Here is a 42,145-nt window from a genome sequence, read left to right as displayed (position 1 = left end):
AATGATTTAGGAAACAACGCCCATTCACACACGCAATAAGTATATCTTCAACACCACGCTGGTGAAGTTCCGTTAAGACGTTTAACCAGAACTTGACTCCTTCGTTCTCGGCAATCCACATACCCATAAGCTCTTTATGACCTTCAAGATTGATACCTGGTGCCAGGAAGATGGATTTGTTGATGACCCGTTTATCTTGGCGAATTTTTACGACTATGTGTTGAAATAGATTGCAGGTTTCTCATAGCTCAAGTGTTCATCCTTCTCTGCGTTCAACGTCGCTTCGACGGTTATCTTCTCCAGCATCTGGCTAAATTCGTTTAAATCCTCAGGCGTTAGTTCAGCGGGTACTGCTGTTTTATCTTTTGAGAGGTTTTTTGCGCTTTTTTATTGAGTTTTAAGTTCATATTTAATTTTCCTTATTTAACATTGAAATGGCATATGCAATTTAAGTACTTACTTTTTCTAATGAAAAACAAGTAAGTTCTTTAAGCGCATAGCCTGGCTCTTGATAAATTTGCACTGTTTAATACCTGCTGATCAGCCTCAGGTACACTCTGCAACTGCTGTTTTGCAACTATGGTGAGTGCATCGCGCATTTCTTTTGGTGCACCGGTGGTTGGCTGTGCACTCGTATTGTTAGCCGCTACCTGCGGCGCATTACCGCTTTGATGAGCTAACTTCATTGAATATTCCTTGTATCTAGATATGAAGTGCTCTCCACCTATCAGCGAGGTGTGGTGCAAATTTTAGGTGATTACCATGCATATTTGATAACAGATATTTTTAAAAAATTGAATAAACCAAGATCTTTGCCTAGCTTTAAAGTTTGAATGATTTATGAACAGATTGGCAGTGGATCAAATTTAATATCGAGTACGACACCCGTATAAGGCTGATTTATAGTCCTGTTCTGATAGCGAAGGAAGCTGACTGTGACAAGAAGAACAGCCGTTGTGGTGATCCACGGTATAGGCGAACAAAAGCCGATGGCAACCATTCGGGGGTTTGTGAAAGAGATTTGGAAAAATCACCCCGGTAAGAATCAAACACACTTCTGGAATAAGCCAACCGAGTATTTTCAGACCTTTGATCATCGCACGCTCGTTGGCTATAGCAAGAATGAGCATGGTGAGTTGTCTGCTGACGTGGACTTTCATGAATACTACTGGGCGCATCAAACCGCTGGCACCTCAACCGGGCAGCTAAAAAGCTGGTTTATGGGCCTGATGCTCAGTGCCCGCAGCAGATATAGCAATCATCCCACCACGCTACAGCCTCTGTGGTCCGTATTTTGGGGGCTGCTGGTGATGACTGGTTTGGTGTATGCCTACCTTAATTACACACTGGATATTGACACGGCGCTTCCGAATGTTGTTACCGCAGCAGGGTACTTTGTTGTTGCGTTCTTGTTGAGTCATACTACCCGATACCTGGGCGATGCAGCGCGATATACTCGGGCAAGCCCGGATAACATCAAGGTACGTAAAGCGATTCGACAGGAGGCATTCGATCTCTTGCTGTCTTTGCAAAACAGCGGCAAATATAAGCGTATTATTTTAGTCGGGCATAGTTTGGGGGCTATGGTTGCCTATGATGTGCTGTCGGCTTTGTGGTCACACTGTCACCGCTTTAGTATAGCTGGAGCGCCGAGCCCCCTGGATCAACGTTGTCTGGCAACCGTTGGGCAATTACAAGCACTGACCAATGATCTGACTGAGGGTAAAGCGTTTGATCAGGGTGAGTATCGAGCCCTTCAGCAAGAGCTTTTCAGACAGCTAAAACAGTTAAGGGATGGTAACCATCACTGGCTGATTTCTGATTTTATTACAGTGGGCAGCCCGCTGACCTATGCAGATATTCTGATGGCCGAAAGTGATGACGATTTTAAACGGCGCAAAGCCGATCGTTACTATCCGACATCGCCTCCTTCTGCTGTTGATGGCCTTAACGCAAAGCCCCCCTATCGCAACTTTTGCTATCAGCAGGACGGCAATTTTTATCTGCACCACAGCGCGGTATTTGCACCGGTCAGGTGGAGCAATATTTCTTCGCCATCGTTCTGTTTGATATGGGGCGATATTATTTCTGGCAGAGTCGATAAGCAATTCGTCTGCGACAAAGTGTCTGTGGGTGATGAGCTGAACACCACTCCAATTGCGGAGCGTTTTGTACTAAGAGGTGGCTGGCCACCATTTAAACACACTCATTACTGGTCTGCGTTAACGACATCGCATGGCGATGTAGAAAGGGACCATATCGATACTTTGAGAAACCTGATGGATCTATAAACTGATCTTAGCAATTGAATACAAGGAGCGCTGCATGGCCTGGCAAGTTAATCGTAGGTGGTACCAATTTGGCTGCATACTGGTGAGCGTGAGTTTGAGCGCCTGCAGTTATTCGGATGCGCATCATGTTCGAAAGGGGGCCGACCCAAAGTTTCAGGACGATCAAGTGGCATTCAGAAATACCTATTATTTCCGGGTTTTTGATCCCTGTGATACTCAGCAAGAGAATAAAGTGCCTGAGTTTCAGTCTCTTTACCGGTTTGTGATGACTGGTAAAGCCAGCACAGTGGCTAATAAAATTCAATTTGAATCTGGCACACTGAAAAGCTGGGAGATCGACCCCTTTGGCGCCAACATCGGCTTTGATAAGGCCACAGGACAGTTTAAATACGTCAGCGACAAAACACAACGCAACAACCAGATCAAGGCCAATGCCTGGGCGGAATATCAGCGGCTATTGGAAGAATACCAGCGGCTGAGAAATCAGGAAAAAGGCGGTGACAGTCATGACCCCGCTGACTTAATCACAAGTTTGAATCAGCTAATGGGTAAGCAGGTTGATGATGTCCCCGCAGATAAGCTCAATGAAGTAAGTAAACTGACTGACGAAATAGACAAAGTTGTTGATGCCAGTGAGCAATTGGTATCGGCATCAAGTGGCACGCTGCATACTGCGCTAAAGGATGCCATCAACGAAGGCGCGGCTGAAGTAAAGAATGCACATTTGAGGCAAGCCAGCGACGCGCTCACCCAATTCGCGGACAAACGATTCAGAATAGATATATTAAAGGCATATTCCGCTCTACTCAAAACACAAATCACGGAAGCGGTGCTATTGAACGCCGGCACGAATTGGTCGAAACTTCTGAAAGATAACCGCACTGTACCTCAAAGCGACTTTAATCCTGCTTTTGTTGAAGTGATTAAAGCCAACAAACATCTTTTTGAACCAGACGCAAAAATTGACGATAAGCCTGTATCCAGCACGCTATATAACAACTACAAGCAGGCCAGAGGCAGTTTACTGGCTCAGTTTACTATACCGGTACCAAATGAAGATGAGTTGTTGCGCTGGATCGCGAAAAATATAACACCTTCTGAAGTGGCAGAGCTGAATAAACTTGATCAGGAAACCAAAACGCAGCGAGCGCAGTTACTGATTGAAGAATTAATGGCCAAAATAGAGCAAGAAGCTGAGGCTGCTTTTCCGGATCTCGCGGCTGTGCTCAAATCTATCGGCGAGGAACCAGCGGTTGTTAATTTCGACGACCAGCATTTGTCTGCGTTAACCGCAACTCAGTTGCGCAGCAAACTTAAAGCCATGTTAAACCAGCGCGTAAATCTGGCTGTCAGCCAGGTGTCATTTTCTGGTGTGCCCGAGTCGGTGTTTACACGTTTATCTGCGGCAATGGATGAGCAACTTAAAATAGCCACCTCTGTGTCGCCTTTAATTGAGCACGAATATGGCCAACCAGCAGAGTCTGAGCAAAAAAGCGCATCCAATCAAGTGTTATGCAAAAATAGTGGGCCAACAGAGAGGAAAGGGTTTCAGATTCTGGGCCCGGAAGGCTGGCGAACACTGGACCAGGATGAACGGCTGGTCATGGCGATGCACAGCTCCAGTGAACCACTGACATCGGTATTAAAGGAGCTATCAGCCCGAGTGATCCAGGCTAAAAATGACCAGTCAGCGGGGCTGCTTCCTCTGACTCAGGCGCAGTTGCGCACCACAGAATCACTGCGTGCAGCAGATCAAACCAATCCAATGATAGAGCTGCAATCCGATAGCCTTAAGTCTACTCAACAACTCTGTGAACTGGTCGCCAAACTGACAACCGAAACGTTGAACTCGGAGCCGACGAGCGCTCTCAGCTCACCTGATTTATCCGCCTGCAAGGAGGTGACAGATGAATAAGTTCTTGGTCTGTTTTTTTATGCTTGTGCTGTGGGCCCTAAGTGGTTGCAAATCGCTTTCCTCAGAAGGCTCTATGCGGATTGTGGTTGAGCAATATAACGGCCCTTTGTCTAAAACGCTGGAGGTGCAAAAGGCAGAACTGAGCGGTACTTTAAGTGTGGCAGATGAAACACTGAAAATTCTGGTACGTGAATTTCATTTGAGCCAGTGCCAGCTAGGTTGTTTTGGGCAAGGGTCTGACAAGTTGGCGAAGCAGCAATGCCTGATGCTGCAGGGAGGGGATGGATTAGTTGATTTGAGCGAGGTTTTCTCGCTGGCACAGCAAATCTCGAGTTTAACTGCTCAAATCAGCAATCAGCAATGTAACCCGCAAAATTGTAATGCTGAAACAGAACTTCAAGAGAAGTTGGTTAAGTCTCTTAATAGCGAAATAGAGCGACTGCATGGTATCGCACAAGTGCTGGCTATTATTCCACAGACACAGCAACTGGCTTTCACAGGGTTTGATGCCACTGTGTTCAAAGCTCTGACAGACAAATTAACCCAATCACAAACTAATTTGAAAAAGCAACCACTGGTTCAGGGTGAGGTTAAAACCGCGGTAACAGAGATAAGTAACCTCAAAGGTGAGTACCTGGTATCTATGACGAGCTTATCTGCAGTTGAGTCATTACTCGGCCAGTCAGGTAGCGCGATGTCTTTCCCCTATAGTACACAAAAACCAACAGCAATGCCTAACGCTGTGCCGTTGAGCGAGATCTTACCTGCTCATATTGTGAGTCAGTATCCGAAGTTATTTGCCAAAAAGCCCCAGGCTTTACTTGGCAGCAAGGATAAAAATCGCTTGCAAACAAGCCAAGAGGACGAGTTGCATCGAGTCTGCCCGGTACTGTCCGACGTAAAAACGAATATGCTGGCGGTGCTTAACTATATCAATCTACCATTAGACCCACATGATCCACTCAGCAAGAGCATTCGATTTTGTGCTTCAGCGCTGTACAACAAAGATGAGGATGTGGACAGTCGTTACCAGGAGTGCCTAAACAGAATAGCTAAAACAGGACACATGCTGAGAAAAGGGGCCGAGCAATGGGCTGCCACGCAGATGGCTATTTTGCCAAAATCCAAACGAGTGAGGATCGTGGTGGGACGCGCATCGGTTGCAGCGGCGGAGCTGGGCAATGAGTTGGTCGCGCGCGCGGATGCCATTCGGCATCAGGAAGACAAAGGTTCTGAGCGTACCGCCAGCCTACTGCCAACTAGTATGTATCTCAGAGGGGCCAGTGGTACAGATTATCTGAATATGATCGACTGGATGGAGGCTTACCCTGACAGAGAGGGGGATAGCTGGCAGGCTGATGACAGAACACGAATGGTGGAACGTCTGATCACGGATGCGAACTGGAATCAGGTCAATACCGCTTTTGCACGCGGCAATGGTGATGTGGGTATGGTGTTTGTTAAAGACGACATAGGTAACTGGAACCTGAAGTCATACGACAACGATCCCAGTGAATTGCTACAAAGTTATAAACAGGTGGGGACCACGTTGCTTAATGAGGCGGTGTCACTGGCAAAGGGCAGTAGCAAGTTGGCTGATCTCACTGCAAACCTCAGCGGCATTACAAAGCTCAATCAGTCGGCCAATCAGATAATGCTCAACGGTGCTGGGGGCGGAAGCGCTGCACAAACAACCATAGAGACGCTGGAACATGAACTGCGTAAACGTCTGGCCGAGGCAGCCAACCTGCAAGCACAGAATGAGGTCCAGCTAAACCAGGCGGAACAAGCTTTAAGCAAGGAGCTTGAAGCGGTAACAAGTGCCTTGAACGACGCGGAAGATAACTATTCGCAGCAACAGAAACGCTTTGCTCAGGTTAGCAAAGACTTCATCGTCGCCGAAAACAATTATGAAACGAAGAAAGCCCATGAAGAGCGCGCGCTTGAAAAGCGCCTGAAGGCACAATTGCAGCAATCTTACGATCAGGACGCCACTATCAAAGCACATCAGCAGGCAAAAGCAGAAGCTGAGGTTGCCAAGTTAGAGTATGACGAAGCAAAGCAAAAGGTTGAGGCACAAACTCGGGTGTTCAACGACGCCCAGTTGGTATTTGAAAAAAACCAGCAGGATCATAAAACGTTGACCACGCAGCTTGAGCGGGTCAAGCAGCAACGTCAAGCGGGGCCAAAAGCAACGATGGCAGTGATCCAGTCATTATTGACTAACCATCAGCAACTGATCCAGGTGATGCAACAAAATGCTAGTAAGGGGTAATTAACTAAATTTAATTAAGCTCATCTAAAAGCATGTTGGTAAGCGAGTTGCGGAGGCCCTGTTGGCCTCCGCGTTAAACATTGAAGTTTTATTTCTGGGATTGGTTAAGTTCCGTAGCCTCCAGCACATCCCGCCAGCTAACAAATTTAAAGTTTTGCGGCTGATCGGGAAAGCGGTTGCGGCCGTCCTGAAGTACCAGTAACCCCTCGGGATAATCTTGGGTTCGTAGCCGGGTCGACAGGGCCAGACCATCGGTTTCTGACGCGCCATCCAGGCCTTTAAAGCCATCCAGACCAACGCGAAATCCAGCCAAATGGCGATAGGGTGGCGTTGCTTCGTAAAGCTGGTAGCTGTTGTTGCCCTGGCTGGAAACAACCAGGACAGGAGCGTCACCAATAGACAGTGCCAGGCCTTCGACATCATCGACCAGGTGTTCACCTACCTTTGCTACTGTAACCGGCTGGCTGTTATCCGCCGGGTTTAGGCTGGTGGCCCAGATCCCTACGTCTTCTTCGCCAATAAACAATCGCCCACGGGCATCATCTGCCACACAACCTTCTGGTTGAGAACTGAGTAGTATTTCTCGCACTTTTTCTGCATACAACTTACCCTGGTTGGCTTTCACTCTGTATTGAAAGGTCAGACCGGCTTTGTTATTTGCAAACACGTAGTGACTGCCCTCAAAAGTAGCCATACACAGCCCATAAATCTCCTCCAGATCCGATGGTGCACTGCCCAGACGAAAGACGTTGCCGTTTGCCTCTATACCGTAAAATGCGAGGCTGTCATCATTGCGCTTACTGGCTGCAGCGATGCTGATAGTGCGCCCTTGCCAGCTAAAACCATCACGTAGATCGACATTGTTGAGTCGACCGTCTTTGAATTCTTGTAACAGCTTGCCCTGCAGATCGTAGACTTCCAGGCCTTGCTTTTTATGAGTGCCCAGTACCCGTGAAGCATCGGGGTTTTCAGGGTGAACCCAGATAGCCGGGTCGTCCATCGCATCACCAAATTGCGTCGCAGGTTGGCTCTGTGCTTTGGGTCTGACGACTGGTAAGGTTTTTGTTGTGACTCCTGAGTTGAGGGTGATGTGAGCTGTCGCATATTGGCCTTGCTGTTCATCGGTAAAGCTCAGTGTGGCCTTATCTGTGCTTAAAGGCTGGCTCAGGTTCATCATGGTAGCTTTGCCGTTTTCAAGTGCTAAGGTCTCTGCCGGTAACCAGCTATCGGCAGCGTCTGGGGTATCCCAGTAAAGCACTTGCTGGCCGTTTTCCAGTAATGCAAAGAGTTCTCCTGAGTCACTGGTTGCCAGGCTAATGGCTGGCTCTGACTGACTTCCGTAAGGGGCGACCAAAGATACCGGGTAATACTGAGGGTTAACTTCAATACGAGCTGAGTAGCGCCAGATACCTAATGGCTCACTAACGTATAGGTAGCCATTGCCCGGGTCGACTGCACAGGAATCAGCATCATAAGGTAAAGACAGCGATCGCAGCAGCAGTGGGGTTTGCAACCAGCTTTGTTGTTGACGTAACAGCCATTGTTCCGCTCTTCCTCGCCCGTCTGAGACAAACAGAGACAATGTCTGATTGGCCTTATCAGCGAATAAGCAGAGGTTATCGACCAATAATCCGGTCTGCGAAAGCTCAAAGCGTGGTAGCAGTTGTTCTGAATTGGCATCCAGTGTGCCCACAAAAACGCTATCTTTGCTGCCCTCAAGTGCAGCATATAGCCACTGGTTATCACCCAGCTCGCTCAATCGGACTTGTTTGAACGCGCCCGGGAGATGTGTAATAAGTGAGCCTCCCTGGTGCAACGCCAATCCCTCGCGCTCAGAGGCGGTCAGTATCTGGTTTTTGCCTGACACCTGAACACTATCCACTATAGCTGCCGTAGAGCCTTGAGTATCGAGTTGCAAAGGCTGCTGAGCCGTTTGCTGGTGTGTCTGATTTTGGCAAGCGCCTAGCGTACTCAATAGTCCCAGTATAAGCGTTGTTTTGTATAACTTCTGTATTTTCATTTTTAAGTTCCGACGTCACAGAGTATTAGCGGAGATGGGCCAACTTGTCGCACACTAAGCTGACTTTGACACCGCTAATGGATATAAGTGAGCGGCTACCTTAAAAAGTCGATATGACAGTTTTGTTTCACCCTAACCTGTGATTGCCTGGAGGTATGCGATTTATCGCTGGTTGAGCGTTAAATTCGCGGGGGAATGAGCTGCTTAGTCATAGAAAACACGTCATATTCAATCGGAAATATCAATAAAAACAGGCGGATATTGGTTTGTGTTGTGATTTATCAGGGATTGATGCGATGTTACGTGAGCCGTTCCGGCCGGGTCTAAATAGCTCAGGCCTTAAGCGACGACGTCTTAAAAGTGTCATATAGCGTCGTTAGGATACCCGAAATAATCAATATCCGGCTTAAAAGATGAAGAATGTCAGCAGTTTATGCTTAGCGCTGGTTGTCAGTACTGTATTGACCAGTTTGGCGCTGTTCATTGGTGAGCTAAAATCAATGCATGACGTTGACTGGGTTGACTTAATTGGTGAGGCCACTGCGTCTATGATGGCCGCAATCTGGCTAATACTCTTGGCACTATGTCGTCCGAGAGGTCGAGTGACCACTATGTTGTTGTTTGGTTCTGCAACCTACTGGCTCACAACCTGGCTTGACGTACTGGACGAGTTCATCGCTTACCCGCCGCAAAGTCACTTATTTACCTGGCTGGAGTCGTTGCCGGCCCCGATCAGTATGACGCTGCTCACCTGGGGATTGGTTATCTGGTACCGAGAACAACAGGCGGTCAATCGCCAGCTAAAGCAAAGGGAACACTTTCACCGAGAACACAGCCTGATAGACCCTGTCACCCAGCTGTATAGCCTTCAATATCTGTTGATTCAGCTCAACCGCGAGGCAGTATTGCATGACAAACGTAATCAGCCACTTTCTTTGGTCATGGTGGATATCAACGGCTTTGCTCAATACAATCGGGAGCATGGTGCTCATAAAGGGGATCAGGCACTGAACGAGGTTGCTTCGGCACTGGAAGTGGCGCTCCGAGAGACTGATCTTGCCTGTCGTTATACCAGTGACCGTTTTGTCGTATTGCTGCCGGATACACCGCCCCATGAGGTCGATGTTTTTTCTAAGCTAATTCAGGATTGTAGCAACGCAGCGTTAAAAGGGGCGCTGACTGTAACAACCGTTCAGGCTACCCGAACTGAAGGTGAGTCTGAACAAGCGTTGTTTGAGCGACTCAATCAACGGCTGGCAGGGGCGAAACGTGCGTCTTCTGCGGCATTGGAGGCAGTATGATACCTGGAAACTTTGCCTATTTGCATGACAAGCGTATGCCGGCGCATTTCCTCATTACTATATTGGAACTGGCCGAGCACCATCAGATAAAGCCACATCAGCTTATTCGTGGGTCTCAGTTATTTCTTGAAGACTTGGCCTACCCTGGTGCCCAGGTTGCGCCAGCCAGCGTGCTTTTTATATTAAAAAAGCTCAAACGAGAGCTGGCTGAACAGCCTCAGCTAGCCCTGGAGCTTGGGCAAAGGATAGCGACCGGACATGGCCATGTTTTGTTTGACCTATGGCGCTATGCACCGAATTTAAGTGGCGCCCTTACTGCCTGGGCAAGCGTTCAAAAGGGCATTGAGACCCTGGTCCAGTTCAACGTGGAGCGACATCAGGGCAAGCTCTATATCAGGCTGACTGAATCAGCATCATTGAGTACACAACAGCGGATGCTCTTTGAAATTGTGCTCTCGGCCTGCCGGTTGCTGCTTAAAGAGCAACTCGGTGCGCAGACCTGGGTGAAGATAGAGCTGCCATGGTCACAACCCGGGCAGGATTTGCACTATCCGGTCTATCTGGGTGAACATGTTCGGTTTGACGCGCCGCGCTGCGCCATTATTTTGTCTGAGGAGGCGCTTTACCAGCCCTTCAAGGAAGCCAGTACACTGCGGTTTGCTCAGGCAAAACACACAGCCAAACACCTTTTGCACCCGCCGCAGTTACTGCAGGCTCACCTGCGTCGCATCTTCAGGAAGAACCTGGGGCAGGCCTGGTCACTGGAATATACTGCCAGCTATCTGGGCATGAGCCCGGCAACATTGAAGCGTCGCCTTAAGCAAGATGGTACAAATTTCAAACTATTGGTAGATGAAGTCAGGGGGCAAGAAGCGTTGCATCTGATGGATCTTAATCAATGGAATAACAGCCAGCTCGCCAATACCATGGCGTTTGCCGATGTACACAGCTTTCGGCGTGCATTTAAGCGCTGGACCGGGGCTGTGCCCAGTGCGTTTCGTTGTGGTTCTTAAACTGCCAATGTAAATCACAATAGGCCGTTTATGGTATGTCCTTGTCAGGGCAGATTGACATTAACGGAAGGGTATTTACGCAACAGCTGTTGATAAAATGGACGCTTTTTTACGTTATCAAGTGCATGCTTAAAGCGCTCTGAAATGATCTGAGGTGTGTTTTTGCTAAAGACAAAATGTTCAGTTGAGTCGTTTATTACGTGGGCTATTTCAAACAAAGCTCGGTTTAAGCCGAGCCGCTCAAAATACCAGTTGCCAATCACAGTTGAGCTGACAAAGCCGTCAATTCTGTCTCTGAGCAGCATGTTAATGAGGTAATCTGGCTGAGTATTGCGGATAATATTTTTCTGGTTTAACCCTAAGCTAAGTAACAGTTGTTCAGCGACATCGTCTCGGACCACACCCAAACGCAGGGTGCTGAGTGCTTCACTATTCGATACTTTCAACCGCCTTTCTGCCCTCGTAAATACAACGACTTGCGTTCTGAGAATAAACCCGGACCAGTGGAACAAATTAGCGCGATGTTTTGTGTAAGTGGTTGAGAATAACAGTGTGAAAGGCTCAGCGAGCGCAGTGTCATAGGCCCTGGCCCAGGGGATGACCTGAATATCATCCGTGTTTTGAGTAGAACCCGCTTCGACCAATGTTGCTGCTAATAGCTCGACGGCAAAGCCTTTAGCTTCACCATCCTCGTAATAGCTGATAGGAGCGTATTCTTCTGTGAGCAGTGTTAGATTTGGAAAGGCGCTATTCTCTGGCTGAGGTGAAGGTATGGCAACAGACGATACAAATGCGCAAAGCGATACACAGATCAGGATGATGCTTTTAGGCCGATACATATGCGTCAATCTGCTCTAAATAAGATTGATTATAGCACAGCGGTGGTTTGTGCTAGCGGACAGTACCAGGCAGGTACTTTAGGGGTAAGTACCTGCCTGGTTTATTGATTATAAATCAAACGTGCGTGCAATTGAGAACACAAAGCGCTCGTCGGTATGCTCGCCATCTATGGTGGTGTCTTCCACGGTAAAGGTTAGATCGAAATCGAACTGCGTGGTGGTGTAAGACACGGCATAGTGGGTGTAAGAGCTGTCGAGCCCATCCCAGGCATACTTGTCGGCGTCGAACGAGTTCGATACATCACCACTGAGGGTGATTGAGTGATTATCCGCGATATCAAAGGTATGCGACAGCATCACAATGCTATGACCGACATCTACTCCAAAGTAGTCCCAGCTATACCAGAAGTTGATATTGGTGGTGCCCAGGCCACTGGCGTAAGCAAACTTTGTGTAGACTTCAGGGTAGTTATAGTCGCTGGACGCATCACCACCATGATAGGTGTAGTAGGCGATACCATAGTCCACAGACCAGGCGCTGGAAAGCTCCGACGAGCGACCAACGTAAAAGTCCCACTCATGGCCAGTGTCTTCGCCAAAGTCTACACCTGAGGCCCAGGTGCCCACATACCAGCCCGCATCGGCTGCGTAGTCCAGGCTACCCTGAATAGTCGGGTCGCTCTGTGTCTGCGACACCCCGTTAAAGGTATAGTCCGAGGTGCCGGTAATGGTGGTTGACCAGCCAGCTACAGCCATGTTCGACAGCAGGGCCAGAGGAAGTGCGCAGAGTGTAGTTTTAAAATTTATTTTCATTTCTTTTGAACCTTAGTTTACGGTCTCGATACGGCTGAAGTCGATGGTATTCTCTTTGGGTGAACGGGTAATATTGGCCACTGTTTTGAACTTGCTGTAGCAAATATAGCCAAAACAACCAAAAAAGAGCGCAATAACCAGTGCACCAACCCATTGTATCTGCAAAAAGTTTAGTTTAAATAGCAGCGTCAGCAATGACAGCGCGGCAATATTAAATAAAATATAGTTGCGTTTCCCGAGTTTTTTAACCGTCAGGCCAAGGTTATCGGTATATAGTCTAATTAATGAGTCCAGAGAGTTGATCACGAAAATCACGCCAACAATGACCATCGCCAGGTTTTTAATCCCTGCGGTGTCAATGCCTGCTTCATGGTAGTGATACAACACACTAAACCACACGGCGATGGGAATAGACGGGAACACCAGCATGGCCGCCAGTACCTGATAGGTTTTCAGACCACCGACAAAGCGTGAAGTGAACTGACCTATCATGATGCTCCATGCGAACCACCAGAACAGGTAAAATTCATGGTAATCATTGAGTGGCAATACAAACTCGTTGATATTGCTAAAGTAGCCGCCCAGCAGCGCAATATTGTTGGTAAAGGCGCTTATTTCACTGTCGCCAAAGACAAATGCAGAGGCCCACATAAAGGCGATCAGGGCGATGAACATCCAGGTTGTAGAAATACTCAGAATACGCACGTACTTCAGGCTGGTACTCGAATACACCGCAAAGCAAATGGCGGCGAACACAATGAGATAAAAGGTCGGAATAATGGATTCACCATCGCCCACATTTGGCATATACCAGGGCAGGTTAGATAGCAGCAGATAAGCCGTAAAGGCGCAAGTACCAATAATGACTACATTATTGATGAATTTAACCCAAGGGATCTCGAAAAATTTCACCTTAGGTTCTATTACGCAGAAATAAAAACACGTCAGAAAATAAAATCCCCAGATCAGGAAGCCCCAAAAGCCAAATTCGATGGCAAGTGGATTGGCAAACGCATACTCTGGGCTTGCTTTTATGTCTGCGTAACCCGCAAACTCCGTCAGCGGAAACATGATAAGTCCGACATCCAGCCCGGACGTAAATAAAATAGCAATAAAGGTAAAGGTTTTAACTGGTGTCACACCGACACAGCGTAGGTTCCCCCATTTTAATAAAATAAAAGCAATCGCAATTAGGGTAAATACAATGCCTGCACTAAGCCATACTGTCATTGTCACCCTCCCAAAATAAGTAAAAATAACTCATTGTCTCTCCGTTTTTTATTGTCTCCGCATTAACCCGATACAACCAATTTGTATCGTGCACCACTGCAGACCCCACGGCCCGATTGGACCGCAGGTGGCTTTGTTAAATCTCCGTGCTACGTTGTACTGCTTGCCACTGGTTGTGAATGGCAACCTGAGCATTGTTTGCTTTGAGGGCCGGTTGGCCCAGAATAATGTCTGCGGCTTTCTCCGCGACCATAATAGTTGGTGCGTTGAGGTTGCCGTTGGGGATCGTCGGGAAGATAGACGAATCCACTACGTTCAGGCCATCGATACCATGCACCTGGGTGTTTGAATCCACCACGGCCATGTCGTCTTCACCCATTTTGCATGAACAGGACGGGTGATAGGCGCTTTCGACTGCCTGGCGTACAAAAGCATCGATTTCTGCGTCGCTCTGTACGTCTTTACCTGGCTGAATTTCACCATCGCGGTAGGCATCAAAGGCCGGTTGCTCGATGATCTCTCTGGTCAGGCGAACACAGGCGCGGAAGCCTTCGATGTCGTCCTGATGTGCCAGGTAGTTAAATTGGATCTTGGGGGCCTGAGTCGGGTCGGCCGATTTAATGGTGACTTCACCGCGACTTTTCGGTTTGTTGTGACCAATATGGACCTGGAAACCGTGTCCGTCAAACGCACTTTTGCCATCGTAGCGAATGGCTGCGGGCAAAAAGTGATACTGGAGATCTGGCCACTCAACACCTGCTTTGGAGCGGATAAAGGCGCAAGATTCAAAATGATTGGTGGCACCCAGGCCGGTTTTGTTGAGGATCCAGCGTGCACCGATCAATCCCTTAGAGAACCAGTCCAGTTTGCCATTGAGGGTAATGGGCTGCTTACACTTGTACTGGAAATAAAACTCCAGATGGTCTTGTAAGTTTTTACCGACGCCGGGCAGATGATGCTGTACCTCAACGCCTGCGGCTTTGAGCGCATCCTGATCGCCAATACCCGATAGTTGCAACAGGTGCGGCGAGCCGATTGGTCCGGCGCTTAAGATCACGCGGCGCTCGGCAGTGGCGCGATGGGTTTTACCCTTGCATTGATATTCCACGCCCACAGCGCGTTTGCCATCCAGCAGCACCTTGTGCGCCAGCGCGCCGGTGACTATGGTCAAGTTGTCACGCCCCTTTACAGGGTCGAGATAAGCGCGGCTGGCGGAGCAGCGACGGCCATCTTTTACCGTCATATGCATCGGGCCAAAGCCTTCCTGCTGCTCGCCATTGTAATCGTCAGTCCTGGCATATCCTGCCTGTGAACCGGCTTCGATAAATGCGCGATACAGCGGGTTGGCCATTTCGTTACCATTGTTGGTGCCGAGCGGGCCTTCACTGCCCCGATACGAGTCTTCGCCCAGATACCAGCTTTCGGCACGTTTAAAGTAGGGCAGACAAGCCTGATAATCCCACCCTTGCGCACCGTATTGCTGCCATTCATCAAAATCTTTGGCGTGGCCACGTACATACACCATGCCATTGATAGAGGATGAGCCGCCCAGTACCTTACCGCGCGGGCAATGCATCACCCGGTTGTCCAGATACGGCTCCGGCTCGGTATGAAACTGCCAGGCGTATTTATCGGTATTCATAGGAATAGACAGCGCCGTGGGCATCTGGATAAAGATGCTCTTATCACTGCCACCCGTTTCTAACAGTAACACCCGGTGTTGTGGATTGGCGGACAATCGATTTGCCAGTACACAGCCTGCTGAGCCAGCACCGACAATAATGTAGTCGAATACTTTTTTCATAGTCTGGCTCCTTTGCTTAAAATGGGCTTTCGATTTGGCTCATACCTACGTAAACAGACTTGGTCTGGGTGTAGTGATCCAGTGTTTCAATGCCATTTTCACGGCCAATACCGGATTGTTTGTAGCCACCAACCGGCATTTCGGCGGGTGAGTTACCATAGACGTTGATCCAGGTAATACCAGCCTGTAGCTGGTGGATCACGCGGTGCGCACGCTGAATATCGCGGCTGAATACCCCGGCCGCCAGGCCCAGGTGCGTATTATTGGCACGGTTAATCGCTTCTTGCTCGTCATCGAACACCATGACGCACATCACTGGGCCAAAAATCTCTTCGCGGACTATGGTCATGTCTTCGTGACAGTCGGTGAATACGGTGGGGGCAACAAAGTAGCCGTTAGGTGCCGAAGCCGGGCTCAGAGCATGGCCGCCGGTCAGCACAGTTGCGCCTTCCTGCTTGCCCTGCTCAATGTAATCCAGCACCAGCTGCTGATGTTTTTTCGAGATCAAGGCACCCAGATTTACTTCGGGGTTAAGTGGATCGCCGGCGATAATATTTTGCTCCGTGCGGGTTTTAAGCTGCTCAAGGAACTGCTCATACACGCCGCGCTGCACATAAACACGTGTACAGTTGGTGCAGATCTCACCCTGGGTGTAGAAGTTGCCCAGCATGGCAGCACTGACCGCTTGCTCGATATCGGCATCGTCAAATACCAGCAGCGGCGATTTACCGCCCAGCTCCATAGTCACGTCTTTGAGGTTAGACGCCGCACTTTGCATGACTTTTTTGCCTGTGCCCACTTCACCCGTAAACGAGACTTTTTCAATTTCCGGGTGCAGTGTCAGCCATTGTCCGACTTCGGCGGCACCCTGTACTACATTAAAGACACCTGCTGGCATACCTGCTTCAATAAAGATCTCAGCCAGTTTCATTGCACCCAGCGGCGTTTCTTCAGATGGTTTAAAGATCAAAGCATTACCAGCCGCCAGTGCCGGGCCAGATTTCCAGCAAGCAATTTGCAGCGGGTAGTTCCAGGCACCAATGCCTGCGCAAATGCCTAACGGTTCTTTGCGGGTATAGTAAAAATCATCGCCGACCATTTGTTGCTGGCCAACTTGTGCAGGCGCCAGTCCGGCAAAGTATTCGATCACGTCAGCGCCCGTTTGAATGTCAACGCATTCGGCTTCTTGCCAGGGTTTGCCTGTATCCAGCACCTCGATTTTAGCTAGCTCATCATTACGTTCACGCAACAGCGCTACCGCTTTATTCAGAATTCTGCTGCGCTCAATCGGGGTCATGGCTGACCACTGCGCAAACCCGGCTTTGGCACTGTCGATGGCCGCTTTTTGAATGTGTGCATCGGCTACTTCAACGTGATAAATGACTTCGTCGGTCGCGGGGTTTTTTACCGCAAACTGCTCGCCGGTCTGATTGGCAAGGTAGCGGCCATGAATAAAGTTCTGGTAGACAGGTGTGGACATATTAGACTCCAAATTGTTGGATGAGGGACTGGATATAGCGTTTGGCCAGATCCTGCGCGCTGTCAAATTGCGCATCATCGGCTTTACTGAGAACGGCTCTGAGCCACAGGCCGTCGATCATAGCGGCGCTTAGCTCAGCAGCTTCATGTGCTTCGCCTTGGGCCATTAACTGTTTAAACGAATACAATAAATTGCTGTAAAGTCGGCGCGCATTGACGCGCTGTAAACGATGTAACTGCGCATCGTGCATGGAATGCGCCCAAAAGCTCAGCCATGTGCGGGTGGTTTCGCGCTGTTGCTGCACCACAGCAAAGTTGGCTTCGACAATAAACATCAGGCGCTGCTCAGGGGAGCAACCCTGTGCTGTTTTATGCAGCAAACTGCGTTGCAGGCTGCTCAGCAGGTAGCGCACCGTGGCTTCGATGAGACCTTGCTTACCGCCAAAGTAATGGCTGATGATCCCCGACGACATCCCGGCTTTTTTACTGATGCTGTTAATCGTGGTGGCTTGTAATCCAAGCTCTGCCACTGACTGTAAGGTCGCCTCAATCAGTTGTTGGCGACGCACTGGTTCCATTCCGACTTTAGGCATATTTTTATTAATTGACCGTTCAATAAAAATAAATTTTAAGGTGAATGGAGAGGGAATTCAAGGTTGACATTTTGTAAACGTCATCGTTTAAAAAAGAAGGTTTAACTTAACGTTATAATATGTATTGGTTTTTTTGTGTTGGTAAATTCAATAAAACAAATATTTCGTTGCTTACTTTTTGCTGGTTTTAGCTAAGTCAGGTGCTGATTTGAGCGCGTTTTCAGCAGAAAAAGGCTTAGCTGAGCGGGGGAGCTATTTGCGTACTGAACATTTTTACACATTATTTAGGCTTGCTGTATGGTTGCTTTCCTAATCTAAGTTATCAGTCGTTTTATGTGTAAATTATTGCCGTTGAATGTACCTATTATTACTTGCTAGGTTATAGATTGCCTAACCAAACGGAGATTAAAAATGATAATAAGGAAACTAGCCACAGCTTCACTGATTACATCAGCGATTTTCCTGGCTCCAGCGACATTAGCGCTTGCCCAACATGCGCCGCTTGAGGCAGATGCTACAACGCTGCTTCCCTCCCCTACAGTTAATTTAGACAGAGCTTTACTAAAAGATATCAAACAGTTCGTTAAATTTGCGAATAGAGTGAAGTTCTTCTACCCCAGTCAGGCGGTTGCAGCCACTAACTGGGACAAATTTGTTGCCGAAACTATCGTTGAGTTGAGTCAGACAGAGCCATATCGAAGGCAAGAAGTTGCCTTGCAAAGGCTGCGAGAAATTGCGCCATTTATCGTTGAGCGCAGAAGAGCGCTACCTGACTTGAGCAAACATGAGCCTGTAGTCACGTGGCAACAGGAAGCAGCAAGGACGATACATTATTTTACACGGCAACTGTCTACAGGTAATCACGAAACAATGAAAGCCAATCTACAGTTACCAGATAGCAACTTTGTAAGAGTAAAATATGGCTGGCGTACTTTATATATGCCCTTGTATTTACCTCAGTCAGCCAGTGAGCAAGGGCTAAACTACAGTGATTATCGCCAGTGGCAGGTTGGCACTGACTTTTCATCTCCTGTCGTCTGTATGTCGACCGTTTCAGCGATGTGGGGGGAAATTCACCATTACTGGCCGTATTTCGAACAGGTGGACGTAAATTGGCAGCGTAGTTTAATGCCCTTACTGAAAGCTTGTACTGAGGAAGTGCCAACCACCCGCATCAAAGCTATCAATAGCGAATTTAAAAAGCTACAAGACGAGCATGTTCGAATTTCTTACCCCTTGGGTTATGAGCCTCAGCCTAGTTACAACTACCCTTTTATACTGCGTCGGGTTGAGGGTAAGACGATAGTAGTTGGTTTATTCGATGTCGCGAGTCCTGAGATAGAGGTTGGTGATGAGTTACTTATGCTCAATGACGTGCCATTCGAAGATCTGGTTGAAGAGCGGGCAAGCTGGCTGACAAACAATGACCATACCAGCAAAAACTATGCGACAAAGTATCTCAACTTTTCTGTCGCACAAGCACCTGTCAATGCCATTTTTAGGAAGCCTGATGGCCGTGAGATTGAGGTTAACTCAAACAAAATTCATGTTAGCGAAGGGACACTTGTCCAGTGGCGGCAAATAGTACCGTATGATTTTGAAACTGTAAGAGAGTTGGAGGATGGTGTTTGGCAGCTTAATCTATATAACCTGACTCAGCAGAATATTCAACAAGCGAAGGCTCGGTTACAGAGCGCACGAGCGGTTGTTCTTGATCTCAGGCGGTATCCAAAAGACTTTTTTGCCTGGCAGGAAGGGCTATCCTGGTTTATCGACCAGCCAATCGAGAATGGAGAATTGTACTTTTATCACAGGAAAGGTCCTGCAAGGCGAGCATTTCATTCTCAACAAATCATACAAACCATCGAGGTTTCCGAGAACCCAATCGATGTTCCTGTAATCGCTTTGGCATCACGCGAAAGTATTAGCCTCAATGAACATGCACTTATTTTTGCAAAAAAAGCGGGGATACCTGTATTAGGAGTTGCGACTTCAGGCATAAATGGTGAGGTTATGATCGCCAACTATTTTGATTCTGAACAAGGGGCTGGCGTTGGCTTTTGGTATACCGGAATGCGTGCTGACAATGCTGATGGTTCAATATTGATTGGCCGCGGCGTGCAACCCGATATATATGTCCCTCGTACCATAGAATCCATTATTGCCAACGAGGATAATCAGCTAGCAGCCGCAATTGAGTATTTAAAAAATCAACTATGAGGTTGTGCATAATCCTTTAGAGCCCGAACTGGGCTCTATTTACAGCTTGATTGATGAGCCAGTGAGTTAAGCAGCATTCCAATCTCTGGCCGCTTCCCCCATATTGTGACGACTGTGCTTTCTGCCATTTCTAAGTTTCACTCAAAAGTCAAAATGCTTAGCTATACTTCCCTGAGATCTCTCATTAAAAAAGCAGTATATGGACCGATTAGTTACCTCTTTATTTATCTGCGCGATATCGCACACTTCATTAACGTTGGCTCAGACAGAAGAGGAGGATGCGCTTTTTGCAATGTCATTTGAGGAGCTACTCGATCAGGATGTGACCGTCGCAGCACGTAAGAGCGAATCCTGGCTGGCTTCATCCGGCACGGTTTATGTGATTAATCGTTCGGATATTGAGCGTTATGGCTGGCGCGATTTAAAAGAGATCCTCGCCTCCGTTCCCAACATGGATTATTTCTATCAGTGGGCTTGGTTACCAGGAGGTCAGAGGGGATTTACCGGGAATATGTCGGGTACCCTGTTGCTGATAGATGGCCGTGAAGTACAAAATTTGCTGGCCAATGAAGCTTTTATAATGAATAACTTTCCAAGCGCCAGAATTGAGCGGGTGGAAATATTACAAGGGCCAAACTCTACCTTATATGGTGGTAATGCAACGCAAGGGGTGATCAATGTGATCACCCGTCTGGACAGTGGTGTGAACCAAGTGTCATTGCTGGTCGGTGACGTGGGCACGCGCCATGGGCATGGTCTGTTCCATTATCAACAAGGCAAAGTTGAACTGGCGGTGTCGGCCAGTTATTTTGAAAGCGATCAGGACTACCGTGAAATACGTGAATTTTTGGTTGATGATGAAGCATTCAGTCGCAACAGCAAAGACGCATTAAGAAACCACAACCCCAATGATTTTCGCAATCGAGAGAAAAACATTACGCTGGATGGCCGACTGACTACGCCCTGGTTTTATCTTGGCAATAACCTCACTCGCACTACCAATGTCAGTGGTATAGAAGCTGTCGCATTTGACTACATTACCGGAGACGACGCGTATCGTGGGTATAGTAGTTACTATTTGGGTAAAAACATGCAACCGTCAGCAAACTGGTCGGGCAATGTTGAGCTGAGCTATTTTCGTGAGTACAAAGAGAAATATCGTCTCAGTGTTGATAACTCCGATCAGGCAACGCGTTATGAAGAACTGGCATTATACACTGAACGTGAAGACATAGGGCCGTCAGACAGAATACGGCTCAATACCCAATGGACCTACCAGGGCGATTCTGATCAGGATTGGATTTTGGGGTACGATGGCTGGCGCACCGAAATCGGCCGCAAAGTCAAATACCGACAAACTGCACAGGGGATTAGATTGATCACGCCTGATTCCTGGCCGACAGACAAAGAGCGTTCTGATAAGCACGCCGTGTTTGGTCAGTATTCAAGGCTGTGGCGCTTTGGTGAGCGAACGCTCAAAATCAATGCCGGGCTCAGGTATCACCGTCAGGATTATACCAATGCCAGCTGGCTGCCCCGTGTCAACATGGTCTATCAGCCAAACCCAGATCATGCACTCAAACTGACCTATGGCAAGGCGTTTCGTCCGCCAACCATTTTTGAGTTCGATCTGGTGGTTGATGACGAGATAGAATCACAAAGCATGCAGATGTATGAGCTTAACTGGAGCAGTAAATTTAGTTGGCAAGGGGTTGAGTTTGCCAATATCTCAGCCTTGTACAGTATGCAGGCAAAGAACTTTTATCAAAAAGTACAGGACCCGAATACCCAGATTTGGCGTACAATAGTAGCCGGAGAGCACAGAGTATCTGGATGGGAAAACCAGCTGCGTTGGCAGGCCCGGCGTTGGCACGGGCAACTGGCTATGCGCTATGTTTCACCGGATAAAACCCAGGTTGCAGGGCAATCTGTGGTGCTGAATGTACCAGGTTACAAGGTTAAACTGGGTTTGGGTTACACGCTGGATCAACACTGGCAGGTCTCTGTGTTTATCGATCATTGGGATAAAGTACTGACCGAAGCCAATCGCTTTCAACAAAGCGGCACTGAGGTCGTCACCATACCCGCCTGGATGACGCTCAATGCCAATCTAACTTACACAAAAGGCAACAGCACGATGGGCCTGTATATCGAGAATTTGTTCGATGAAACCTATTATCACGGCAACGCGCGGGGTGTGTCTCCCGTTAAGTATATTCAGGCGCCAAGAAACTTGCGCCTGAGCTGGTCATATCGTTTTTAACGGGTAACAAAGCCGCCATTGACGAACAAAGTCTGACCCGTGATCCAGCGCGCCTCTTCACTGACCAGAAAGTCAATCATAGGTACGACGTCATCTATGTTACCAAGACGATTAAGCACGCTTGCTGCACTGAGATAGGCAACGGACTGAGCGTTTTCTTCGCCGTGGAAAAATGCGGTATCTATCGGGCCTGGTGCTACCACATTGACAGTGATCCCCCGACCGCCAATTTCCTTAGCAAGTGCACGGGTAAAGTCTTCCAGTGGGGCTTTGGCACCGGCATAGGCGCCGTAAAGGCCAGTAAATGCGCCCAGTAATGAAGTGCCCATATTAATGATTCGACCCTGATCCTGAATATGCGTAGCAGCATGCTTCATCATTAAAAATGGTGCCTTGGTATTAATCGCGAAGAGTTGGTCATACTCTTGTTCAGAAATATCGGCAATGGCTTTTTTCAGGACTTTCCCGGCGTTGTTTATAACAATATCAACGCGGCCAAAGGTTTCCAGAGTCTGTCGGTACAGGGCCTGAACCTGGCTTTCATGACTCAGATCGCCCTGAACTAATAGTACTCGTCTGCCAATCTGAGTAATCTCGGCGGCGGTTTGCTCAGCATCGTTAAGCGACGAATCACTGTGATAGTGTACGACAACATTGGCGCCACGCTCCGCCAGTGAAATAGCAAAAGCACGCCCCATGTTTCGGGCAGAACCAGTAACAATGGCGACCTTACCGGTCAAATCAAGAAGGGTGTTTGAAGTAGACATAATACGCTCTCCTGTGTGGGTTAATTGACGAAAGTAAGCTTAGTCGCTTGCGTTTATTTCAGGTATGCCATAAATTTCATTTATTAATTGCATATATCGCAAAAAGCAATGAACACAAATGAACTCACTTTTTTGAAAGTGATTGAGGCGGGCAGCCTCAAAGGCGCAGCTGAGCAATTGAATACGGACCCTTCCTCAGTGAGCCGTAAAGTGGCTGCACTGGAGCGCCATCTGGGTGTTAAACTGATCAATCGCTCTACAGTGCGATCTCAGGCAACCGAGGCTGGGCTCGTATATTTTCAAGGGCTAAAACACATTGCTGAGCAACAGGCTGTGTTGGAAAGTCGTCTGCGAGGTCTGCAGGATCAACCCAGTGGAACTCTGACGGTCGCTGCGCCAGTTGATTTTGGTACTCAGTTTGTTGTACCTGTACTGAACAAGATGCGGGCCGCTTATGCTGATCTTAAAGTCGAGTTGTTACTGGGAAGTCATTTTGAAGATCTGACTGCCAATGGCATTGATGTGGCAGTACGTGTTGGCATGCTGCCGGATTCAGGGTTGATCTGCAGAGGGTTGGGCACTGCTGAGCGTGTACTGGTTGCCAGCCCGGGTTATCTGGAGCAGATTGATGGGGTAACGGATCCATCCGGGCTGAGTCGGTGCCAGTTTATATTCTATTCACGCGCTCAGGCTAACAGTCAGGTAAGTATAAAAAAAGGTGAAACAACATCACGAGTCAAAGTGTCAGGGGGCTTTACAGTTAACAGCGTGTCTGCAGTTCGACAGCTGGTTTTGGCTGGTAAAGGGGTACATCTTGGGCCGCGCTGGGCCTTTGAAGAAGCGCTGAATACAGGTGAGCTGGTGGCACTGCTCCCTGACTATCAGTTGGAAGGGTTTCCAATCCATGCTTTGTATCGGCCCGGAGGATATGTTCCTGCCAAGATCCGGTGTTTCATTGATAGGATAAGCCAGCACTGCAAGCACAGTTTTAATACCAGAACAGGTGCGCGATGATATGTTCACCTGAGCTGTTTTCAGTCTTCATGTGTTCCTTACGCTATATCCAAGTAATGTATCTTGGGTGATTATATTAAGGCGTTGAGCAACCTGTTCCCTTGCGTCTGAGGCTCGACGGGATTATCGCCATATTGTTGTTTCAAAAAGTTGATAAAAACGCGCGATTTTTCTGGAATGTACTTATTCTCTGGGTAAATAACATGAACACTTAATGGTTGTTTAATGGCATCTTTCATCAGCTGGATAAGTACCCCCTCCGCTAACTCCTGCTCGACCAGAAACTTAGGGATCAATGCGACTCCGGCGCCAGACTTGACCAGGGTTTTAAGAATATTGGGGCTGTTGACTGAAATCGGGGCCGACGTAAACAGTGCATCCCACTGATCGATATCTTTGTCATCTACCCAGTCGTTAATGGGCATTTTCTTGTCGATGAGCCAGACATGCGCATTGAGATCTCTGACGCACTCAGGTTGGCCGTGTTGTTTTATATACTCAGGTGTCGCGCATAACACCATCGGAAACTGGCATATTTGTGTTGCTACAAAGTCCTGAACTTCGGTGGATCCTACGCGGATTGCCAAATCGAAACTTTCTTCGACCAAATCGACTTTGCGGTTATTCAGTTCTAAATCCAGCTGGATATCAGGATATAAAGACATAAACTGAGGTAATTTTGGTGCCAGTACTTGCTCTCCGAATGTCACTGAGGTGGTGATCCTGAGCAGGCCTGAACATTTGGTACTTTCTTCACTGACCTGATCCACCAGTGAGGTATATTCGTTCAATACGTGGACAATACCATGATAAAAATGTCGCCCAGCCCGGGTCATAGACACTTTTCTGGTCGAGCGGTTAAATATCTTGGTTGCATGTTGATTTTCAACCGCATTGACGTATTTACTGACAACAGACTTCGAAATACCCAGTCGCAGGGCTGCTGCCGTAAATGAGCCGGTTTCAGCCACCGCGATAACTGCTCTAAAGCCTTCTATAGTGTCCACAAGCTAGGTCCTTTTGTTTTCGTTTTGTGTGATCAGTGTTTTCGTTTTGTATGTTTATTCTATGAAAATTTTAATGTCTAATGCTCCGCATGTCACCAATATAGGGAGCATTAGGTTGCTATCATGAGTAATATTCAGCTGTACTATCACCCGATGTCAGGGCACAGTCACAAGGTTCTCACTCTTGCATCAATGTTAGGGTTAAGCATAGAGACTGTAACCATTGACTTAAAATCTAAAGCGCATTTGTCTGAATCATTTTTACATCTTAACCCGGCCGGCAAGATACCTGTGCTGGTGGATGGAGACAAAACGATCACCGACTCCCACGCTATCTTGTTTTACCTTGCTCAACAATACGACCAACAGCGAATCTGGTACCCCGATGATCTGCCAACCCAGGTAGAGATCCAGCGCTGGTTTGCGCTCTCTGCGGGTGAGCTGTGCACAGGTCCCGTCGCGCTAAGAGGGATCCGGGTACTGGGTAAACCAGGCAATGCTGACCAAGCTATGCAACTGACTATCAAGCTGTTTTCTCTTATGAGCAAACAGCTGGAGCAGCAGCCATGGCTGGCAGGTTCACATGCCACCCTTGCGGATATTGCGCTATACAGCTACATCGCTTTGGTTATCAAACTCGAGCCAAGCCTGAGCGATTTTCCACGCGTACTTGACTGGGCTGCACGTTTCGAGCAGCTGCCCGGCTATCGCACATTACCAGAAAAATAAACCCGCATTGTATGTAATTGGAGGGGCCATGAACAGCTACATACGCACAAAAAATAGAGTAAATATACTAATTGACCGTCACCTGTTGATGGCCGTTCCATTGGTTTTGTCTGGTGTGGTAAGTGCATCAGTGCAGGCCGCTTGTCCGGCTGATTATCCAGAAGAAGGGGCGATTAAGAAGCATATTGAACATGATGATATTGCAAATGGAAAGGCGACTTTAAAGCAGATCCATAAGATGGGGCGAGATCTTTTCGTTGCCAAGTTTAATAAATGTGATGGTCAGGGTCGTCCGGCAACGACCGGTGGTGGTGTGAAACGTGCTCCGGATCAGCCCGCTTTTATTCGTACCTCATCACCTGAAACGAATTCCTGTGCCGGGTGTCACTCTCAGCCAGCCATAGGTGGATCAGGCGAGTTTGTGGTCAACGCTTTCATTTTGGCGCAGCGTTTAGACCCGGTGACAGAGTCCGTATCTAATCAGTTTAGTAACGAAAGGAACACACCGGGCATGCATGGTGCGGGTGCCATTGAAATGGTGGCCCGTGAAATGACCTATGATCTGCGCGCCCAGGCCGAAGCCCTGCCTGACGGGGAACACACATTAATCTCAAAAGGAGTGTCCTTTGATATCCGCAAGGAAGGCGGATTGGTGGTGGAAAGTGAAGGCATTAATACCGATCTGATGGTCCGGCCATTCAACCAGTCGGGCAACATTGCCACTTTGCGTCATTTTACCGTCGACGCAATGAACCATCACCACGGCATGCAGGCAGAAGAACGTTTTGATTTAAACCCGGGCAAAGGATTCGATAAAGATCACGATGAAGATGGTGTGGAAAGAGAGCTATCGATTGGTGACATCACGGCACTATCTGTGTATCAGGCCAGCTTGCCCGTGCCGGTTCAGGTGATGCCGCGAGCCCGTGCTGAGCGCAAAGCCGTGCGCCTTGGCAAGCGTAAGTTTAATGAGATTGGCTGTAACAGCTGCCATGTACCGGCACTTAAGCTGGATACGCCGGTGTTCTCTGAGCCTAGTCCGCTTAATGCGTCCCATACTTTCCGTGATACCAGTCGTTCAGTGCGCTGGGATATGACCAAGCAAGGTCCTAAACCTAGGTTGAAGAAAAACCCAGATGGCAGTGCCACAGTATGGGCCTATACCGACCTGAAACGCCACAACTTGTGTGATCCGGTGGAGCGTGAAGATGCCATTCGCTTCTTCTGTAATGAGACGCTCGATCAGGCTCGCCCGTCACAGGATGGCCGCCCGGGGAGTGAGTTCTTTATTACCAGAAAGCTATGGGATGTAGGCAGTTCAGCGCCTTATGGTCATCGGGGTGATATCACGACCATTACTGAGGCCATCCTGTACCACGGTGGTGAAGCACGTCAAAGCCGTGACCACTTCTCGTTGTTACCGCTTTCTGAGCAGAAGAGCATTATTAAATTTTTGAAATCGCTACAAGTTGTAGAAAAATAAGATACCTAAGGAATGAGCATGTCTGAGAGTAAATTAGTTTCACTGGTGAAGCGCGATGATATTCCGTCTATCCGCACTATCGAAGTTAACGGTGTTGAGCACTGGTTAGGCCACGTTAAAGACTTCACCAAACATGAAGGGCTGACCGAATTTTTGCCAAAGGATAATCGTATTTCGATGGCCTGGGTCAGACTGGAAGCCGGTGAGCAGCTGGATGAGCATATCCATCCTGTGGAATCGATGATCTTAATTTGTGAAGGCGGTGCCTCTACGCTTGGTGATGTAGAAACTGACATGGGCGCGGGGGATTCACTGCTGGTTCCACCTGGTCGCCCCCATGGTTTTATCGGCGCAGAGCCCGCGGGTTTTTGGGGATTGTCGTTACAATTCGATTCCCGTGGATTATATGAAGACATCGCCGACCCTTGGGCGACATTCCACGAAGACGAGAACTATGAATTGAAACACGCCGATACGATAGTCGACAAACTGTTCCAGAAGAACGAAATTTTCAAAGATCGCTTCGACAAACATCGCTTGTTTGCGCTGGTAAATAAAGGGCTGCTAAACGACAGTGAAACACGAAATCGTTTCCTGGATTGTTTTCAGGTGTGGTCAAATCACTTCCAGAAAATGGTGTTTAACCGTTACCTGACCAGCGCTGAGGGCGCACATTTAGATCTGGCCTGGGACCATTTGATTGAAGAGTTTGGTCACAATATGGATTTAGCGTCCAGCCGGGATTCGAGCACACGCATTTTTGATCCGGTCCTTGAAGCGACCAGCAGCTGGTTCTGCAGTATTTTAAACCGCTTGTCTGACATGCAAAAGTTGGTTCTGATCCACCTGGTGGTTGAAGCCTCAGCCACTGTATTCTACAAGCATGTTGCGCCTGTGATGTCAGAAACACAGCATTCTCGCCATTTCCATGAGCATGACGATGGCGACCACGAACATGTCAAAATGGGCTATGACTTTGTGCGTCGTCAGACACCCAGCCTGAGTGAGGCAGAAGGTCTGCTTGAAATTCAGGAGCAGGGTTGGTCCATGCTGATGTCAGTGATGAGCCGGATCGCGGATTTGGTTGTGTATGGCTCAGAGCGACAATCAAACAGCAACGCAGAGCAAGCAACAAAGCAACCGGCAGCTGAGCTTGAATCATGAGTGAGTTCTACGGATGGCCTGACGCGGGTGCGCGCAGGCTTCCCCAGCACATTTATGCTGACAAGGATAACTTTCAGCGTGAGCTGGATGCCATCTTCTTCGCCGATTCCTGGAACTACGTGGCGTTGAGCTGTGAGGTGCCGGAGCCGGGCGATTATATCCTAAGCTCGGTAGGCAATGTCGGTGTGATTGTGTCCAGAGACCGAAAGGGGACCATTCGCGTTTTTGTTAATCGCTGCACTCATCGTGGCGCGCGGTTATGTGAGAAGCGAAAAGGCAACAACAAGTTGTTTACCTGCCCATATCACGAATGGCGTTTCAATCTGGAGGGCCGCCTGGTGGGCGTGCCTTTGAGTCAGGGCGTGAAGGGAAAAGGGGGAATGTCGCCGCAGTTTGATCCGCAAAATCATGGTCTGAAACAGCTAAATGTATGTGAGCGACACGGTGTGGTGTTTGCCAGCTTTAGTAACGACATGGTGCCGCTTGAGACCTATCTGGGCCCTAAGATCCTGCGTTACTTTGACCGTGTCTGTGATGGCCGTCCCTTAAAGGTGATTGGCAAGCACAAGCACGTTGTTGCCGGCAACTGGAAGCTGCAGATTGAGAATGTGAAAGACACCGTGCATGCGGCTATTTTGCACTCATTTTTCACCTTGTTTGGGATCTGGCGGTCGGATCAGGAAACGGAAATCGTGGTTGAGGACAAAGGCATGCACAGTGTGCTGGCTTCTACGGCCACATTTAGCAAGCAGCAGACTCACTCAGAAGAAGCTGATTCGGAGTTTTCATTACTTGATCCGAGTTTGATAGCCCATGAGGCCGAGTTTTCTCATGCGACTGGTGCTGTTATGACTATCTGGCCAAACTTGATTTTTCTGCAACAGTTGAACTGTTTGGTCATGCGTCATGTGGAGCCGGTTAGCCACGATAAATGTGTAAAAACCTGGACTTTCTTTGCGTATGAAGACGAAGATCCAGCACTGACTGCACGACGTGTTAAACAGGCCAATTTACTGGGAGCGTCGGGCCTGGTCACCATAGATGACAATGAGATTTTAGCTTCCTGTCAAGTGGGTTTACAGCAGCAATCTCAGTTTGAATGCGCCATTGAATATGGTGAAGGCTCGTCAGATTGCGATCATATGGTGTCGGAATCAGCGATCCGTGGGTTCTATAACTACTATCGTCAGGTGATGGAGCTGTGAGCATGGAAGAAATGTTGAAAACCCTGTTGCTGGAGCGATCTGTTCGCGAATTTTACCGGCGCTATCACGCCCAACTCGACCAGCAAATGCTGACCCAGTGGCCAGATTTCTTTACTGAAGATGCCAGTTACTTAGTGACCAATCGGGCCAACTTTGAAGAGGATATGCTGGTTTACAACGTGTTTTGTGAAGGCAAAAAAATGCTGATAGACAGAGCGCTGGGCCTGCAAAAGGCCGTTTGGTTTCGTGACCGATTGCAACGCCGATTTGCGGGCAGCATAGAGATCACGCACCAAAGTGAACATGCACTAGACGTGGTGAGCAGCTTTATGGTCACTGAATCCCGACAGGGAGAGCCTTCCTCTTTGTTGCTTACCAGCGAAAGTCAGGACAGCCTGAGTATCGCACCTGACGGTACGCTGCAATTTTCAAAGCGGCTGTGCATCATAGATGCGGAAGTGTTACCTGATTCGATAATTTACCCAATCTAACGAGTGGGAGACGATGTGATGAATTCACAAGCTATGCAGGCACCAAGCCACCCGATGAAGCGCGTTGCGGTCATTGGCGCAGGGTTATCTGGCCTGGTAACCACCAAAGAGCTGATAGATCAAAGTCACACTGTGGTGTGTTTTGAGCGCAGTGATGACATTGGTGGCGCCTTTTATAACAAAGAAAACGAAGGCGGGATCTATAACGACATCCACCTGACGGTTTCTAACTTTTTTATGGCGTTTTCCTCATTTCCGCCAAGAGAGAAGAATCGCAAATACTGGACGGCCAGTGAATATATCGAGTATCTGCAAGATTTTACCGAGCATTTCAGACTGAGAAAGTTTATCCGTTTTAACACTGTCATTGAGTCTGTTGAGCCAGTTGGCACACAAAAATGGCGGGTGATTTATCTTAAAAACGGTGAACGCAAAGAAGAGTTGTTTGATTCTGTTGCGGTGTGCAGTGGCAAATTTCGCAATCCATTACTGCCGTCTGTTCCCAACATGGAGCAGTTTAAGGGGACCATACACCATAGTTTTGATTTTAAAGAAGCGTCAAAATTTAAGGGCAAAAAGGTGGTCTGCCTGGGGCTGGGAGAGTCTGGCTCTGACGTGGTGCACCAAATTGCGCAAGTTGCGCAAGAGACTCATCTGGTGGTTAAGCGCCCCAAGAGCATTATTGCCCGGGTTATTCTGGGCGATACCGGAGACTCCAGAACCACACGAGCTGCGCATTACTCGTTTTTGGTCAACCATTCGCTTTTTGAGGCCACGCTGAAAAAACGCATTATGAATAAAGGCTTGAAGGTAAATGAGCAGAAGCGCCAGCGACCTTTAAGCGCATTCTGGATGTGGAAGTTTCTGGTTAAATACGGCCTGCACGGCGAATTTAGTAACAAGAATGATATCTGGTTGCAGGATCTGGAAACCGGGCAAACCCAGCTGCATTTGTTCTCTGTAAAGCGTTTTGCTGAGAATGGTGTTTATCTTCACGATGGCCAATTTATTGAATGTACCGATGTGATGATGTCGACCGGCTATGAGACGCAGTTTGACATGATCCACCACAGCGCAGCACAAGATGCGGCGAAGAATATCCGCTCTAACTTTTTGCACATGATCCACCCGACATTAAGAGACAGCCTGGTCTGGATTGGATTTGCCCGTCCGGATGTCGGGGGCGTTCCGACCATTGCCGAGTTACAGGCACGTTTATATGCCCGGGTTTTGGCGGGTAAAACAGAGCTGGCTGATTCACACACTCTGCAGCGGCGCATTGAGGAGTATCAGCAGGAATGCCGGGAGCAGTTCTGTCTGGAACCAGACCGTTCAGAAAATGTGCGTTACTACCGATTTACCGGTGAGCTTGCCCGGACGCTGGGCGTAGAGCCCAAATGGTATCACTTGCTGCCAGATCCCAGGCTGATCTTCAACTTTTATCATGGCAGCTTAGTCGCCGCGCAATTCAGATTAAGCGGACCAGGTAAAGACCCTGAGGCGGCCAAAGCGATGATCCGCCGGGTCGGTCTGATGCAGGTACCCACCTGGCATAAATTCTTTTTCTTTGGCCTTACCAGTGCTTTGAGTTTGATAGCGCCTGTGGTGCGTAAGGTCGTAAAGATGTTGAATATGGAAGATCACAACTGGAATGACTACAAACAGTTTCGATGTGTGGCTGATATTCTGGCGCATCAATGGCCATCGGGGCAGGTTTTCCCGTTGAGTAAGACTGACACTTTGGCAGAGCTGTTTAGCCAGGCCTACGAATATGAAGGGTTTAAGTTCTTCTTACATTCTGAGTATGAAGTGCCTTTGCGGTTACTTTCGCCTTCTGCGTCTATAAAAGACATTGATGATTTTTTGCGCTTTCAGGAAGGCGCAGCGCCGCTGGAGGAAAAGACTTAATACCAATTTGCTTAATTAAGTGTTCTATTTTGAGGCGAGAAAATAGGGTCGATAACAAGGCAAAAATTTTGCTATTTAGTTGCTCTAAATGAGAAATTTTTAACACAGTTAGCGCCATATTTGCTCCTTCAAATTGGACAGGTATTAAGTGAAATTGGTATAACACTCCCTTTTTGAATGCTGGACGTAGCTGTGACACTACTGCCCGTAGCAAAGCCATGCCTGTTTAACAGCGCATGGCTTTTTTCGTTTGGGTACCAGTATTGATTGCTGAGACTGTAGAGCCGCGGACACGTATTCTAGTGTATTGACATTCAACCTGGCGGTAGCTCAAACCACAGTGCCTCTAGTGGTGCTGTAGCCTCCACCGTGAAGGATTCGTGCGCTGTCAGACCAATGGCATCACCCGGTTCCAGGCGTATTTCAGCTGTTTGGGCTGAACCTTCAACTAGGTGTAGATAGCCCCAGCGATTATGTGTGTTCAGTGTGTAAGTTTCACCTTCTGAGAGCTTAAGACGATGCAGGCTGGCATCCTGATGAATGACAAGTGAACCTTGCTGGCCATTAGGGGTTACAAGCGGGGTAAGTGGCCCGTCTTGTTCTATATTGGCCTGAGCATAACTGGGACTGAGCCCTTTTACATCAGGGCGGATCCAGATCTGTAAGAAACGGGTCTGTTCCGTGGCAGAATAATTGTATTCAGAGTGCGTGATCCCTGTGCCTGCGCTCATCAGCTGAACGTCACCTGCCGGAATGATATGGTGGTTCCCCCGACTGTCTTTGTGCTCCAGTGCACCTTGTATCACATAAGAGATAATTTCCATGTCACGGTGGGCATGCGTATCAAAACCCATACCTGGTGCGACCGTATCGTCATTGATAACGCGTAACATGGAAAACCCCATATGCTTGGGGTCGTAATAATGGCCAAAAGAAAATGTATGTTGGCTATGCAACCAACCCATATTAACCAGGCCCCGTTCTGAGGCGCGTCGTATTGATGGCATAAGTTTTATCTCTGAAAGTGGAATGCCATGACTGTAACGCTTAGTTAAGTAGAATAAAATGCGTCATTATCGGTGCTTTTATTCTGTTTTAAAGAATGAATATGTTATAACTCATTGCGTGCCTTAGTGGATGTATATGCTAGAGTTATAGAGTTCGAAATAAGCCTGTGAACTCAGTTTCAGGGAGAGTTATGTCGTCTTTAAAGCAGTTTATTCCATCACCCGTAATTGCCGTTGCTGCGGCTTACCAGACGCACCTTGGCGGTATTGATGTCTTTATCTGTTTTGCTCAGATAGATGAAGATAACCAGTTGCTGCTCGAGCTGCGAGAAAGCCATCAGTTGAGTGTGGGAGATTTGGTCACTGTGCACCTGGATAACCGTACCGGCGTAAGTGAATATGATGCTGAGCTGAGTGTCTATCGTTTATCCTATAAGGGGCGCGTAACTGCATTGAATAATACTGAGGTCACCATAGCGCCGCTTGAGTACCAGGTTTATTACGGGGTTTCGGTAGCGCTGGAGTATCGGGCGCCGGGTTATGAATTTCCTGACGATCCGCGTGTGCAAAACCCCTTGCCCTGCACGCCTTTAACCGCAACACCAATGATGGATGAGCAAGAGCATGACAATAAGGTTGGAGTGCTGATCACTAAGGCTCAGTCTCAGCCACACACTACGGTGATGGCATTTCTATCCAGTACCGACGACGATATCTTTTTTATCACCCTGCCACAAACCTTTAAATCCAGCCTGATGAAGCGGGATAACCTGTGTTATTTTGCCATCGACAATCGTGCCAGCTTTACCTTTGAAAACTATGTCGAGTGGAACTATTCCATTATTACCGGGCGGGTGCATCAGGTAGCCACCAACAGTGCTTTGTTTAATGAAGTGAGAGAGCTGTTTATCTCTAAAAATCCCTGGGAAGTGGGGTTTTTCAGTCATCCTGACATTGAGATGTATCACCTGAAGGCCGAGAAAGTGGTATGTCCTAAGCGGTGATGTGACCTGTTTAGCGTTTTTGTATTTGTTTTTCTCGCGGGCTCTGGACCGTTATGGCGGCGAGGTGTTGCATGATAGGCAGTTGCCTGTTCTGGTTGGAGTTTGGCTACGAAGCGCAGACGTTTAGAATCTCTCAGAACACACCATAAACCTAGCCCCTTTCATCCGTCATCCCGTGCTCGACACGGGATCTTGCTTCAGACGACTTGGTTGATAAGGCATTTATCCAATCATAACAGTAGAGTGCAAACAGGTACCGGCGCAAGGCCGGTATGACGCAGGTGAGATGGCATGAATGCACTATGTCTGACCTCAGCCCTGGCAGATGTTTAATTGCGAAGCGCAGATGCTTAGTATGTTTTACAACGCACCGCAAACCTGACCATTTTCACCCGTCATCCCGTCCTCGACACGGGATCTTGCTTCAGACGGTTTGATTGATAACGTATTTGTTCAAGCATAACAGTAGACTGCAAGCATATACCGGCGCAAGGCCGGTATGACACAGATGAGATGGTTTGAGTGCAATGTGTTTTATCTCAGCCCAGGCAGGTGTTTAGTTGCGAAGCGCAGACGCTTAGAATGTCTCACAACGCACCGCAAACCATACCCTTTTCACCTGTCATCCCGTGCTCGACATGGGATCTGGCTTCAGACGACTTGGTTGGTAAGGTATTTATCCAATCATAACAGTAGAGTGCAAACAGATACCGGCGCAAGGCCGGTATGACGCTGAGAACTTGTGCATTGTTTGACATTACTGTCTAGTTGGCCAGAATAATGAACAACTTCTTTTAATCTGTAGAATAAGTCATTTTTTCTAAATAGCTCCCTACATAGTGTGTTTTGTCACTTGCGCTGTCGTCAGAGTTGCCAGCAAAGCCTGATATAGATTGCACAAGAAGCTCAAAACTATCATGCTTAATAAACCTGCTATCTAAGCCACTTAAGCTTTCTTGAGTCTGGGGTGTTGGGTTGTTAATTACATCAACTAGGCTGATTATCGTGCCATCAGCTAGCTCTGCTCTATCAATTTTATCATAGCCACTTTGGTAGTAGCCTTTTATAGTTAATATTTCTCCTGTTGACTTCAACTGAACTTGTAAATCATCATCATTACGTGACCAACTTAAGTTTTCAGAAGAGATGCCAGCCTTAAATACTAACTTATCTATATCACCTTCATTACCAGGGTTATACTTATCATGATTGAAAATGCTGTCATTACCAGAGCCTATTCCCCAGTAATAAACGTCATTGCCTGCGCCACCATATAAGTCATCGTTACCTGTACCACCATCGAGTATGTCGTCACCCGTTTGACCTTTAAGCCTGTCATCTCCTTTGCCACCATCGAGTATGTCATTACCCGCTCTACCATATAACCTGTCATTGCCATCCAAGCCCAACACAGTCTCATCCAGATCTGAAGTGTAAAGTGACTCATCTCCTTGCGTACCGATGACTATATTGCCACCTTTTGCGATTGATTCTGATATTATTGCCAAATCAAGCGCACTGCCATCATGCAGCTCGGCTACTTTTAACTTCAAACTGTCATGAGTATAGCTGTCGAAGTGATGTTTTATGCTGAGCGTTTCACCGCTTGAACTAAGCGTCACTTTCAAATCATCACCATCACGTGACCAAACTAAATCATCGGCAGTAACACCATCTTTAAATACCAGCTTGTCAACATCATTTACGTCTCTCTCATTCCAGCTGTCATAATCACCCGTGTCGAATGGGAGTGCTCCCCAAGAATCAAAGTTGTAAATTTGATCATTGCCTGACCCTAGTCCCCAATAATACGTATCACTTCCCGCACCGCCGTTGAGCATGTCGTTGCCGGAGCCACCGTCAAGTATGTCGTTGCCAACTTGTCCTTTAAGTATGTCATCGCCCGCGCCGCCTTTGAGTATGTCGTCACCAGCTCTGCCATATAAGTTATCGTTGCCATCCAAGCCCAACAGTATTTCACCCACTTCAGAGCTATAAAGTGAATCATCGCTTTGTTTACCTAAGAATATATTTACGCCTTCTGGCATAGATTCGTCTATTGCTGATATATTGAGCTCAGTACCGTCAGGCAATTCAACGGCTTTTAACTTAGAGTCGCTGTATTCGATATTAAAATAGTGTTTGATACTCAGAGTTTCCCCACTGGAGACCAGCATCACTTTTAAATCATTTCCGTCGCGTGACCAAAGCAGATCGTTAGCCGAAATTCCCGCTTTAAAAACCAACTTGTCAATATCATTTGCATCACCAGGGTTCCATTTATCATGGTTGTATAATCGGTCATTGCCTGAGCCTAACCCCCAGTAATAAATGTCATTGCCCGCCCCCCCATACAAAGTATCGTCTCCGGCTCCGCCATCAAGCATGTCGTTGCCAATTTGCCCTTTGAGTTGGTCATCACCAGCTCCGCCATAGAGCCTGTCGTCTCCCGCTCTACCATATAATTTATCATTGCCATCTAAGCCCAATAAAACTTCGTCAGGATCAGAAGTATAAATAGATTCATCATCCTGAGTGCCCATCTTGACGTTCGAAGCGTCTGTGACAGACCCTTCTATCGATACAAGGTCTAGCTCGGTCCCATCTGCAAGCTCAATCACTTTTATCTTGGAGTCACTAAATTCGGGGTCAAAGTGATTTTTGATACTCAATGTTTCGCCGCTGGAGACCAGCGTTACTCTCAAATCATTTCCATGTTGTGACCAAATTAAATCGCTCGCCGAAATGCCTGCTTTAAATACTAATTTGTCGATATCACTCGCATCACCTGGACTCCACTTGTCATGGTTATAAATTCGGTCATTTCCTGAGCCTAGTCCCCAGTAATAAACATCGTTGCCAGCGCCACCATATAAGTCATCGTCACCTATACCACCATCGAGCTGGTCGTCGCCAATTTGTCCTTTAAGCCTATCATCACCCGCGCCACCATTGAGCTTGTCGTCGCCGGCTCTGCCATATAGGCGGTCGTTGCCGTTTAGACCCAATATTACTTCGTCAGACTCTGAAGCGTAAATAGATTCAGAGTCTCCAGTGCCCATCACGATATTTGCACTCTGTGTAGCTTCTGCCTCTATTGCTGTGCGATCTAGTACTGTGCCATCCGCGAGCTCGAACGCGTCTAATTCCCAAGAGCCCCGGGAATAGTAAAATACCACTCTCAGTGTTTCGCCACTTGAATTCAGCATCACTGTTAAATCATCACCATCTCGTGACCAAGTTAAATCACTGGGTGATGTACCTTGTTTAAAAACCAGCTTATCAAAGTCATCATCAGAGCTATACGAACTGCTACTGAAATTTTCAATAGAATCATTGCCTGAGCCAGCTCCCCAATAATAGGTATCGCTGCCACCTCTTCCTTCTAACTTATCATCGCCAGCTCCGCCATCAAGTATGTCGTCGCCACCAAAACCTATCAGACGATCATCGCCTCCCAAGCCCTTTAGTACATCATCATGCAAATGACCATAAAGGTAGTCATCGTTATCTGTACCTATCGGTGTATTTAGTCCTTTCTCAATGGATGTAAGATCCAGCACAGTGCCATCTGCCAGCTCAACCGCATCTATTTGGTACCCTTCATATGTTATGTGGTTTTTTATCGACAAGGTTTCTCCTGTCGATTTGATTGTCACTCGCAGGTCATCTGTTCCGCGGGACCATATCAAGTCACTTTCAGTGACACCGGCTTTAAAAATCAGTTTGTCGAGTTTGTGGGGATTACTTTTATCATTACGGTCGTAGTTGTGAATGGTGTCATTCCCCGAACCTTTGCCCCATAAGTAGGTGTCATTGCCATAACCACCTTTTAAACTATCGTTACCTGCGCCACCATCAAGGACGTCATCACCTTTACCTCCATTTAAATAATCATTGCCTAAACCGCCATCAAGTGAGTCGTCACCTTCATTACCATATAAATAGTCATTGCCACCCAAACCCAGTAAGGTTTCGCCATATTCAGCTCCATATAAGCTATCATCTCCTTCGGTACCCATTTGGGTATGAATCGCATTTTCTATTGAGTCAAGGTCTAACGCTGTCCCATCTGCTAACTCTACAGCTTTTAATTTATAATTGGTGTACTGGTCATTAAAGTGATATTTGACTTTCAGTGTTTCACCGCTTGAGTTAAGCGTTACTTTCAAGTCATCGCCATCACGTGACCAGGTTATGTCACTAGTAGTAATTCCTTGCGTAAATACAAGCTTATCTATATCGCTATTATCGTCGGAACGATTGTCGCTATAGTTCCAAATCCGATCGTTTCCAGAGCCATATCCCCACTTGTATATATCGCTACCTATACCACCTTCTAAATCATCATCGCCCACACCACCATCTAAAATATCATTGCCAGAGCCACCATCTAAAATATCATTGCCTGAACCGCCATCCAGTTTATCGTTACCAGCTTGGCCGTATAATTCATCATCACCATTTAAACCGATGAGAGTTTCATCAAGGTCTCCGCCTTCTATAAACTCCCCTTCTTTTGTACCAATGAGTAGTCTATTGGCCTCTTCTGCTAACAGTGCTAGATTTAATTCTGTACCATCTGCTAATTCAATTCTAATTGGGTCTAGCTTTGCTATGCGACTAAAGTAATCAATTATTGAAACTGTTTCGCCACTGGAGTTTAAGGTCACTCTTAGATGAGAGCGATATCGTGACCAAGTTAAGTCACCGGCAGTAATCCCTTCTTTAAATACCAATTTATCAAAGTCACTGCCATCGCTTTCCAAAGCTTTGTGAGAATGAATTTGGTCGTTTCCGGAACCAAGACCCCAATAATAAGTATCACTACCTGAACCGCCGTATAGGGTATCGTCGCCAGCTCCTCCATCTAATGCGTCATTTCCATGACCACCATAAATAGCATCGTTGCCAGCCCCTCCATCTAATGTGTCATTTCCATCACCACCGTAGAGGGCATCGTCGTCTGCCCCTCCATTTAACGTGTCATTACCATCACCGCCATAAAGGGTATCATGACCACTTGCACCATTAAGTGTATCTGCACCTTGATAGCCATAAATAGTTTCAGCAGAATCTGTGCCAGTCCAACCAGCTGCGCTAGCAAGTACTGCTTCTATGCTGACAGTTGTGTGATCTGAAAACTCAAGTTGGTCAACTAAAATTCGCCTGTTACTAAAACCACTTATACCATTTACTTTGCTGATAAAACCATTTTCAATGGTGACTGTACTTAGTACACCGTCTTTATTTATTTCGATAATTAAGTCAAAGGCTGTTCGTCGATAACTCACGTGCTCTTGAGTGATTCCTTCATCAAAAACGATACGATCGAGATATTCGTTACTGTTGTCGTAATCAAGGATAGTGTCGTGACTTCCATCGGCAGCAATGACATAGGTATCACTACCTGCTCCACCACTCAGAAAATCATCACCCAAACCACCAATAAGAATATCATCTCCGCGGCCTCCCTGAATTTTGTCATTTCCCTCAGATCCAAATAGGCTATCATCACCATCATACCCCAGGAGTATATCGTCCCCTGCTAGTCCATCTAGTGTATTGTTGTCAGTATCGCCATGCAGCTCATCATTTTTTCCTGTCGCTTGGCCTGCTTTAACTTCAAGCGTGGCAGCATCCCAAAATGCAACTGAACTGTTCGGATCATTAAAAACAAGGTAATCGATTCGACTTGCTTCGTTGATGTAATAATTTTCCACTCGAATTTCATCAACTCCCTCTTGGATAATGATCATTAAGTCATTGTCCACACGGTGGATTCTGACCTGGTCAGGTAGAATACCTTCACCCAGTAAAATCCTATCTGTATCTCCCTTGCTACCTCTATTATCAATTGCATCGAGACCATCACCTAAGTTAAACAGGTAGTAATCATCTCCTTGACCGCCTGTGAGTAAGTCGTCACCTTTATCACCTCTAAGGGAATCATCACCAGTTCCGCCAATCAACTTGTCATGACCGGCTCCACCCATTAACAAGTCTTTACCTTGGTCGCCGTAAATCAGATCATTCCCGTTATTGCCCTCTAAACGGTCATCACCTTCACCACCGAATAGCGTATCATCCCCATTTTCTCCAATGAGAATATCAGTTCCCTTTTTACCGTACAGGCTGTCATTTCCGCTTAAGCCGTTTATTACATCATCTTCAGATGTTCCATGTAACTCATCGCCACCCGAGGTAATGAATTGAGAAGATACGTTTATTTGATCAAAATGGCTGGGACCCACATCTATCACGCTGCCATCATCAAAAATAATGGCATCAATATAGCGCTTTGTTGCCCCCTCTTGTTCAAAATGTGATTCAACATGTAGTACGTCTTCTGTACCTTTGATGGTTATGAACAGGTCATCACCTCGACGAGATAGGGTAATATCACTAGTCGCAATGCCACCTATTAAACGAACAACATCATAACGGCCGCTATCGGTATCTCGGTTATAAATAATATCTCGACCATAACCAACGCCGAATTGATATACATCATCTCCACTACCACCATAGAGTTTATCATCACCTTGCCCGCCATTAAGCACATCATTACCTGCCTCTCCTTTGAGTAAATCATTACCGCTAAGGCCAAACAAAATATCGCGATTCTCCCCGCCAAAAATGTTGTTACCATATTTGGTGTTGTCTCTTACGGCAGCAGTAACAAGGCTGATGGTTTCCTTGGAATAATTAGAAATATCTGATGTTTGAATAAATTGATCGACTGCATCAATCAGGCGAGCTTGGTTAATTGCACTTAAAGAGGATATACCTTGAATGGCTTGAACAAAATCAAGTAGCATATCGGTTTTTAATGGGTTTGCTTCAGTATAATCGAACAAGTTATCAACAACTTCGGTGAAGTTACCCTCCAATATGCCTGTTTCAGGGTTTTTGTTCCAAGTGATTTCCTGAAAAAGAGGCAGTAAATAGCTTTGAGCAGCGAGTTGATAAAAAACTCTATCTGAGAAAGTATTATAAATCTTTTCGTAATCTCTCGCATATTGCTGACCACTCCCCTGTGGTAGCGGAATATTGAAGCCATAAAAGGCTTCTAAAGCACCAATTTTCCTGGCATCTATTGGGGATTGGTGATACTTCTGATACGCTCCCTCCTGACCTGTCCAGGAAAAAATAATTTGGTCTAACAATACTTGACGCTCTGCCCTCGAAGAGGCAACTAAGAATTGCGAAACCAGACTTTGCAACTCTCCAGACTCATCTCGCGCCATTGCTTGATGTAGAGAGTAAACCTGGCCGTAACCCTGTACATCAGGCAAGCTCGCCACAGTATAAGGCAGGTCAATAAAATCATATAAAGTATCAGTTGGGTTTCGCGTAAACCAAACATCAGTCATTGTTACTGTTTGGCCCGCTGTATTTGTATAACTGCCGACCTGACGATGTTCATTTCCAAAGTTATCAATAAAATCTTGAGTCATATAATCAATGGATAGTGACTCAACGCCCGCTTCTAAAAGAGTTAATAGCTCTCCTTCATCGGTCTCCCCATCCTGATCAATATCCTGAAAGACCCTTAGTTCACCAAATAGTTCATCATTAACATCAATAACACCGTCACCGTTTGAGTCCAATTCGGCTAAAGCAACAAACCCGTTACTGGCGAAGGAGCCATCAGCTAATAAAGTCTGATTACCAAATAGTTCAGCACCGGAATTAATGATACCATCACCATTAATATCGCGTACTAGTAAACCATCATCCGCAGCAGAAAACCCCGTTGATTCTTTAAACCCATCACCATTGTGGTCAAAGTAAATATCCGCTGCTAAGCCAACGGTTTCAACGCCATCTCCATCTAAGTCAATGATAATCGGTGATGACGGCAGAGGTGTAGGAGTTTCTACTTCATCAGGGCGAGGTGGAGCTGGTATTATATGAACCAATAAAGGGATACTACCATTGCGTGTTATTATACGTTTTACTTCACCAGTTTCTGTATTAAAAACATATTCTGTTTTATTTCCATTTTGATCGGTAATCTTAATGTTATCAATATACCCATCTTTAGAAGTGAAAGAGACGTCATTTTTTCGCGTGTCCAATATTAACTTACCTACACCATTACTGGTAAAAGTCATTAAGCCTGTAGATTCGTTAAATACGGCATCGTCACTCGCAATCAAGTTATCGTCTATACCGTCGCCATCGCCCCCATTATTCTTATCTATGCCACCCGAATATATTTCTGTGGTAATTGTTGGGTTTGGCACCTCACCCGAGCCATTGTCACCCGAGCCATTGTCACCCGAGCCATTGTCGCCTGAGCCA

The 42,145-nt window shown here is 47.2% G+C and carries 27 protein-coding genes and 1 pseudogene; 15 read left to right on the top strand and 13 right to left on the bottom strand.

Translation table 11 applies throughout. The features are described from left to right. Window positions 1-217, bottom strand: a pseudogene (locus CWB99_RS22280) (transposase); the annotation flags it as partial. A gap of 271 nt (window positions 218-488) precedes the next feature. Beyond that, the gene (locus tag CWB99_RS22275; protein ID WP_138552215.1) at window positions 489-686 is read right to left on the bottom strand and encodes a hypothetical protein; all 198 of its coding nucleotides are present in this window, start codon (window positions 684-686) and stop codon (window positions 489-491) included. A gap of 249 nt (window positions 687-935) precedes the next feature. Here CWB99_RS22275 and CWB99_RS22270 point away from each other — a divergent pair, with 249 nt between their 5' ends. From CWB99_RS22270 to CWB99_RS22260, 3 genes are read left to right on the top strand one after another with little or no spacing between them, the layout of a single operon-like run. Beyond that, entirely contained in the window at window positions 936-2,291 is a 1,356-nt protein-coding gene (locus CWB99_RS22270; protein WP_138552214.1) for an alpha/beta hydrolase, read from the top strand. 34 nt (window positions 2,292-2,325) lie between these two features. Next, window positions 2,326-4,206: a hypothetical protein gene (locus tag CWB99_RS22265; protein ID WP_138552213.1), complete on the top strand. Its 1,881-nt coding sequence runs from the start codon at window positions 2,326-2,328 to the stop codon at window positions 4,204-4,206. Beyond that, window positions 4,199-6,481: a hypothetical protein gene (locus tag CWB99_RS22260; RefSeq protein ID WP_138552212.1), complete on the top strand. Its 2,283-nt coding sequence runs from the start codon at window positions 4,199-4,201 to the stop codon at window positions 6,479-6,481. The genes CWB99_RS22265 and CWB99_RS22260 overlap by 8 nt, the downstream gene beginning before the upstream one ends. Window positions 6,482-6,569: 88 nt before the next feature. On the opposite strand, the gene CWB99_RS22255 is transcribed toward CWB99_RS22260, so the two are convergent. After that, a complete protein-coding gene (locus tag CWB99_RS22255) occupies window positions 6,570-8,501 on the bottom strand; it encodes a phytase (protein WP_138552211.1) in 1,932 nt (643 codons plus the stop codon). A 413-nt stretch (window positions 8,502-8,914) separates the two neighbouring features. Between CWB99_RS22255 and CWB99_RS22250 the strand changes: the two genes are divergently transcribed. After that, window positions 8,915-9,802, top strand: coding sequence for a GGDEF domain-containing protein (locus tag CWB99_RS22250; protein WP_138552210.1), 888 nt, complete (start codon window positions 8,915-8,917; stop codon window positions 9,800-9,802). Then, window positions 9,799-10,815 (top strand): AraC family transcriptional regulator, encoded by a 1,017-nt coding sequence (locus CWB99_RS22245; protein WP_138552209.1) that lies wholly within the window; start codon window positions 9,799-9,801, stop codon window positions 10,813-10,815. Before CWB99_RS22250 ends, CWB99_RS22245 begins: the two co-directional genes overlap by 4 nt. A gap of 44 nt (window positions 10,816-10,859) precedes the next feature. On the opposite strand, the gene CWB99_RS22240 is transcribed toward CWB99_RS22245, so the two are convergent. From CWB99_RS22240 to betI, 6 genes are all read right to left on the bottom strand, one after another. Next, the gene (locus CWB99_RS22240; RefSeq protein ID WP_138552208.1) at window positions 10,860-11,654 is read right to left on the bottom strand and encodes a substrate-binding periplasmic protein; all 795 of its coding nucleotides are present in this window, start codon (window positions 11,652-11,654) and stop codon (window positions 10,860-10,862) included. A 108-nt stretch (window positions 11,655-11,762) separates the two neighbouring features. Beyond that, window positions 11,763-12,467, bottom strand: a complete 705-nt coding sequence (locus CWB99_RS22235) for a TorF family putative porin (protein WP_138552207.1) — start codon at window positions 12,465-12,467, stop codon at window positions 11,763-11,765. 12 nt (window positions 12,468-12,479) lie between these two features. After that, on the bottom strand, window positions 12,480-13,697 hold the full coding sequence (locus CWB99_RS22230; RefSeq protein ID WP_138552206.1) for a BCCT family transporter: 1,218 nt from the start codon (window positions 13,695-13,697) through the stop codon (window positions 12,480-12,482). Between the two features lie 136 nt (window positions 13,698-13,833). Next, complete coding sequence (betA, locus tag CWB99_RS22225; protein ID WP_138552205.1) at window positions 13,834-15,501, bottom strand: choline dehydrogenase; 1,668 nt, start codon at window positions 15,499-15,501, stop codon at window positions 13,834-13,836. Window positions 15,502-15,517: 16 nt separating this feature from the next. After that, a complete protein-coding gene (gene betB / locus CWB99_RS22220) occupies window positions 15,518-16,981 on the bottom strand; it encodes a betaine-aldehyde dehydrogenase (protein WP_138552204.1) in 1,464 nt (487 codons plus the stop codon). A 1-nt stretch (window position 16,982) separates the two neighbouring features. Then, a complete protein-coding gene (betI, locus tag CWB99_RS22215) occupies window positions 16,983-17,573 on the bottom strand; it encodes a transcriptional regulator BetI (protein WP_138552203.1) in 591 nt (196 codons plus the stop codon). A gap of 411 nt (window positions 17,574-17,984) precedes the next feature. On the opposite strand from betI, the gene CWB99_RS22210 reads away from it, so the two are divergent. Together CWB99_RS22210 and CWB99_RS22205 are read left to right on the top strand one after the other, a co-directional pair. Then, window positions 17,985-19,793 carry a S41 family peptidase gene (locus tag CWB99_RS22210; RefSeq protein WP_138552202.1) on the top strand — a complete coding sequence of 603 codons (1,809 nt, stop codon included), beginning with the start codon at window positions 17,985-17,987 and terminating at the stop codon, window positions 19,791-19,793. 199 nt (window positions 19,794-19,992) lie between these two features. Continuing rightward, a complete protein-coding gene (locus tag CWB99_RS22205; protein WP_138552201.1) occupies window positions 19,993-22,056 on the top strand; it encodes a TonB-dependent receptor plug domain-containing protein in 2,064 nt (687 codons plus the stop codon). On the opposite strand, the gene CWB99_RS22200 is transcribed toward CWB99_RS22205, so the two are convergent. Further along, window positions 22,053-22,823 carry an SDR family oxidoreductase gene (locus CWB99_RS22200; RefSeq protein WP_138552200.1) on the bottom strand — a complete coding sequence of 257 codons (771 nt, stop codon included), beginning with the start codon at window positions 22,821-22,823 and terminating at the stop codon, window positions 22,053-22,055. The two genes, CWB99_RS22205 and CWB99_RS22200, sit on opposite strands and share 4 nt — an antisense overlap. 108 nt (window positions 22,824-22,931) lie before the next feature. Between CWB99_RS22200 and CWB99_RS22195 the strand changes: the two genes are divergently transcribed. After that, the gene (locus CWB99_RS22195; protein WP_138552199.1) at window positions 22,932-23,837 is read left to right on the top strand and encodes a LysR family transcriptional regulator; all 906 of its coding nucleotides are present in this window, start codon (window positions 22,932-22,934) and stop codon (window positions 23,835-23,837) included. Window positions 23,838-23,908: 71 nt separating this feature from the next. On the opposite strand, the gene CWB99_RS22190 is transcribed toward CWB99_RS22195, so the two are convergent. Then, window positions 23,909-24,844 (bottom strand): LysR family transcriptional regulator, encoded by a 936-nt coding sequence (locus CWB99_RS22190; RefSeq protein WP_138552198.1) that lies wholly within the window; start codon window positions 24,842-24,844, stop codon window positions 23,909-23,911. Between the two features lie 123 nt (window positions 24,845-24,967). Between CWB99_RS22190 and CWB99_RS22185 the strand changes: the two genes are divergently transcribed. From CWB99_RS22185 to CWB99_RS22160, 6 genes are read left to right on the top strand one after another with little or no spacing between them, the layout of a single operon-like run. Beyond that, window positions 24,968-25,573 (top strand): glutathione S-transferase family protein, encoded by a 606-nt coding sequence (locus CWB99_RS22185; protein ID WP_138552197.1) that lies wholly within the window; start codon window positions 24,968-24,970, stop codon window positions 25,571-25,573. Between the two features lie 28 nt (window positions 25,574-25,601). Next, window positions 25,602-27,056, top strand: a complete 1,455-nt coding sequence (locus CWB99_RS22180; protein WP_212748537.1) for a di-heme oxidoredictase family protein — start codon at window positions 25,602-25,604, stop codon at window positions 27,054-27,056. A gap of 18 nt (window positions 27,057-27,074) precedes the next feature. After that, window positions 27,075-28,220 carry a cupin domain-containing protein gene (locus tag CWB99_RS22175; protein ID WP_138552196.1) on the top strand — a complete coding sequence of 382 codons (1,146 nt, stop codon included), beginning with the start codon at window positions 27,075-27,077 and terminating at the stop codon, window positions 28,218-28,220. Further along, window positions 28,217-29,425: an aromatic ring-hydroxylating oxygenase subunit alpha gene (locus tag CWB99_RS22170; RefSeq protein ID WP_138552195.1), complete on the top strand. Its 1,209-nt coding sequence runs from the start codon at window positions 28,217-28,219 to the stop codon at window positions 29,423-29,425. The genes CWB99_RS22175 and CWB99_RS22170 overlap by 4 nt, the downstream gene beginning before the upstream one ends. A gap of 2 nt (window positions 29,426-29,427) precedes the next feature. Continuing rightward, complete coding sequence (locus tag CWB99_RS22165; RefSeq protein ID WP_138552194.1) at window positions 29,428-29,916, top strand: aromatic-ring-hydroxylating dioxygenase subunit beta; 489 nt, start codon at window positions 29,428-29,430, stop codon at window positions 29,914-29,916. Window positions 29,917-29,934: 18 nt separating this feature from the next. Further along, entirely contained in the window at window positions 29,935-31,824 is a 1,890-nt protein-coding gene (locus tag CWB99_RS22160) for an NAD(P)-binding domain-containing protein (protein WP_249332056.1), read from the top strand. A 314-nt stretch (window positions 31,825-32,138) separates the two neighbouring features. Here CWB99_RS22160 and CWB99_RS22150 read toward each other — a convergent pair whose 3' ends face one another. After that, the gene (locus CWB99_RS22150; RefSeq protein ID WP_138552192.1) at window positions 32,139-32,831 is read right to left on the bottom strand and encodes a pirin family protein; all 693 of its coding nucleotides are present in this window, start codon (window positions 32,829-32,831) and stop codon (window positions 32,139-32,141) included. Between the two features lie 191 nt (window positions 32,832-33,022). Between CWB99_RS22150 and CWB99_RS22145 the strand changes: the two genes are divergently transcribed. Further along, window positions 33,023-33,835, top strand: coding sequence for a hypothetical protein (locus CWB99_RS22145; protein WP_138552191.1), 813 nt, complete (start codon window positions 33,023-33,025; stop codon window positions 33,833-33,835). Between the two features lie 794 nt (window positions 33,836-34,629). Here the strand turns inward: CWB99_RS22145 and CWB99_RS22140 are convergent. Beyond that, window positions 34,630-42,087, bottom strand: coding sequence for a calcium-binding protein (locus tag CWB99_RS22140; protein WP_249332054.1), 7,458 nt, complete (start codon window positions 42,085-42,087; stop codon window positions 34,630-34,632). Window positions 42,088-42,145 lie beyond the last annotated feature (58 nt).

Source organism: Pseudoalteromonas rubra (assembly GCF_005887095.1).
GTDB classification, from domain to species: domain Bacteria; phylum Pseudomonadota; class Gammaproteobacteria; order Enterobacterales; family Alteromonadaceae; genus Pseudoalteromonas; species Pseudoalteromonas rubra_E.
Note: the sequence above shows the minus strand (reverse complement) of the source record. Positions and strands in the feature narration are given on the sequence as shown.

Excerpts from the sequence above, each read along its gene's own strand:
- CWB99_RS22275 (WP_138552215.1), bottom strand. The coding sequence starts at position 686 with ATGAAGTTAGCTCATCAAAGCGGTAATGCGCCGCAGGTAGCGGCTAAC.
- CWB99_RS22265 (WP_138552213.1), top strand. The coding sequence starts at position 2,326 with ATGGCCTGGCAAGTTAATCGTAGGTGGTACCAATTTGGCTGCATACTG.
- CWB99_RS22260 (WP_138552212.1), top strand. The coding sequence starts at position 4,199 with ATGAATAAGTTCTTGGTCTGTTTTTTTATGCTTGTGCTGTGGGCCCTA.
- CWB99_RS22255 (WP_138552211.1), bottom strand. The coding sequence starts at position 8,501 with ATGAAAATACAGAAGTTATACAAAACAACGCTTATACTGGGACTATTG.
- CWB99_RS22250 (WP_138552210.1), top strand. The coding sequence starts at position 8,915 with ATGAAGAATGTCAGCAGTTTATGCTTAGCGCTGGTTGTCAGTACTGTA.
- CWB99_RS22245 (WP_138552209.1), top strand. The coding sequence starts at position 9,799 with ATGATACCTGGAAACTTTGCCTATTTGCATGACAAGCGTATGCCGGCG.
- CWB99_RS22240 (WP_138552208.1), bottom strand. The coding sequence starts at position 11,654 with ATGTATCGGCCTAAAAGCATCATCCTGATCTGTGTATCGCTTTGCGCA.
- CWB99_RS22235 (WP_138552207.1), bottom strand. The coding sequence starts at position 12,467 with ATGAAAATAAATTTTAAAACTACACTCTGCGCACTTCCTCTGGCCCTG.
- CWB99_RS22230 (WP_138552206.1), bottom strand. The coding sequence starts at position 13,697 with ATGACAGTATGGCTTAGTGCAGGCATTGTATTTACCCTAATTGCGATT.
- betA (WP_138552205.1), bottom strand. The coding sequence starts at position 15,501 with ATGAAAAAAGTATTCGACTACATTATTGTCGGTGCTGGCTCAGCAGGC.
- betB (WP_138552204.1), bottom strand. The coding sequence starts at position 16,981 with ATGTCCACACCTGTCTACCAGAACTTTATTCATGGCCGCTACCTTGCC.
- betI (WP_138552203.1), bottom strand. The coding sequence starts at position 17,573 with ATGCCTAAAGTCGGAATGGAACCAGTGCGTCGCCAACAACTGATTGAG.
- CWB99_RS22210 (WP_138552202.1), top strand. The coding sequence starts at position 17,985 with ATGATAATAAGGAAACTAGCCACAGCTTCACTGATTACATCAGCGATT.
- CWB99_RS22205 (WP_138552201.1), top strand. The coding sequence starts at position 19,993 with ATGGACCGATTAGTTACCTCTTTATTTATCTGCGCGATATCGCACACT.
- CWB99_RS22200 (WP_138552200.1), bottom strand. The coding sequence starts at position 22,823 with ATGTCTACTTCAAACACCCTTCTTGATTTGACCGGTAAGGTCGCCATT.
- CWB99_RS22195 (WP_138552199.1), top strand. The coding sequence starts at position 22,932 with ATGAACACAAATGAACTCACTTTTTTGAAAGTGATTGAGGCGGGCAGC.
- CWB99_RS22185 (WP_138552197.1), top strand. The coding sequence starts at position 24,968 with ATGAGTAATATTCAGCTGTACTATCACCCGATGTCAGGGCACAGTCAC.
- CWB99_RS22180 (WP_212748537.1), top strand. The coding sequence starts at position 25,602 with ATGAACAGCTACATACGCACAAAAAATAGAGTAAATATACTAATTGAC.
- CWB99_RS22175 (WP_138552196.1), top strand. The coding sequence starts at position 27,075 with ATGTCTGAGAGTAAATTAGTTTCACTGGTGAAGCGCGATGATATTCCG.
- CWB99_RS22170 (WP_138552195.1), top strand. The coding sequence starts at position 28,217 with ATGAGTGAGTTCTACGGATGGCCTGACGCGGGTGCGCGCAGGCTTCCC.
- CWB99_RS22165 (WP_138552194.1), top strand. The coding sequence starts at position 29,428 with ATGGAAGAAATGTTGAAAACCCTGTTGCTGGAGCGATCTGTTCGCGAA.
- CWB99_RS22160 (WP_249332056.1), top strand. The coding sequence starts at position 29,935 with ATGAATTCACAAGCTATGCAGGCACCAAGCCACCCGATGAAGCGCGTT.
- CWB99_RS22150 (WP_138552192.1), bottom strand. The coding sequence starts at position 32,831 with ATGCCATCAATACGACGCGCCTCAGAACGGGGCCTGGTTAATATGGGT.
- CWB99_RS22145 (WP_138552191.1), top strand. The coding sequence starts at position 33,023 with ATGTCGTCTTTAAAGCAGTTTATTCCATCACCCGTAATTGCCGTTGCT.